Raw genomic sequence first — 41,763 nt, 5'->3', positions numbered from 1 at the left:
TGCGCGAGCGGCCGCGTAAGGGAGGAAAGCCCATGTCCAAATCATTCGTCAACAAAGTGCTGCTCGGTGGCGCAGTCGCTGCAGGAGCCGCGGTGTGGGCGATCGCCCCGCGTTCCTTCTCCGACAAGCGGCGCAACTATGTGCCGGCCGTTCCGGACGTGTGGTACGCGCACCGCGGTCTGCATGACGCCGGTTCCGGCCTGACCGCGCAATACGCCAACGAAAGCGGCGAATACGTGGCGCTCGCCCGCCGCATGGCCATGAAAGCCGGGTACGGCAGCCCTGATACACCCGGCGTGATTGCCCCTGAAAACTCGCTTGCCGCGTTCGCAGCCGCCTGTGAAGCCGGGTACGGTATCGAACTGGACCTGCAGATGACGCGCGATGGCGAGGTCGTGGTGGTGCATGACGGCGACCTGATGCGTGTTGCCGGAGATCCGCGCCGTATCGCCGATCTCACGTATGACGAGCTGACTCGTATTCCGCTGTTCCCGACCGACGCTCCGGGCGCATGCAAGGCCGCGCCGCTGCCGTTGGCATTGGAGGAACCGCCGCTGGTCACCACGCCGGACAACGCGCCGGAAGGCTACTATCAGCATGTGCCGCTATTCGCCGACGTGCTCAAAGTGGTGGCTGGTCGTGTGCCGCTGATTGTGGAATATAAGTTCGATGACAACTCCAAGTGGGATCCGCGCGACGTGGAGCTTATGGAGAAGGGCGACGCACTGCTGCAGGCATACTCCGGCAAGTACGTAATCGAATCGTTCAACCCGGCCGCCGTGAACTGGTACAAGGAGAACCGTCCGGAAGTGTGCCGTGGCCAGCTTTCCTGGTGGCCGCAAGGGGAGGAGAAGCCGTCTGATCCGGCCGCGCTCGCCAAGGAATATGCGGCCGGTGCGTTGATTTTCGACTGGATTTCCCGCCCTGATTTCGTCGCCTACGACTGGCATGGCGGCAACAGCCCGCAGGTGCGGTTGGCTCGTTTCATGGGTGCCGTTCCCGTGTCGTGGACGGTGCGTAGCCGCGATGAGCTCGCCCAGTGCGATGACTGGTTCGACCACCACATCTTCGAGGCGTTCGTCCCCGACGAGCAGTAGAGGTTTTACATATGATTTCGGCCTGCCGCCGCATGATTTGCGTTGTGGCAGGCCGTTTTTATTCGATTTACTTGATTGACTGATTGGGTTGATTCGGTTGAGCTCTGATGCGGTCAGTCGATCACGCCGTACAGACGGTCGCCGGCGTCGCCCAAGCCCGGCACGATGTAGCACTTGTCGTTGAGCTTCTCATCGACGGCGCACAGCACCAGCTTGAACTTGATGGACGGGTCGAGGTTTTCCTCAACGAACTTCAGACCTTCCGGAGCGCCCAGAATGCACACTGCGGTGATGTCCTTCGCACCGCGCTCGGCCAGATAGTGGGTGGCCGCAACGAGCGTGCCGCCGGTGGCGAGCATCGGGTCGATCAGGAAGCACTGACGGCCGGTGAGATCCTCCGGCAGACGGTTCGCGTACGTGATCTGCTGGGTCGGGTTCTCCTCGTCGCGCTTCATGCCGAGGAAGCCGACTTCAGCGGACGGAATCATCTTGGTCATGCCGTCCAGCATGCCCAGACCCGCGCGCAGCACCGGCACGATAATCGGAGCCGGGGCGGCGATGTGCTTGCCGATCATCGGAGCCACCGGGGTTTCGATGGGCTTGTCCACGACTTCGATGTCGCGGGTGGCTTCGTAGGCCTCGAGCATCACGAGTTCGGAAACGAGCTCGCGGAACGTGGAGGACGGAGTGTTCTTGTCGCGAAGAACGGTGAGCTTGTGGTCCACCAGCGGGTGGTTCAAAACATGAATATCCATGGTTTCTAAGCGTAGTCCATGTATCGGCTGTTCGGCAACGCGCCGGTAGGTCGGTCAGATGAAACCCAGATGAGCGCCGATTGGATGGCAATCGAAAATCGCAAGAAAGCCAGAGAAAAATCAGGAAAACATCAAAAGAGGAGAAAAGCGCCGAACCACGAAAGCGCCTGTCGGCGCAAAGGCCGCTCGCAGCGGCAAAAAATGGAGCCCGGGGCTATGCATGGCCCGGCGCGAATTCCTATTGTACAGTCGCGCTCGACGCTTTGCAGCGCCGTGTCGCGTGGGGTATGAAACGGGAGAAAATTACGGAAAGCGGCGGTGGAAAGCAGTAGTGGAAAACGACAGTGGAACGGCCTATTCCAATCGTCCGCGCCGCCACAGATTCGCCCCGTGGCGGAAATCCTTGGCCGTGGCGAACAGGTTGCCGGCTGTGTGCATCAGTTTCGCAGCCTTCGCGCGCGCCCGCTTCTCAACGGCCGACGGGCGGCTGCCGGCCGCAGCAGACGCAGCGGAACCGTCGGAAACATCAGATGATCCGGCCTCGCTGGAACCGCCCAACGAAGCCAGTTTGCGCGCTTCGATACGCAATCCCAACGCAACCACGTCGGTGAAGGCGGCGGCCCGCTCAAGTGCCACGGCGAAATCGCCTGTAAACGCGCCGGCCAAAATCGAATCGGCGGTACGTGCGATGTCGTCTTCCGTCGGTGCCTGGTCCACGCCGGCAATCGCGGAAGCGGTGGTGGCGACGGGCTCGCCGACGCGCCACAGTCGCGCGATCGATTCGCGGTTCTTCCGCATCCACGTACGCAGCAGATACAGTCGCCACAGAATGCCCGGCAGCGAGTCGGGGTCGGCATGGCTCCACAATTCGGCGATCACGTCCACGCCTTCGCGGTCCACCAGCGTCAGCACACGTTCCACCAGTTCGGCGTCCTGCGTGTGGTGCACGCGGTCAAGCAGCGCCGCGGCCGACGCATGGCACATTTCGTTGATTTCCGCCGGATCGGCGCCGCCGGCGATATTGTCGGCCATCATCTGGTCGAGCTGGCCGGGGCGTGCCGGACGCGGCGAACCGGTGTTCGTGAAACCGGCGGAACGGCTGGGAACGACTGAACCGGAACCGTAGTGCATGTTAGTAGACAATGGGGGAGACCTTCTGAATGTCGATGATGCTGGGGCCTTGCGGTGTGTCGATGATGAACAGCGACATGGCGGTGCCGGTAGGCATGTATGGCGATTTTGCGATGAGCTGCTTGGCAAGCTGCTTACGCGCGCACAGGCCGCGCAAATGGTCGTACATGCCGCCGATGACCGGCCGGTGCATGCAGATGGCCGTGGTTTCGCGGCTGTTGAGCGTCTGCGTGATCTGCTCGCGGAACGCCAGCCATGAGGCCGCCGGATGCTCGGCGAACGCGTCCTCCGTCAACGCGTTGATGTGTTCCATCGGCCGTTCGGTCTGCCAGCTCAGCACCTGCAACGTCTCCTGGCAGCGCAGCCACGGCGAGGTGGCCAGTCGCGTCGGGTTGAAACAGGCGAGCTCGCGGTTGAGGGCAAACGCCATCGCCGCGCCTTTCGGCGTGATCGGACGGTTCGCGTCGGTGCCCTTCCACGACTTGCGCGATTCAGCCTTCGCATGGCGTACGATCAGCAGATTCTGCGCGGTCGCGCCACCCTCCTGCACGCGGTCCACGAACACTGCCAACGTGTCCTTATCGGTCGAATGAGACAGTATTTTGCGCGCCTCACGCACGGAAACCCAGACGATATCGTTGATCTCGCCCACGTCCGCGCGGTGCACCGGGCCGAACGCGTCCAGCAGATGTTCGGCATCGTCGGCGGAAATCGGCTGCGCCATCCAATACAACGTGTGCTTGGTGTCGGCCGTGCAATCGTGCGAATGCCGGGTCTTCTTGCCCTCTTCGGACAACGGGTATTCGACTTCGCACAGATACGGTCCGAGTTTGACCGGCGACCCCGTCTCTTCGCCGATTTCACGCACCGCCGCATGCCGATGCGTCTCGTTCTGCTCGAGCTTGCCTTTCGGCCAGCTCCAATCGTCATACTTCGGACGGTGCACGATACATACTTCAATGCTGTCGAGCTGTTCCTGCGCAGATTTGCTACTGGCGATCGCAGGATCGTTCGCGATATCGCTGCCCGCCTTCCATCGCCATACGATGCCGCCGGCGGCTTCCACGATGCGTCTCATCTTTTCGCTCATATTGTCCTATTCTAGGCTGGGCCGGGCTGGCGGCGGCGCGTGACGTCCGAACATACAGAAAATGGCCGGGCCCGCAAGGTGCGGAACCGGCCATTCGCCTCGATCGATCAGTGCCTTACCGGTCGACGCGTGTGTTTCTTGATGAGGTATTCCTGGCTGTCGACCAGCGGTCGACCTTCCTCATCCTTGCAATGGCGCACATAGGTGCCATCGGCCTGCATATGCCAAGACGCGGTGGAATCGGCCATCTGCAGATCGACGTACTTGATGAGCTCGTCGATCTGCTCCGGAGCCACGATGCGGACCAGCGCTTCGACTCGACGGTCGAGGTTGCGGTGCATCAAATCGGCGGAACCAATCCACACTTCCGGACCGGCCGCAGGGCCTTCGCCGATCTGCGGACCATCGGAGTTGGCGAACGCGTAAATACGGCTGTGCTCAAGGAAACGGCCCAGGATCGAACGCACGCGGATGTTCTCGGAAAGTCCCGGAACGCCCGGCTTGAGCGCGCAGATGCCACGTTCGACGATGTCGATCTTCACGCCGGCCTGGCTTGCACGGTACAGCGCGTCGATGGTCTTCTCGTCGACGATGGAATTGACCTTGATCTTGATCCACGCCTCCTTGCCGGCGCGTGCGGCGTCCTCCTCGCGGCGGATGCGCTGAATCAAGCCGGAACGCACGGTGCGCGGCGCCACCAGCAGACGGTGGAAGCTCGACTTCGGCGCGTAGCCGGACAGCTGGTTGAACAGGCGGGTCATATCCTGACCGACCACCGGATCGCAGGTCAGCAGGCCCAGGTCGGTGTAGATACGTGCGGTCTTCGGATTGTAGTTACCGGTGCCCACGTGGCAGTAACGACGCAGGCCGTCGGCTTCCTGACGCACCACAAGGCTCAGCTTGCAGTGGGTCTTCAGGCCGACGATGCCGTACACCACGTGCACGCCCGCGCGTTCCAGCTTGCGGGCCCACGCGATGTTGGCGTCCTCGTCGAAACGCGCCTTGATCTCGACCAGCGCCAGCACCTGCTTGCCGGCATGCGCGGCGTCGATCAGCGCGTCGATGATCGGCGAATTGCTGGACGTACGGTACAGCGTCTGCTTGATGGCCAGCACCTTCGGATCGGCCGCGGCCTGCGCCAGGAACGCCTGCACGGACGTCGAGAAGGAATCGTACGGGTGGTGCAGCAGGATGTCGCGCTCGCGGATGGCGGCGAAAATGTCCTGCGCACGGGACGATTCGACTTCGGCGATCTGACGATTGGTGGTCGGAATGAACGGACGGTACTTGAGATCCGGACGGTCGATGCCTCCGAGCTCGAACAGCACGGTCGCGTCAAGCGGCGCCGGCAGGCGGTAGACCTCGTCGGCGCTCACGCGCAGCTGGTCGGCGAGCAGCTGGGACAGGAACGGGCTGGTCTCGTCGGAGATCTCCAAACGGATCGGCGGTCCGAAACGACGGCGCAGCAGTTCCTTCTCCATGGCGTTGAGCAGGTTCTCGGCATCATCCTCTTCCACGTCGATGTCCTCGTTACGGGTGACGCGGAAGGAGCGGGCCTCCTTGATGATCATGCCCGGGAACAGGGATTCCAGGTGGGCGATGATCAGGTTCTCCATGGTGATGAAGCCATAGCGCACGTTGGTGCTCTCGTCTTCGGTCAGATCGTCGACCGGCACGAGTCGGTTCAGGTTGCCAGGAACCTTCACGCGGGCGAAGTGCGACTTGCCGGATGCCGGATTCTCCACCAGCACGGCGAGGTTGAGGGAACCGCCGGAAATGTACGGGAACGGGTGGGCCGGATCCACGGCAAGCGGCGTCAGAACCGGGAACACCTGCTGACGGTAGTAGCGCGACAGGCGCTCCTGCTCGGCCGCGGTGAGCTTGTCCCAGCTCAGCAGCACGATCTGTTCCTTCGCCAGGTCGGGGAGGATGTGATCGATGATGTAATGCGCGTGCTCGTCCTGCAGGCGGTGGGCCTGCTCGCTGATGGCGCGCAGCTGCTGCCTCGGGCTCAGTCCGGAAGCGGCCGTCACGGCGATGCCGGTGTCGATGCGGCGCTTCAGGCCGGCCACGCGGACCATGAAGAACTCGTCGAGGTTGTTCGCGAAGATCGCGGCGAAGCTCGCGCGTTCGATGACCGGCAGGTCCTCATCCTGTGCAAGCTCGAGGACGCGCTTGTTGAACTTCAGCCAGCTCAGCTCACGGTCGAAGAAACGGTCGTTCGGCAGCGGTTCCTCGCCTGCCTGAAGCTCGCGCTTATCGTTCTTATCGGTCTCAGCGATATGCTCAGCTATCTGGCTGCGCAGAATCGCCTTTGAGGGTGCGTCAAAAATCTGTGCCATAGTTATCTACTTTATCCTCAAGTGCTTGGAATGTCTTGCAAAACTCAGGAAAATTAAGCAGGAGTTAACATTCGTTCGCCGAGTTGGTGAAATATGCTTCCGACACGCCGTTTTTTCGGGGCAAATGAACGTGAATGAACAGGCAAGCGTTGCGATTCGCACAGCATGGAGCATTTTTGCGATTCTTGCGATCGGAAAGCAACAGTTGCGATAAATACGGAACATCGTCCCGTTTCGGTTTGCACTTGCCGCAATGGCGAGCATAATTACGAAGTACAAGAACAACTGAAGAGCAGAGCCCCACAAGGTGTGTATGACCGAGATAGGTTGTTACGTTGAACGGGCATTGGATAGACTTACCGTTACGACGATGTTGTTGTGCAGCGATTCTGCTCCGAAGATTCTTGCAGGAAGGCCCGCTTCGGCGGGTCTTCCTTTTTTGTTGCGCTGCGCCGTGCTGCGTTGCGTAATGTCTTGCGATGTGCCGAATCGCGTTGCGATGTGGATAAGTGTGGATGACACGCCGAGGGTGTGGATAACCCACATTCTCCGACCACAGGTGCCGTTTCGGCTTGAATCCATGTGCGGTTTCGTTTTTCAATCGGCGGTATGAGCGATGCAATTTCTTCATTACAGGTCCCTCCGGTCCCATTGCCGTCATACGGAGGCCGTGACGTGCGCGTGACGTGTTCGCCGAAAATCCGGTCGCAGCCAGCGGCCAGAGTGCGGCAGCCGACTCGATCCCAGCAAACCGTTCGGCGGGAAACGGTCTCGCCGCAACGGTTCTATACGCCGCAGAACGCCGTGGACGCGCGAACGTCGGCACGATGGGCCGGGCCTGCCGTGGCGGGCGGTTTCATGGGTTCGCCGTTGGAATCGTCGTCCACACGGATGAAACCCGTTGAAGCGCAACCGGAACCTGCTCCACTCAACGTCGTGGTGGTCGGATCCGCCGTCGCCGGAGTCGGTGCCAGCACGTTGGCGGCGCTGCTGGCCCGCGAACTAACGGAACGTGGATGCAAAAGCGTGCTGGTAGACGCAGATCTCAACGGTGGCGGTCTTGACGTGCTGCTCGGTGTGGAAGATGAAGACGGTTCACGCTTCGGAGACATCAGCGCCCCGCTCGGCAAAGTGGACGGCAAAGCGCTGCTGCGAGAACTGCCCGTGTGGGATGGCGTGCCGCTGCTGGCCTGCAATCCCTGGCGAAGCGAAAACCCGCAATCCTGGGAGATCCAGGCATGCATCCGCGCGCTCGCGCAGGTGAAGGACGCGGTGATCGTGGACGCCGGGCAATGGCGTGGACTCGATGACATTCCGGAACTGGCCCAGGCCACACACATCACCGTGGTCGAAATGACGGTGCTCGGACTGGCCCGAGCCAAAGTGGCCATGAAATCGCGTGGAACGGCGGAACGGCAGAAACATGGCCATATCGTCGGCGTTGAACCACGCGGCGTGGCACGTGGACGTGGCGTGACCACGCTGGAAGAGACGGAAAACTATCTTGGCCATTCCCTCGCGGCGGTTGTCAAACCGGACGCCAAGCTGTGCGGCGAACTGCTGGACGGCCTGGGCCTGCGCAGGCCGAACCGCCAAACCGTCAAAGCCTTGGCCGCGCTCACGGATGAACTGCAGGAATCGTTGGAAGGCAAGCGGGTGAAGCATGGAACTCGGACCCCTTAGCGCCATCGCCTCGCAGCCGGGCGTCACGGACATCGCGGTGACCTGCGACGGCACGGTTTGGGCGGATTGCGGCCAAGGCATGCAGGAAGTATGTCTGCTGCGCCGATGCTTTCCGTCAGCGCAGTCGATTCGTGAATTCGCAGTGCGATTATGCTCGCAACTTGGCCGACGGCTTGACGACGCCTGCCCGATCGCCGACGCCTCCACCGTGGACGGTCTGCGCGTGCACGCCGTCATCGCACCACTGGTGCCGCAAGGCGCGGCCATCAGCATACGATTGCCCGACGCGGTCTCGCCCAATCTGGAATCGTTGGCGCGCAACGGCATGTTTCCAGCCGAATGGCTGCCCCTGCTGGCCGGACTGGTGTCCCGCAAGGCAAGCGTGCTGGTGACAGGCGGCACCGGTGCCGGCAAAACCACGATGCTCAAAGCCATGCTGATGCGATGCCCGCCGAACGAGCGCATCGTCACCGTCGAGGAAGTGCGCGAATTGGGCATGATCCAACATGCCAACCACGTGTCTCTGGTCACACGCGAAGCCAACACGGAAGGTGCCGGCGGCATAGGCCTTTCCGAACTGATCTGCGCGACGCTGCGCATGAGACCGGACCGCGTGGTGGTCGGCGAATGCCGTGGCGGTGAAGTCGTGGATCTGCTCAGAGCCTTGAATTCCGGGCATCGAGGCGGCATGACCACATTGCACGCCAATCAAGTGGAGGCGGTTCCGGCGCGATTGGTCTCATTGGGTTTGCTGGCCGGATTGGAGCCACGCGCCACGGCGGCGCTCGCCGAGGATGCGTTCGACGTGGTGCTTCATGTGGAACGTATCGCCGGCAGACGGCGCATTGCGCAGGTCGGCAGATTGGAAGCGGTGGAAGGGCGATTGCATGGGCGTCTGCTGGCCGCCTGGGATGGCCGTACGGTCCGTGCCGGCCAACGTTGGGATGGATTCATGAGCCGATGGAGCGCATGATGCGTGATGCGTGTGGTTGGGAATATTGCGCCGCATGGCTGGCGTCGATGGCCGTCTGGCTGTGGCTGAATCGGAACGCGGAATGGGCGGGATTGCGGCGATTACAGCGTGTGCTGGTTCGCTTCGGGCTTCGTTCGGCTGACGATAGCGGCGGGGCCGATGGAGATGGAACTTGTGATGATGAATCCGACGGGCATGGCAGAACAGTCCGGAACGATGGGGAAAACCGGGATGCATCGCCACGGATGCCGACCATCGGCGCTGCCGCATGCGTGGCCGCGCTGCGGGCGTCCGTACGCAGCGGAGCCACCTTGGTCCAAGCGTTCGAGGAATTACAGGGCGCTCCTTTCGCAGTGCCTGAACTGACCCGTTTCCGTATTGACATGGCCGTACGAAGCCGCTGCTCGCTTCAGGAACAACACAAGCATGTGGATCAGCTTGGTGTGGAACTTCATGCGGCCTGCACGTTGAGTCTGCAGTTGGGCTGCGAGATGAGCCGATGCCTGGAGGCCGTCGCGGCGTCGTTGAAGCGGCGACGGCTGCTCGACGACTTGCGTGTCAACGCTTTTGCCATGCCGCAGGCCACGGTGAAGCTGCTGATGGCATTGCCGTTGCTGACGGTGATGCTAGGGGAATGCATGGGAGCCCATCCCTTGCGATTCCTTGTGGAAGACGTGAAAGGATGGATGTGCCTCGGCTTCGCCGGCTGCTGTTATGCCGTCGGCTGGTATTGGATTCGCAGGCTGATGCGGCAGGAGCATGTGCGATGAGCTTGGCATGGCCGATGCTGGCAGCGGTGGGCGCCGCTGGCGCGACATGGCTGTATGAATGGTCGCCAGCCAGAAATCCGCCCGATTCCGACGTGCGGTCATGCAATCTGCCATTGCCCTTGATATTGGAAATGTTGAGCGTGGCGATACGTCAAGGAGCGTCCATTCCACGCGCGCTGATTACGGTCGGAAACATTGTGGAAGGCGAGTTCGGCGGTGGATTGCGCTCGGCTGGAGAACGGCTGAATAGTGGCATGCCATGGAATGAGGCATGGCCTGACGATGATGATTGCGCCGTGGTCCGTGACGCGTTCTCCTCATCATGGTCGAGCGGCTCCTCGCCGGTGAATCGGTTGGCGACCGCAATCGAGCAGCTGGATTGGGATGAACGGTCGCGGATTGAACAGTCGGCGGCGAAACTGTCGATTCGGTTGTTGCTACCGACCGGCCTGTGCATGCTGCCGGCCTTTGTCGCCATTGGCGTGATTCCGGCGGTGGTGTCGTTTCTGTAGCGGCCGATTCGCCATGGGGTAGTGCGGGTTGGTGCGAATTGGCTCAAATTTGCTCGAATCGGACCGCGGTCGGAATGACGGATGATGCGCGGTCCGTTCCGTCATGCCCTAATCGCTTGTGGATAAGTGTGGATGACACGCCGAGGGTGTGGATAACCCACGTTCTTCGACCACAACCCACGAAAACCATGCCATCGCCGATGCCAATACCTGACACTGAGCGTACCCGGTCAATCGGCCGGGATTAGCCGAATGAAAGGAGCGTCATGAACGACGCAATGTCAATCAATGTCGATGGTTCGCCGGGTCTGATGGGTCGCGTCGGCCAGAAGTTATGTGCGGCCAAGGAACGTGCCAATAAGGCGGTCTGCCTATTGGACGCGCGCATGCGCCTGCTGACCGCCGAGCCGGAGAAGGGCGCGGTCACCGCCGAATACGCGGTGGTGCTGGTGGCGGCCACGGCATTCGCCGCGGTTCTGATCGCCATCGTGAAATCGGATGTCGTGAAAACGCTGCTGACCGGCCTCATCAAGAAAGCGTTGAGCGTGGGGTAACCATGCTTGCGCGATGGTGGAGACGCCATGCCCGTGACGCCGATTGCGGAACCGTCACCGCCGAATTCGCGGTAGTGCTTCCCTGCGTGGCCGCGGTGGCGATTCTGGTGCTGTGCTTGGGGCGTGCCTCCATAGTGTCCATGAACTGTCAGGACGCTGCGGCCGCCGGTGCGAGGGCCATGGCGATTGACGCCGGCGGCGAAGCGAAAGCCCGCGCCGCGGCGCAAACCATTGCCGGTGGCGGTTCCACGGTGTCGTTCGCCGCCAATGCGAACAGCGTCACCGTTGTGGTGCGTTGCCCGGTTGCGGCGGATCCGACCGGCGTGCTGCCCGCCAGCGTCGTGGGCAAGGCAACTCGGTATTTCTGATTGCGATGTTCATGACAGCGTGCTGTCCGTAACGGTTTTTGAAAGGCTTCCAATGCGCGGCAAGAAAGGAACGACTTCCGTGAAACATGACGTGAAACAGTATGTGCGACGAGTGTTGCATGTGTTGAAAGGCGCGGACGAAGGTTCCGGAACCATATCGGGAGTCGCGCTGATCGCAATCGTCGCGGCCATGCTCGGTGCGGTCGCCATGGCAGGCAATCTGCTGCTGTGCGTGCATCGCGCGCAGAATACGGCCGACCTGGCGTCGGTGGCCGCCGCGCAGTCGCTGCGTGACGGTGCCGCCGACCCGTGCGCGGCCGCATCGCGTACAACGTCGGGCAATGGAACCCGGCTCGAATCCTGTGCCATTGAAGGCGAGGATGCGGTGGTCGCCGTGCAGGCGGCCACGCAGGTGCCGTTCGCACCGTGGGTCGTCCGGCAGTCACGTGCGGGGCCTATTGCCTGTGATTAGGAGATTGCCGGACAGTCGTTGCATGACGGCACGGAATGTTCAGCTGAAGGTAATGGGCAATCTGGCGCTTGACGTGAAACATGGTTATCGTACAAGTATGAGCAAGACGTCACATGCGAATACGACCGTTGCCGTGGTCTGCAATCCGACATCGAACAAAGGCAAGGGCGCCCAAGTGGGCGGTCATGTCATTGATCTGCTGCGCGGAGCCGGACGCAAGCATGGCTTCGACGTAATCGATGTGACCGGCACAAGCTTCGACGATTCCCTGGCCAACGCCCGCCGCCGCGGCGACGAATACGATTATCTGGTCGCGGTCGGAGGCGACGGCATGGTCGCGTTAGGCGCCAACGCAGTCGGCTGCTCCGGCAAACCACTCGGCATCGTGGCCATCGGCTCCGGCAATGATTTCGCACGCGGACTGGATTTGCCGGTCAATCGCGTCGAAACCGCCGTTGAAGGCATTGTCGGTGCGATTGTGCGCGGCACGCATATCGACGTGGACATGGGCTTGGTGACTTCGTTGCCTGACGGTCATGCCATCGATTCGACCGACGGAACCGATGTTTCACAGTCGCGCTCGCCGATCGACCGCTATTATGCGGGCATGCTGTCGTGCGGTTTGGACGCAAGCATCAACGACCGCGCCAATCATTCACATCTGCCGAATGGCTCGCTGCGGTATTTCGCCGCGGTCATCGTGGAGCTGACACGCATGAAAAGCTACGGATACCACATCAAGGCCACGCTGGCCGACGGTTCGGTGGAGGAGCGGGATATCATCTCGCCACTGCTCACCGTGGCCAATTCCCGCCATATCGGCGGCGGCATCGAGGTGTCCCCGTATTCACGGTTCGCGGACGGACTGCTTGATCTGGTGTGGCTTGACCATGTGCCGAATTTCCGGGAGTGCGTGGACGCGGTGGCACGCGCCTACCACGGCCGACTGCTGGGCAGCCATGCTTTCGGATGGAAGCGGGTGCGCGACATTGAAATCACCCGCGCCACCGAAGGGGATGAGCCTCCGGTGTTGATGGCCGATGGTGAATACGTGGGCCATTTGCCGGTGAAGGTCTTAGCCAAGGACCGTGCGCTGCGTGTGCTGGTGCCGCCGGCCGTGGCGGAAGCGCAGGCGGCCGACAGCGAGGAACGGGTGTTGGAAACCATCAAACGTGACGGTCGTGACCCTCTTACCGGTAGATTCCTCGCCTGACGTCGTTTTCCGTCAGCCAGCCGGTGCCGCTCGATGCCCCTCCGGACACTGAACGGCCGTTATATGTTGCTTGCCGGCGGAAATGACGCGCGTGGGAGCACCGTCACAGATATTCGTCCAAATGCAGCGTCTGTGCCGCCACCTGCCTGACAATGTCATCGTCAATGTCAGGATGCAGTCTGATCAGCGAGATCAAGCCGACGATCAGCGTGTAGAAGGTCTCATGCTCGTTGCGGATCGGCATGCCGTGCTTTTCCTCGAATTCACGTACCGTGGAACCGCACAGGTATTCGGAAATGCGGTCCGCGGTCCGGTCGATGAACCTCAGATACAGTGCAGCGTTGCCATCCTCGATGAGACGTTGGCTGAACGGGCCCTCATCGGCGATGAGCGAACGGGTCAGCCGCACCACATCGTCAAGCGCCTTCGAGATGTTGCCGGCCTCGCGATGCTCGTTCCACTCTTCCAGGCGGGCGATGACTTCGCTGATGACATCGTCGAGCACGGCATCCGCAACCTGGTCTTTGTCTTGGAAATAGTGGTAGAAAAGCGATCTGGTCATGCCGACCCGTTCGGCGATATCGCTGATCGTGATCTTCGAAAACCCTTTTTCCAAGCAGATCTCACGTGCCGCCTGCACGATCTGCAAGCGACGCGCGTCTCCAATGGTGCTGGTGGACGCTTCCGGTTTCCCGGTCATGGCTCTCTCCTCCCAATCGCGTGGCAACGCCTTGTGCGGCATGGTGGTGACGCACGGGTTTTAGGCGCGCAACAGTCAGCGTTCGTGACCGACGGTACGCCGATCACACGGTTCATGTCTGATTTCCAGAGTACCGGCTGCGCCGGTTGTAGATCAGACAGACACGCGATGGACTTGCGGAGATGGTCGGCTTCGGCGCTTCCCGATTGGCGAACGTGTCGTAATTCATCGATACTCTAGAACACTACGGCGGAAGGAATTTGCGATGGCACTGGCACTGTATAGAAGGTATCGTCCCGACACGTTCGATGGCGTGATCGGACAGGATCAGGTCACGGTTCCGCTGATGCGTGCGCTTGACGAGAACAAACTCACGCACGCCTATCTGTTCTCCGGACCGCGCGGCTGCGGTAAAACGAGTTCCGCGCGTATTCTGGCCCGTTGCGTCAACTGCGCCAAAGGTCCGACCTCGCATCCGTGCGGCGAATGCGCCAGCTGCCGTGACCTTGCCACCGGCGGCCCCGGCTCCATCGACGTGGTGGAAATCGACGCCGCCTCCCATAACGGTGTGGATGACGCCCGTGAACTGCGCGAACGTGCCGGATTCGCTCCGGCCCGTGATCGCTATAAAATCTTCATCCTCGACGAGGCGCATATGGTCACGCCGCAGGGCTTCAACGCGCTCCTGAAAATCGTGGAGGAGCCGCCGGAGCATGTCATGTTCATCTTCGCCACCACCGAACCGGACAAGGTGATCGGCACCATTCGCTCCCGCACCCACCACTATCCGTTCCGTCTGGTGCCACAGGAGGTCATGGGCCCGTATCTTGAGCAGATCTGCGCCGACGAGCATATCGAGGCCGAAGCGGGTGTGCTGCGCTTGGCCATGCGTGCCGGCGGCGGATCCGTACGTGACACGCTGTCCGTGCTCGACCAGCTGATGGTCGGTGCCGTCGACGGCAAGATTCCTTACGATTCCGCGGTCGCGCTGCTTGGTTTCACGCCGGACGCGCTTATCGGCGAGGCAATCGACGCCGTCGCCGGCAAGAACGGCGAGGCGCTGTATGGCGTCATTCAAAAGGTCGTGGTCGGCGGATTCGACCCCCGACGTTTCGTTGAGGACCTACTGGCACGCGTGCGCGACCTGCTGGTGCTCACCTTGGGCGGTGAGCGTGCGGAAAGCGTGCTGTCTGACGACACCGCGACCGAGAACATGGACGATCTGCATCGCCAGGCGGCTTCGTTGGGATTGGCCGCGCTTACGCAGATGGCGGATACGATCAACGCCACGCTGGCCAACATGACCGGTGCGATTTCGCCGCGCATGCGCCTGGAACTGCTCGCCGCCCGCCTTCTTGCCGGTCGTGAGACGGGCGTGGTCGCGCAAGCCGCCGCACCATCGTCCGGCATGCCGGAAGCTGGACATGCGGGCGGTGCCGCAGCGTCTGAATCGCAACGTCCGTCCGGTTCCCGTAGGTACGCCGCGCAATCGGCACGTGGAAGGCATGCCGTGGAACCGTCCGCGGCTCCCACGAATCCGGCCGATGCCGTCGTTTCCGGAGCGGCCTCCGTATTGGCGGAAGTCCAGCAGGCGATGGGTGGACCTCTGTCGGAAGGCAGCGAGCCGGCCGCTTCAGCCGAGTCCAAGCCGGTTGAAACGCAGTCTGCGCCATCCAAACTATCCAATGCCGAACCATCCGCTCCCACCCAGTCCGTGGCTCAGTCCGCGCCCCAGCCTGCGGCAACGGACGATCGCACTCCCGACCAGAAGTGGGACGCGATCGTTGCCGGCCTGCCTGAGGATGTCCGTCGCTACGTGGACCGCGAGAAAGTGCCCCGCGTGCTGCTGGACGGGGCCAAAGGCCGACTGTGGATTAAATTCGACAAGTCGTTGAGCAAATACGCGTTCGCCAAGGCCGTGGCCAAGGAAGCGGTCGACGGCACCACCAATGTGGTGCAGATCGTGCGCGGCGAAGTGCATAAGGTGTTCGGCCCCGATGTCACTCTCGCGCCGGCCAAGAAGCTTGCCGACGGTTCCACCGCGGTGCCGTGGAGCAAGCTCAGCCCGGAAGAGCAGAGCAAGATCAACGCGCAGCTGGTGCAGGAACAGCTGAAGGCCGCCACATTGCTGACCGCGAACCTCGGCAAGGAGGTTGCCAAGGAGCCGGAAGACGACGATCCGTGGAACACCCCAATTCCGCAGACGCCCATCGCCGAAGGCAACGCCAACGACGTGCAGCCGCCGGAACACCACGTAAAACATGTGGACGTGCCGGATGTGAGCGATGACGTCGACCCATGGGCCACACCACTGCCCGCGCCGCAGATGGACGGCCAGGAGCAAGGCCAACCGAATGGGCCGGAGCAGCCGCGGCAAAACCAGCCGGAACAGCACAGCGAACGGCATAGCGCACGGCAAAGCGCCCGCGAAATGCAATCGCAACAGGCCCAGCAGCCGGCGTCATCGCCGGCAGGATTCGCGGATGACCCATGGGGAGCCCCCATGCCGGTGCAGGCGGGACCGCCGGAGCCTGAAGTCGCCCCGGAAGACGACGAATACTCCATGAGCGACGAATCGATCGGCGCATCGAACGCTTTGGACATGAACGACCTGAACAGGGTGTTCGAAGTGAAGAAAGTCGAGGAATTCAGCTCGGACGATCCGCACAATCCGCGCAACATGCAGGTGAAGAAAACACTTGACGACTGACACCGGCCACCGCACGCCGCACGTCGCTTATCGTATGGCGATCACCGGGCGCCGGCCATCAGACGCCAGTCGCCCGGAACGTGGCTGCGGCAACCAGTCAACGAAAGGTATGAACCATGGCTTTGGCCTATGACGGCGCCATCCAACGACTCATCGACGCGTTCGCCAACCTGCCCGGCATCGGGCCGAAAGGCGCGCAACGCATCGCCTTCTACCTGCTCAGCGCGCCCGATGAGGAATCGCAGGCACTGATCGACGCCATCACGGAAGTCAAGGAAAAAGTACGGTTCTGCGATATCTGCGGCAACGTGTGCGAAACCAGCCCATGCCCGGTATGTGTTGATCCACGCCGCGACCACAGCGTGATCTGCGTGGTCGAAGAGCCGAAGGACGTGATGAGCATCGAACGCACGCGCGAATACCGGGGCATGTACCATGTGCTGGGCGGCGTCATCAACCCGATGGCGAACGTGCAGCCGAGCGACCTCAACATCGCGAAGCTCCTTGAACGGCTTAAGGACAGCGAAGTCAAGGAAGTGATCCTCGCGCTCAACCCGAACGTGGAGGGCGAGGCCACCACCAGCTTCCTTTCGCAGCTGTTGAGCCAGACCGACATCAAGGTGACAAGGCTCGCCAGCGGCCTACCCGTGGGCGGCGACCTCGAATACGCCGACGAAATCACCCTCGGCCGCGCGCTCGCCGGCCGTCGTGCCGTATGAGCTCCGCTGGCATGGCCTCCGCGAGCCGTCGGTCCCGCGCCCAGCTCATACTCAACCGCTGTCCAGCAACGTGTTCCGCATGTTGGGCGCGGTTGGACTTGACAAAATGGATGTTTCCTATAATAGGCTTCACTTGCCGAATCAGGCAGGTGATACGTTGAAGAAGATTGGATAAGTTGTGGCTCTCATCGTGCAGAAGTTTGGCGGCTCTTCCGTAGCCGATCCAGAATCGATCAAGCGCGTGGCCCGACGCATCATCGAAACGAAGAACGCCGGCAATGACGTGGCCGTCGTGGTCTCCGCCATGGGAGACACCACCGACGACCTGATCGATCAGGCGCTCAGCATCGATTCCAACCCGCCGGCGCGCGAGATGGACATGCTGATGACCGCAGGCGAGCGTATTTCGATGAGTTTGCTCGCTATGGCGATTCATGCGGCCGGTTCTCATGCATACTCGTTCACCGGTTCCCAGGCTGGTTTCATGACCGACGCGCAGTTCGGCACCGCGCATATCAAGGCCGTGAAGCCCGATCGCGTGCGTCGTGCATTGGATAAGGGTTCCGTGGCGATCGTGGCCGGTTTCCAAGGCGTGAACGAAGGCGGCGACGCAACCACGCTCGGCCGTGGCGGTTCCGATACTTCCGCCGTCGCGCTCGCAGTGGCGCTGGACGCCGACATCTGCGAAATCTACACCGACGTCGATGGTGTGTTCACCGCCGATCCGCGTATCGTGCCGACCGCCCGTCGCATTCCCGTCATCGACTACGAATCGATGCTGGAAATGTCGTCCTGCGGTTCCAAGGTGCTGGCATTGCGTTGCGTGGAATACGCGCAACGATTCGGCATGCCGTTGCACGTGCGCAGCTCCTTCTCCCACCGTCGCGGCACGCTGATCGTGCCGGAAGGCGTCGATCCGCGCACCCTGCCGAACATCTGAACGGCAGCCGGGCGGCGTAATCGCAGGCAATCGCAAATACTTGCAAGACAACGCGAAAACGAAAATAAGACTTTACAAACAAAGGTAAGAACATGAGCGAAAACAACAACCAGTCCATGGGCGACCTGTTCCCCGACCTGGGGCCGGAAGTGCCGATCATCTCCGGCGTCGCGCACGACAGCACCGAGTCGCTGGCCACCGTGCGCCGCGTGCCGAACGAGCCGGGCATGGCGGCGAAGGTGTTCACCATGCTGGCCGAGGCCGGCGTGAACGTGGACATGATCGTGCAGGCCTCCGCCTCCACCGGCACCGCCGACATCTCCTTCACCGTGCCGGGCACCGCTGCGGCCAAGGTCCAGGAAGTGCTGCAGGAGAAGCAGGGCGAGCTGGGCTTCCAGTCCTTCGACGTCGACCCGAACGTCGGCAAGGTGGCCGTGGTCGGCGTGGGCATGAAGACCCATTCCGGTCTGGCCGCGAAGTTCTTCAACGCGCTGAGCGACAAGGGCGTGAACGTGCTGATGATCTCCACGTCCGAAATCCGCATCGCCGCGCTTGTACCGCTCGAGCAGCTCAACGACGCCGTCAAGGCGCTGCACACCGCCTACGGTCTGGACGCCGACCAGGTGGAAGCCGTGGTGTACGGCGGCACCGGCCGCTGATAGTGCTGGCTTCAGTTTCCCAGTATTTTTAAGGGGCATGGTTTTGCGACCGTGCCCTTTTCGTTTGCTTTTTACGATTCACGCCGTACGTTGCATACCGTGCCAAGCAGTCCCCAAACAAGCAAAAGGCCGGCTCCGAAGAGTCGGCCTTTTGCTTGGCTATGGCTCGTTTATGCGGCTTACGGTTTAGCTACCCAAGCCGCATAAACGTCGCATCACTTCTTGGTGATGTAACCCAACGCCTTAAGCATTTCTGCGCTTTCCAGCGCGCCACCGGCGGCGCCACGCAGGGTATTGTGCGCCAATCCCACGAACTTCCAATCGAAAATGGAATCCTCACGCAGACGGCCGATGGAAACACCCATACCCCCCTCGTAATCCACATCCTTGAGCACCTGCGGACGGTCATCCTCGGTCAGGTACTGGATGAAATGCTTCGGAGCGTGCGGCAGGCCAAGCTCGGCGGCCTTGCTGGTGTAGTTGACCAGACGGTCGATCAGCTCGTCCTTGGTCGGGTTCTTACCGAAGTTGATGAACACGGTGGCGGTGTGGCCGTTGAGCACGGGCACGCGGATGCACTGCGAGGTGATGCGCAGCGGACCGTCGAACGGCACAATCTCGCCCTTGGCCTCGTCCACATGGCCGAAGACCTTCAGCGGCTCCTTCTCGGACTTCGCTTCCTCGCCGGAGATGAACGGAATGATGTTGCCCACCATTTCCGGCCAATCCTTGAACGTCTTGCCCGCGCCGGAAATGGCCTGGTACGTGCTCACGATGACCTCGTGCGGCTCGAATTCCTTCCACGCGGCCAAAGCCGGAGTATAGGCCTGGATGGAGCAGTTCGGCTTGACGGCAATGAAACCGTGCGTGGTGCCCAGGCGCTTCTTCTGATGTTCGATGACCTCATAGTGCTCCGGATTGATCTCCGGCACCACCATCGGCACGTCCGGAGTCCAGCGGTGGGCGCTGTTGTTGGACACGACCGGGGTCTCGGTCTTCGCGTATTCCTCTTCGATGGCGCGGATCTCGTCCTTCGGCATGTTCACCGCGGAGAACACGAAGTCGACGTCCTTGACCACGTCCTCGACGTCGGCCACGTTCTTGACGACCATGTGCTTGACGAACTCCGGCATCGGGGTTTCCATCTTCCAGCGGCTGCCGATGGCCTCCTCGTAGGTCTTGCCGGCGCTGTGCGCGGACGCGGCAAGGGTGACCAGTTCGAACCACGGATGGTTTTCGAGCAGCGTCACGAAGCGCTGTCCGACCATGCCCGTAGCTCCGAGAATGCCAACCTTAATCTTTTCGGACATAACAACCTTTCGCTTATGCTGGAACGGTTTTCCAAGTTTTGCAAGTTTGATTTTGCTTACGCTTGAGGTCGACCAGCCGGCCCCAAACGACGTCGTGGGCGGCCACACGCGTTGTTCAATCTTACGAAAACCCGCCGTCATGTCCGCCGAGCTATCCGTATGCTGGTCGGTAAACGCGCTCGCGTACACTGGTAGACATGTCGAAGGCATCAGAAGAAGCGCAGAAGCAGCTGGATCGTATCGTGGCGTTGGGGTATCCGGATGTGGCCGATATGTCGGCAGCCGCGTTCCGCTCGCTTGCGCGCCCGCTTATCCGTGCGTTGGAGGATTGCGGCGATGAAGCTGGATTGGGCACGCAGATCCTTCTGGTACCTACGCGCGAGCTGGTGTCTCCTGAATCGCTGATCGCCCGAACCTCCATCAACCGCATGGCGGGGTTCACCACCATGCCGCCGCGCGACATCGCCAGCTTCCTGCCGCAGGACGGTTTCGAACCGCCGGAAGGCCCGTTCTATCTGGTGATCGAACCGCACACCGGCACCTGCTATATCAACCGCGAGCCGGACGTGGCACGCAAGCTGATCGATTCCGACGAGCGATTGCCGTTGACTTTGGAAGAGGGGCTTGCGATCGCCACACAGCATCCGGAATGGCTGCTGGAAAAGAACGGTTTCAACCTGCTGGGCTCGCGTTCCGCTGACGGCCGCGTACCGAGTATCTGGATGAGCCAGAATGCTCCGCGATTGGGCGCGGTGTGGCCGAATTCCCGTCATACGTGGCTGGGTAACGCCTACTGCATGGCCCGTCGAGGCGTGAGCCTGTTCCGGTAGTCTTTCGGCTTACCGCGCCGGCTCCCTATAATCGATTTCAGAGAAGAAACTGAAGCAGGGGAGAAGCCATGTTCTGTACGCAATGCGGTTCGAAGAACGCTCCGGAGTCGAAGTTCTGCACGAACTGCGGCAATCCGTTGGTCTCCGTTCCGGTGCAGCCTGATGCCGGACAAGCACGGATTTCGGATGATTTTTCCGTCGATTCCACAGCGGTGGAAACCCCTGCATCGCAGCTCGCACCGCAGTCTGCGGAGCAACCCGAGGAACAGTCTGCGGCACAGCACGAGGAACGCCCTGCAGAACAGCTCGCTTCGCAGCCGGCAGACGCGATTCCGCCGGTCCCGTTGCCGGGCGGCGGCACGCTGCCCGTAGCGCAGCCCGCGACTTCGGCTGCATCGCAATCCGTTCCGTCGGCGCCGGAAACTCTTGAGCCGGAAAGCGACGGGACTGCGCGTGCCGCTTCCCCGAATCGCAAGCTCATCATCGGCATAGCGGTGGCCGCGGTGCTGCTGGTCGCCGCTGTGGTGGCCGGCATCGTGACATACAACATGGAGTTGTGGGGTGGCAAGTCGTTACCGGACGTGGCGGTGGCGTCTCCCAAGGACTCGTCGAAGACTCCGGATGCGAAGGTCGTGGTCAGGCAGCTTGAAGGCAAGGGTCTCAAAGTCAAGCGCGTCAAGGAATTCTCCGGCGTGAAAAGCGGCAAGTTCCTTGGCTATCAGGGAATTCAGTCCGGTGACCGCGTAAGGGCGGGCAGTGTGGTGACAGTGCGCGAATCGGCCGGCCCTGGCGTGCCGGAAGGTACGGTCGGCAAGAAAGCTGAAAGCGTGGTGACAACGTTCTCGCAGATGGGCGTGCCGGTGCATTACAAGCAGGTGATCGTGTCGGACACCAGCAAAACCACCGAGGGAAGCGTGGTCAGCACGTACCCCGCGCAAGGCCAAGGCGTGAAGGATGATAAGAAAGGCATCTACATCGGCGTGGCCACGAAAAGCGACGGCGGCCTGCCGTCGGACATCGTCGGCCAGGAAATTTCCGACGTGAAATCAAGCCTTGAATCCAAAGGCTACGACGTGAAAGTGGAGAAACGTCTCTCATCGAAACAGTACATCGGCAAGGTCTCCGGCTCCGAACCTGGGCCGGGCAGCCAGCTGAACGAAGGCCAGACCATCACCCTGTATCAGGGTGTGGATGCCAAGGGTGCCAAGCAGACGTTCATTGACCACAGCGGAACCGGTGGAGATGGGTTGCTGATGGGCATGAGTGACGTTGCTTCTGGCCAGTGGTGCAATAAGGCCGGCGACTGCATCACGCTAGGACAGGATGACAGTTATTCCAGCGGAGACATCGTTTTCCTGAAAGTGAAAGATGGTGCTGCGGACACGAAGTACAGCATGACCGGTGAGTCTTTGATTTCCTGCGATGCGGTGCAACAGCCGTATTGCAGCAGCAAGAAAGCCGACTATCTGTTGACTGGAAACTCTGGAGCATTTGAATTGTTCCCACACAAAGCGTTCGAAACGTATTGGTGTGGCGATTCCGCCTTGGGTGGGGAAGGCGATATGCGGAGTTGTGTTGCCGGAAAGGTCCATGACATTGATTCCGACTCTTCGGATGCGTCCGATTATGAGCCGGACGGCAGCGGTAAATTCCATATGATGGATTTGTTCGCGGTGTTCCCAGTCGGCTCTGATGTGGAATCAGTAGAGAAAACTGGCTATTTTGACGCGTCTGCACTCGCGGTTGCCCAAAAGCAAAAACCTGTCGATACGGACCGTCCGTTCTTGATGTATCGTGACGTGAACCAGTACAAGGACGGCGAGAAGGAATCAACCTATACAAGGGACTGGTTCGATCCATTCATGCCTTACAACGGCTACAACGGCTCCAAGGATGACACCGTCAAAATGAAGCCCGCCCCCAGCGACGAAACCGCCTACTATCTGGTGGAGGACGTCCAGCCCGACTGGGATTCCCTCGAAGACGCCAACATCAAGGGCGTGTCCGCCAAGAGTCAGAAATCTAACGGCAAAAATGCAAGCAAGAACGCAAACACCAAGAAATCTGATTCGCAATCGGATGCCGCCACTCGGTCTTTGATGAAGTCCATCGCCGGAAAGTACGGTTTCGCTTCCGGTTCCGGCGGTTGGAGCACCACTATGACGGTGGCGTCCGATGGCACGTTCAGCGGAACATATCATGATTCCGACATGGGCATTACGGGAGATGACTATCCGAAAGGATCGGTCACCATTTCGAATTTCAAAGGCCGTTTCAAGGATGCCAAGAAGAACGCGGACGGCAGCTATACGATGCAATGCGACAAATCGGCGCTGAAAATCGATGGCAATATAGGAGACACGTATATCAAAAACGGTAGTAAATATACGGTTGCCGACCCCTACGGCATTGCCCCCTGCGGTGCATTCACGGTATATCCGGCGGGATACGACAGTTCGCAGCTCAGCGAAGCGATCGTCGGCTGGAGCCATGCGTGGTATGACAGCATGCCCGCAAAGCTGGAAACGCCGATTATCGTGAATGTCGAGGACACGAATCTCGGTAGCGAATCACAGCAAGACGCCTTCTTCCAATCGAAATATCTTGAGTGATATTCGATAAGGTCGCGTTATCGGCGGTGCTGCCGTCGAGTCGCTGTCGATCATTGCGATTGCCACGAGCATCGCATTACTGCGATTTGCGCAACAGCCCCCGAACCGCGTACCTGATCGCGCCGCACGTCACCGCGCCCGCCCCTAGCAGTGTGGCGCTGACCTGCGGCCTGCGCAGCTCGTTGCGCACGCCGATCAGGTCCGTCACGCAATGGTCCTCGAAGAACACGCGTAATTCGTTGCTGGAATAACGGCCAACCAGATCGCCCCACGTCAGCATGCGCGTCACGTACGCCATCGGATTGTCTTCGCGGAATTCAAACAGCCGGATGCCGCGGAACCGCGATTTCGGGCCGTAGCATTCAAAACCACAGGTTGGCGCGTACCCCAAATCGATGTCGTGCACATGCCCGACGAACGAATTCTTGTGGTCGTGCCCGCAGAACAGTGCGAAATAGCCGCCCGCCTCACGTAGCGCGTCCACTTCGCCCACGTTCACGTCGGCGCAGCCAATCGCCTCGCCCAGCCGCGAACCGGGTCGGCACACATCGCGGTCGAGCACATAGCAATGTCCTGCGAATTCGCGCGCGCCCTCCACGGCGTTCGGCGTGTAGGCGGGCACTTCGCGCAGGCAATCGTAGAATTCCTGCGGCGGAATGTGCTGGAAGGCGATCGCCGGTACCGCCTGCCCGTCGCCATTGCGCCTGCCCAACTCGCGTTGCACGCGCTTCAGCCATTCGACGGCTTCCGGCGAGGGGGTGCCGTAGCCGTCGGAGTCGGCCAAATCCCAGCCGCGCGAATTCGCCGCGTATTTCGCGTATTCGGTGACCGACTGCCGTCCGTTGCCGTCACCCGCGTCTGCCGTGTCGGCGTAATCGCCCGAATTGACCATCATCACGCTCATTGTGATGCGCCCCGAACCGTCGGACGCTTCGATCGGCAACGCGAACGTGCCCGGTTCGAGCGCCAACGGAGACGAGCCGGCGACGGGATTCATGCAACCGGCAAACTCGCGGTAAAGATCGTCCTGTTCGTCGGCGAGGATGCCGCATTGGAAATCATGGTTGCCGTACGTCGCTGCGAAGGGGATATGCGATTCCAACGCCGGCCCCAAAAACGCGGCGAATGTGTCGCGCACTTTCTGCCGTGTCTCGTCGAGCAGCGACGCCGCGGTGACGCGATTGATGGCTTCCGCCCACGATTCCAGCTTGCTGGCAGAACCGTTGCGACCTGCGCTTTTCACCAGTTTCGGCGAATCGGTGCCGATGCCGTCGATCATCCACCGTTCGTCGGAGGGCTGCGATTTGGTCAGTGTTTTGGCGATCGGATGACGTTTGATGCCACGGATTTTCGCTTCGATTTCGGTGACCGCGCGCACGTTCGTACCGGGCTGTTCGCCACGGCGACGTAGAAACGTATCGATATATGCCGGATCGTAGCCGCGGATCTGATCGCCGGTGAGCACGATGAGGTCGGGATGTGCCTTCCTGATAGCGGCTTCGATCAGCCGAATCGTGTCTTCGCGCACGTCCGGACCATCCTGAATATCAGCCATTTGCAGCACCCGGAACGTACCGTCGCTGTTGAATCGCAAGCTCATGATGCCCACTGTACTGCGGCAAATCTGGATATGGGGTGAAATAAGGGCGCGAAAATCGCAAACCATGCCGTCATATCGCGGAATACCGGCAAAATATGGGATTGGTTGTCGCTAGTATGGGCGGCAGTGCAGGTAGGTAACATGCACGTAACAATGTGGATTGGCAGAAGGCCGATCCGACTTTACAGATAAGGAGGAGTGATGGGTCAGGATCAATCGTCAGTGTTTGATCTCGCGGCAGTCGCCGCGGCGTCCAACGGAGGGAACAACGACCCGCTGCTGCCTCCGGCGCGTTACATTGGAGCTCCGCAAAAGCCCAGCAAGATGCCGTACAACAAGTACGTCGCATACGATAAGCAGGTGCCGTTTGATTTCCCGGAGCGTACGTGGCCGGGCAAGCGACTGCAGCGTGCACCGCGTTGGTGCTCCGTCGATCTTCGCGACGGCAACCAGGCCCTCGTCAACCCGATGGATTCCGAGCGCAAGCTGCGTTTCTGGAATCTGCTCGTGTCGATGGGCTTCAAGGAGATCGAGGTCGGCTTCCCGTCGGCTTCCGAAACCGATTACGACTTCATCCGCATGCTGATCGAGCGTGAGCTCATTCCTGACGATGTCACCATCGTCGTGCTCACCCAGGCCCGCGAGCATCTGATTCGCAAGACCTACGAGTGCCTGAAGGGCGCCAAGCGCGCCGTCGTGCACTTCTACAATTCCGTGTCCGTGCTGCAGCGCGAGGTCGTGTTCCGCAAAGACAAGGCCGGCATCAAGAAGCTCGCCACCGACGCGGCCACCCTGTGCAAGGAGCTCGAGGGCGAAGCCAAGGGCATCGACCTGTACTACGAGTATTCTCCGGAATCCTTCACCGGCACCGAGCCGGAGTACGCAGTCGAGGTGTGCAACGCGGTGATCGACGTCATCAAGCCGACGCCGGAACATCCGATGATCATCAACCTGCCGGCAACCGTGGAAATGACCACGCCGAACGTCTTCGCCGACGAGGTCGAGTATGTGTCCAACCACCTCGTGCCGCGTGACGCCGTGGTGCTCTCCCTGCATCCGCACAACGATGAGGGCATGGGCGTTGCCGCCACCGAGCTGGCGGTGCTGGCCGGTGCCGACCGCGTGGAAGGCTGCCTGCTGGGCAACGGCGAGCGTACCGGCAACGTCGACCTGGTCACCCTTGGTCTGAACTTCCTGACCCAGGGCATCGATCCGCAGATCGACTACTCCAACGTTCCGGAAATCCGCAAGACCGTCGAATACTGCAACCAGATCAAGATCTCCGAGCGCCATCCGTATGCGGGCAACTTCGTGTTCACCGCGTTCTCCGGCTCCCACCAGGACGCCATCAAGAAGGGTCTTGAGGCCCGTCAGGTGGCCGCCGACCGTGCTGGCGCCGATCTGGACAGCTTCGTGTGGCTCGTGCCGTACCTGCCGATCGACCCGAAGGACATCGGCCGTTCCTACGAGGCCATCATCCGCGTGAACTCCCAGTCTGGCAAGGGCGGCATGGCCTACCTGCTGAAGACCAACCACAACCTTGATCTGCCGAAGCGTCTGCAGGTCGAGTTCGAGAAGGTCGTGCAGAACTACGCCGATGAGACCAAGAAGGAAGTCAAGGACGAGGACATCTGGCGTCTGTTCAAGGACGAGTACCTGCCGGTCGAGGAATCCGGCGCCACCGCGGCCGGTGTCGTGGTCGGCGACAGCAAGGACGAGACCCTGAAGCAGTGGGGCCGTCTGAAACTGCTGAAGGTGTCCGTCTCCTCCGGCGAGGATGGTTCCGACACCGTGCTCAAGGCCAGGATTCTCGACCGCGGCGTGAACGTTGGTGTCGACGAGCCGGTGGAGCGTGAGGTCTCCGGCATCGGCAACGGTCCGATCGCCGCCTTCCTCAACGCCGTGAGCAACTTTGGCATCGAGGCTTCGGTGATGGATTACGTGGAGCACACCATGTCCGTCGGCACCGATGCCATGGCCGCTTCCTATGTGGAATGCCAGATCGGCGAGGAAGACAACACGAGCATCGTGTGGGGCGTCGGCATCGATACCTCCATCGTCACCAGCTCGCTGAAGGCCATCATCTCGGCCATCAACCGTTCCGAGCGCTGATTGCGCTGATTGCACGGACGCGTTGAGCAAACGCGCCGGATATGATTCGAGGGGCTTTCTGGGTAACCGGGAAGCCCCTCGTCGTTGTCATGTGCCATGCGATGCGCCCGCTCACAAGTATGACGAGCGCGTTCCGTGACGCTTCCCCCTCCGCGGATGAAGGGTGTCACAAGGCCGCCACACCAAGTTGTACAACGATGTAAAACACGGTATAGTACATCGTTATAAAACCTGTATCTGCTTACTGAAGGATCTTCCATGTCGGCCAATTATTCCCTGCTGTGTTATACACGCGAAGCCACCGGACGCGAAGAGGCGAACAACGAGGACATCGCCTACAGCATGCATTTGGCGCTACGTTCCGGCGATGACGCCGAGTGGCAGCCGCTGAACGAAAACTATGGCATCTTCTTCGCGGCCGGTGTACCGATCGCCGCTGCGACCGCGGAGTCCCGCCGTGCGTGCACGGCCGCGGCGCGCTTCGCCGCCGACCCGTTCGACGCGCCTCGCCCCGCCACCGACGCCGTCGCCCATGGCGTGGTCATGCCCGGTATGGATATCACGCTGAAATCACTCAAGAACCCGTTCCTGTTCCGTCTCGCGGACGGACGATTCGCCATCGCCGCGACCCGTACCGCCCGCGGCGGTGAACCGGACGGTTCCGAACGTTCGGCGTTCTTGCTGGCCGTCAGTAAGGATCTGACGGCGTTCGACCAGCTGGGACTGGTGCTGCTGCGCACCGTCGGCGGGGTCAATCGTCCTTCCGTCGCCTTCGATGCGGTGGACAAGCGTTACGTTGTGTCCTGGACCGGCGATGATGGCAAAGCGTACACCGCGCGGACGGCCGATATCGTTGCCGCCGCCGGTTCTGGTGCGCCGCTCGATGTTGAGGAATCGGCTGAATCGTTGCCGCAGCGCCAGTCTGGCGATTGCGGCATTCCGAACGCCGTCATCGGCAACAGCATCGCCATCAGCGAGGTGGAGGCCGAACGCCTCATGGAGCGATTCGGCCGCATCCGCAATACCGGCACATCCGTGCCTGTTCAGCGCGTCGATGCCGGTCTGCATGGCGAGGACGCCCGGGACGCGGTCATGGCCTTGGCTGGGACGCGTGCGGAACTGTCTTACAGCGACGGTTCGCAGGCCACGCGTGCGGTGGACTGGAATATGGACCAGCTTGAGGCCGTCGCCCAAGAGGCGGCCGATGGAACGTTCAAGGCCGGGCAGACCCGTACCGTCGAAGGTGTGATCCGCCAGAGCGTCTATCCGGTGCCGTTCGCGGTGGAACGCGCCGATCCATCGGTGTTCGCGTGGGATTTCAACGGCAAGCCGATGTTCATGTTCATCGCCACCGATGACACCGACGGCAATTGCGTGGACCCGAACGACGGCAGAACCCATATGCCGCTGCGCATCGCCGACTCCATCGAGGCGCTTTCCGACGCCGCGGGTGGACGGGCCAGGGAGATCGATCTGCTCGCATGCGGCGATCTCAATAGCGAAGATCGGCCGATGACCGGCTGCTTCTGGGCGCCGGAACTGCATGTGATCGGCGGCAAGCTGTCGGTTCTGTTCATGCCCTGCTTCGACGGGCCGCGCGTCAATCCCGACGGCACCCCCAATGATCGTGCCGGCAAACCGGACATGTGGACCGGCAGCTGCCACATCATGCAGCTCAAGCAGCATTCCGACGGCACGGATTTCGATCCGCGCGAGCCGGAGAACTGGACGGTGCCCGAGCCCATCCTCGACCCGGATGGCGAGGCCCTCAACCCGATCCAGCGCATTTCGCTTGACATGACCGTGCTGTGCGATTCAGGCCGCTGGTACTACGCATGGCAGCAGGTCGGTAGCATCTGGATCGCCAGCTTCGACCCGGATCGTCCGGCGAAGCTCGCCAGCAAGCCAAAGCAGATCGTCGTGCCGGAATTCGCGTGGGACAACATGATCGCCGAAGGGCCGAACGCCATCGTGCATGACGGAACGATTTTCCTGATCTACTCGGGCTCGCTGGTCGGCATCGACTACACGACCGGCCTGGTCACCGCCCCGGCCGGACAGGGGGCCGATCTCACCGACGCCAGCGTATGGACGAAGCTCGATTATCCGCTGCAGAAGTCCGGCATGTACAACGGGCGTTGGCAGCTCGGCACCGGCCACGGCATGTGGTCGCATGACGAGGACGGCAACCTCATCTACGTGTTCCACAACGCCGAATACGAGCACGGCCGCTATGGTGGCCGCGACGCCCAGGTGCGCCGCGTGCACTGGTCCAAGGAGGGCATGCCCATCCTGGATATGCAAACGGCGGAGGAACTCGACCCCGACTATGCTGGTGTAACGATGGAGGTTGGTTTCTTCGATGCCGACTGAGTCCGCTGAATGACAAAAGGGGTATATATGCCGAAGCGAACGGGGGGAAACGGCGAGCATGTCGTGACCATGCGTGAGGTGGCCAAGGCGGCCGGAGTGTCGATCAAAACCGTCTCCAACGTGGTCAACGACTACGAATTCGTCTCGCAGGCCACGCGCGACAAGGTCAACAAAGCCATCGTGGAACTGGGATACACGGTGAACGTATCGGCGCGCAACCTGCGCCGAGGGCAGACCGGCATCATCGGCTTGGCCATTCCCGATCTGCAGATGCCGTATTTCGCGCAGCTGTCATCGCTGGTCATCGAAGAAGCGAAGAAAGTCGGTCTGCGCGTGATCGTGGAGCCGACGCAATATTCGCGCGATGGCGAGTTGGAAGCGCTGCACGGGTCCCAGCAGACGATGATCGACGGCCTGATCTACAGCCCATTGGAGCTTGGACAGGATGACGTCGAGCGGCTGAAGGTCGATTATCCGCTTGTGCTGGTTGGCGAACGCATCTTCACCGACCAGGTGGATCACATCGCCACCGAGAACGTGGAAGGCGCGAAGCGGGCCACGCAGTATCTGCTGACGACCGGTTGCCGCCGCGTGGCCGTGGTCGGCGTTCATCCGGGGGAGAAAGTCGGTTCCGCCGCACTGCGCTACCAAGGGTATCTTGAGGCGCTGGAGGAGGCCGGCGTCGAATTCGACGATCGGCTGGTCGTCGAATCGGGCATGTGGCATCGTAGCGATGGTGTGAGGGCCATGAACGCGTTGCTGGATTCCGGCGTCAAAGTCGATGGCGTCGTCGCGCTGAACGACATGCTGGCTTCCGGCGTGATGCACGCGATTCAGATGCACGGCTTGCACATTCCCGACGACATCTCCGTGGTTGGTTTCGACAATTCCGACGATTCACAGTACCTGTCGCCGGCGCTGACGTCGATCGCGCCGGGACTTGAGGCGGTCGCCCGTCTGTCGGTGAAAGTGCTCAAGGAGCGTATCGACGGCCGTGACCCGAATGCCGACAAACCGGGGGAGAAGGTCTTCCGCAAGGTCGCATCGTCGCTGGTCGTGCGCCAATCCACCAAACTCCCCATCGATTCCTTCGTCCTCTGAGCTTTCGCTTGCCTTCCGGCAAGTTTCTCCCAGCGTGCGTACCCATTGAGTCGGCTCTTCCCCCAAGGTGCCGCCGCCGGGCATGGGCGCTCGGCCGTAAGCTTGGCCGAACGGCCTTGAGTGTGTCGAGCACCCATGACCGACGGCGGCACCGACATTGGCATGAATGGCGCAAACGATGGACGCCCATGCCCAGCGGCAGCACCGCATCCAAGCATCTTCCGACAATGACGCGCCCAAGTTGTTACAACGATGTAAGAATGATATATTCAACGTTGTAAATACTGGAACAACGGATTGAGAAGGACTAAACATGGTTGTTTACAACAATCCGATCGTGCTTCAGCGCGCAGACCCCTGGGTGCTCAAGGTTGACGGCGAGTATTATTTCACCGCCTCCGATCCGGAATACAACTGCATCGCCATCCGGCACGCGTCGAGCATCAACGATCTGCAGAAGGCTCCGGAGACGGTGGTGTGGCGCAAGCACGAATCCGGCCCGGCAAGCATCTACATCTGGGCCCCCGAACTACACCGCATCAATGGCGCATGGTATATCTACTTCGCAGGCGCCGCAACGGATTTCGAAGCATCCGGCCTGCCGACGCACCGCATGTTCGTGCTGGAGAACACCGACGACGATCCAACTTCCGACAACTGGGTGGAGAAGGGCCAGATCATCACCCCGATCGACTCCTTCGCACTTGACGCCACCACCGAGGTGATCGATGGCGTGCAGTACTTGGTATGGGCGCAGAAGGATCCCGCCATCGAAGGCAACTCCAATCTGTATATCGCCAAGATGGCCAATCCGTGGACGCTGGGCAGCGAGCCCGTCATGCTGACCAAGCCGGAATACGACTGGGAATGCATCGACTTCCTGGTCAACGAAGGACCGGCCTTCCTGTTCCATGAGAACAAGATCTACATCACGTATTCCGCCTCCGGCACCGGAGTTCCGTACGCCGTGGGGCTGTTGACCGCCGAGCGCGGCAGCGATCTGCTGGACAAGGCCTCCTGGACTAAGAGCCCGGTGCCGGTGTTTAAGACCTGCGCCGAGAACGGTCAGTATGGTCCGGGCCACAATTCATTCACCAAGTCCGAGGACGGCACCGAGGACCTGATGATTTACCACTGCCGCAACTACACGGAAATTAAGGGCGATCCGCTGTTCGACCCGAATCGCCACGCGCGCGTCGGTGTGGTCAAGTGGACCGCCGACGGTCCGGATTTCGGCGTGCCGGAACCTGATAATCTATGGACTCCGACCACTACGGACGTGCTGCCCGCTGATGGTGGCCCACTTGCGGGAACTCCGGCCGTAGGCCACTGAGGGGCGTGGCTGGAGGGTCACCCCGTCTATAACCCCATCCATGAAGCTGGCTGTTGTCGTCGGCGTGTTACCGTTTGTACAACGATGAAAATAGCTGTATAATCAAAATTACAACGTTGCAAATGAGCAGGGAGGCTCAATCGAAAAGGATTCTTCCCATTCGGATTGCAACGAGGAGCGGTCCAGCGATGGTCCGTTGAGGAAAAGGAAGGAAACAATGTCTACATCCAGGCATCTTACCGGGTTGCGGCGCTTTGCCAAGGCTGCCGTAGCCGTGTGTGCGTCACTTGGACTTGTGCTTGCCGCCGGAGGCTGTGGTGCCTCTTCGGGTGAAAGCAAGACCATTTACTTCTGGAACAATCTGGTGGGCGATGACGGTCCTGCAATGCAGCGCATCGTCAAGGAATACAACGCCCAGAGCGATTACAAGGTCGTTTTCCAGCCGATGAACGGCGGCGATCTGACCACGAAGATCTATTCCGTGATGCAGACCGGCAAGAACATCCCCGACATCATCATCGGCGACCAGTTCCAGACCGCCGTTCTGCAGTCCCAAGGTCTGCTCGACACCATGGACGATTGGCAGAAGGTCGCCCCGGACCTCAAGGAGAGCAGCTTCCTGCCCGCCACTTGGAAGGGCGTCACCGTCAATGGCAAGGCCTACGGCATTCCGCTGTATCTGTACCAGATGGCCATCTACTACAACAAGGACCTGATCAAGAAGTACAACCTGCAGTACATCCTCGACGACGGGTTCGTCACCATCGACGAGATCAAGGACCTCAAGGGCAAGCTACCCAAGGGCACCTACGCGCTGACTTACGGCAATCTGCCGTGGGCCTTCATGTCCCTGCTGTACGGCGCGGGCGGCACGCTTGAGAACGATATGGACGACCTGACCAAGGACGTGTGGCGCAAGCCCATGGAGAAGCTCAAGGAAGCGTACGACGCCGGTGTGATCGCCCCGATGGACGTCGACGGCGAGCAGGCGTTCGGTTCCGGCAAGGCCGTGTTCGCGCAGCTTGGCACGTGGGCGCAGGGCAATATGTCCAACACCTTGGGCGCCGACAAGATCGCGGAAGCCAACACCCTGCAGTACAGCGCCGACAATCCGGTGAACTTCTTCTACCAGTGCAACTGGATGCAGTTGAAGGATCCGCACCGCTCCGCGGCGAAATCCGCAGCCGCCGCCGACTTCGTCAAGTACGTGTACGAGCACTGGATGGATTGGTCTGAGGTCGGTTCCATCTCGCCGGCATACCGCGATCTGAACAACCCGAAGTACCAGAAGCTGATCCAGGCGTCCTTCACCAACAGCAAGAAGGAACGCGACTACATCAAGACCTCCAACTACCTCTACGGAGGCTATGCGACCGCTGGTTGGGGCACATACAACGACATCGTCTACGGCAATGTTGGTCTTGAAGAAGGTCTGAAGACCCTCGACCTCATGGCCCAGGGCCAAATCGAGATTCAGGAGGAATCGTGATGAGCAAGACATCTACGATCGGATCCGCAAAATCATCCATGAAGCGCAAGAACTCCATCTGGCACGCGCTGCCGTACATCGCTCCGCACTTCATCATCTTCGCCGTCTTCGGCATCATCCCGATTATCTTCGGCATTGGACTGGCGTTCACCCGCTGGAACATGGTCGGTGCGCCGAAGTTCGTCGGCCTGCAGAACTTCGCGAAGATCTTCGACCCCAGCACCTATTTCTACTCGATCTTCTGGCGTGACCTCGGCCACACTCTGCTCTTCGTGCTGGTCAGCGTGCCGCTGACCATCATCGTGCCGCTGCTGCTCGCCGTGGCGCTCAGCAAGAAGGGACTCAAGGGCGCTGGTCTGTTCCAGGCGATCTTCTACATCCCAGGTCTGATCTCCATCGCCGCCGGTGCACTGGTCTGGCGTATGGTCTTCAACTCCCAGTTCGGTCTGCTGAACACCACCTTCCACACCGACATCAACTGGCTCGGCAAGAACCCGTACGCATGGATCACCATCTTCGTACTCGTGCTGTGGGCCGGCATCGGCGGCAACCTCGTCATCTACCGTTCCGCGCTCTCCGGCGTGGACGAGAGCCTCTACGAAGCCGCGAAGGTCGACGGAGCCGGTCCGGTCAGGATCTTCTTCTCCATCACCCTGCCGGAAATCAAGCTGCCGTTGTTCTACACCACCATCATGACCACCACGGGCGCCTTCAACGTGTGGGGCCAGCCGGTCATGCTGACCAACGGCGGACCGAACTACCGGACCCAGGTGCTGCTGATGGATATCAGGAACCTCGCGTTCCCCGCCGGCCCTGCGGCCGCCGGCATGGCTTCCGCAATGGCATTGCTGCTGGGCATCATCCTGATGGCCATCGCCGCGATCCAGCTGATCTTCATGAATAAGGAGGACTGAAGATGTCCGCTGCAACCACAGTCAATGTCGCAAGCGCGGCAATTCCTGAAAACAAAACCAAAAAGGTCTCCCCGTCGCTGATCGCCGTCTATGTGGTGCTCGTCGTGCTGGCAGTCGTCTGGCTGCTTCCGGTGATCTACACCGTGACGACTTCGTTCAAGTCGGTGGCCGAATTCACCTCCAACGCGTTCAACTTCCTGCCCGCGAAGTGGGTGCTTGACAACTACATGACGCTGATCGAGGCATCCGCCAGCTACCCGGTCCTGAACTGGCTGGGCAACTCGCTGATCATCTCGACCGTGTTCGCAGTGCTGTCCGTGTGCATCGTCGCGCTCGCAGGCTTCGGCTATTCCCGTCTGAACTTCAAGTACCGCGATACGCTGTTCTTCGTCCTGCTGCTCATCTCGATGTTCCCTGCCGTGGTCAACATGATCCCGCAGTACCGCATCATCGCCTCCCTCGGCTGGGTCAACACCTACTGGGCCTGCATCATCCCTGGCCTGGGCAACGTGGCGAACATCTTCCTGGTGCGCAACTTCATGAAGGGCATCCCGAAGGAACTGGACGAGGCGGCCGAAATCGACGGCGCCACTGATTTCCAGATCTTCACCCGCATCATGCTGCCGGCCATCCGCCCGATTCTGATCGTCATCTTCCTGTTCAGCTTCACCGGCGCTTGGAACGACTTCCTGTGGCCGACTTTGGTGTTCAACGACATCAACAAGATGCCGGTCACCGCTGGTCTGCAGCTGCTGAGCAACCAGATGGGCCAGTACAACCAGATGGGCTCCCTGATGGCGGCCACCTGCATGGCCATCATCCCGACCCTGCTGCTGTTCCTGTTCGCGCAGAAGTACTTCCTGCAGTCCCTGAACATCACCTCCGGCCTCAAGGGCTGATACCGGCCGAGTGAGATAATGCACAGGTCCGTCCCCAAACGGACGGGCCTGTGATTTTATCTTTCCCGAGCTGCGCATCGCACATCGGATGAGGCCACACCACGGAAAGGACCGATATGAATCCGCAAGGCAACACCATGCAGCCGCCGGCACCATTGGCTCGCAAGGCGGAACGAGTGCTGATGACCATCGCCGCCGCCTACAACGTGATCATGGCGTCCATCACACTGTTCATGTTCACCAGCTGGTTCAAAGGCCAAGCCTACGATCTGTTGGAACATAACGGTTTGCTGAAAACGGACTATTCCGCGGTGGACAACGCCTCGACGGTGGTGGGCATCTACGCGCTGCTGGTGCTGATTATCGGCATCGTCAGCTTCATCATGTCCATGCGGTGTCTCGCTCCCGGCACCACCAGCCGGTGGGTGATCATCTGGCTGGCAATCGTGGTGGTCTTCTCCCTGGGCACGATGGACCTCATCGGCCTTGCACTGTATTCCATCACCTTGGTCATCTATCTGGCCCGCAACAAGGCCATCGCGGCGCAGCAGGATGCGATCCGCACATGGGCCCGCACGCATCAGGGCTAATCCTCCTTCCCGAAGAAAGCTGTCGTTCTCGTGGCGGCGGCTTTTTTCGTATCCGCGCATGTTGACGCGGTACGTTATCGAACACGCAATTCACTTATCCAATTCATTCATTCACAACCACAAGGTGGGACCATGACCGACACAACCGACGACTACGGTTACCTGCTCGTCCACTTCATCGAGGATCCGGACGGCTACGCCGAGAAGATTTACATGGATATATCCGACGGTGACAATCCGCACCGTTGGGTGCCGCTCAACGATGGAAAGCCTGTGCTGGCTTCGCCGCTCGGTACCACAGGCGTGCGCGATCCGCATATCATCCGCAATCCCGACACCGGCACGTGGTATATCATCGCCACCGATCTGCGTGTGTTCGGAGGCGACGGCGGCGGCTGGTACGAGTGGAGCCACCACGCCAGCACGAATCTCATCATCTGGGAATCCGACGATCTGCTCCATTGGAGCGAGCCGCGCATGCTCGACGTGTCCCGCAAGCCGGACGGCTCCCATCTGGAGCTCGGCATGGCCTGGGCCTGCGAATGCCTTTGGGTGCCGGACTACTATCCGCAAGGCCATCACGGTGGTCGCGGCGCATTCGTCATGTACTGGTCCAGCACCGTGTTCAATGATGCGGACAAGGCTCACGACGACAAGAACGTTTACTGCACCGTGCTGTGGGGCGCCACCACCGATTTCACGCAGGACACATTCGAATATGGCGGCGTGTTCATCGACAACCACGGCGACGCCATCGACACCACGATGATCCAACGTCCGCTGCCTGATGGTGGTGTGCGCACGTACCGCATCACCAAAGACAACGCGCATGGCACCGGCATCTGGATGGACCGCACCGACGCGAAGCGCTGGTGGGAGCCGGGGACGGTCTGGACCAAGGTACAGGACCGGATTGGCGCAGGCTACGTGCCGGACGGCAACCCCGGCGGCGTGGAAGGTCCTGCGGTGTTCGCCAACCACCACAACAACGGTGGACCGGACGACGAATGGTACTTGTTCGTGGACGTGATTCCGTCGATCGGATACCGTCCGATGGTCAGCCGCGATCTCGATCAGGGCTGGATGCCGTTGCAGGCGGACGATTACTTCCTCACCGCGCATACGAAGCACGGTGGCGTCGCCTCGCTGACGCGCGCCGAATACGACCGTCTCGCCCGGTATGTGCATGTGTTCTGACGAACGACGCTGACGACCGTGCGCCCGCGTGTGCACGCGGCAAAACCAAGGGGGCTTCCCGGAATAACCGGGAAGCCCCCTTTGCGTGTTCGCTGACCGCGACGGCAATCGCAGTCAGCGACTGCTATTGCTGCGATGTATCGCCATTGGCGCCGTTATTACCGGGATTATCGCCACTGGTTCCTCCGCCATTGCCACCGTTGGTGTCGTTACCGTCGCCGTTAGCGGGGATACCGCCACTATTACCGCCGTCGCCACCGCCCTGACCGGTATTCTGCGTTTCCTCGGTCTGATTCGGCGTGGTCTGTTGGGTGTTCTCCTCGGTGCGCGGAGTCACGGTGGTCTGCTGCTTTCTAGTCCAGGTCTTCTGCGCGCCGGTGCCCCACGTACCGTCCGGTCCGCCGACCTTGCCGTTATCGGTGGCGTCGGGGAACGTTTCGTTCGGAGTGTCGGCAAGGGCCTGCTTCATGTATTCGGTGAACAGATGCACGGGGTAGTCGCTGCCGCCGGTCCATCGGCCGAACGAAGGGATCTGCTGCGGATTGCCGTTGGCGTCCGGATACCACATCGCCACAGAAGTCAGCATGGACGGCGTGTAGCCGATGAAGCTCGCTGCGTTGGAATCGTTTGCGGTGCCTGACTTGCCGGCAATGGTGTGCCCAGTGGCACGTGCCTCGGTGGCGGTGCCTCGCTGGACCACGCCGGTAAGCGCCTTCGTCACGAGATTCGCGTTGTTCGCTTCGAACGTCTGCTCCGCCGAGGTCGGCGCGTTGTACAGGTCGGTGCCGTTCGCCGTCTGCACTTGGGCAACGATATGCAGCGTCGGCTTGTTGCCTTGGTTGGCCAGTGTGGCGTATCCCTGCGTCATGTCCTTGAGGGTCAGGCCGTTGTTGCCGAGCACGGTGAACGGGTTGGAACCATCCAAAGACGAATCGTCAACGCCGGCCTGCCGTGCGGTTTCGGCGATTTTCTGCGCGCCGAGCTTGGTTTGCAGATCCATGTACACGGTGTTCGAGGATTGTTCCGTCGCCGTGTACAGGTTCACGTATCCCAGATTCTCGCCGCCGTAGTTGCTCACCGTTTCGGTGATGCCCGGGAACGTCCGGTACGAGTTGCCGTTGAAGTACGTGTTGAGGCTGACGCCTTCGTTGACGGCGGCCAGCAATGCGAACGGCTTCATGGTGGATCCGACTTCGTACGTTGCCTGGGTGACGTTGTTGAGCTGCTTGGTCAGGTAGTCGTCTCCTGCGTACAGTGAGATGATGGAACCGTCCTTGGGGTTCACCGACAGCGCGCCGAACTGCATGCCGTCGGGCACGATGCCTTGCATGCCGTTTTGGGAGGGACTGATGGTGGAGAACATCAGGTCCTGCTTCGATTTGTCAATGGTGGTGACGATTTTGTAGCCGCCGGTTTCCAGGTCCTGCTTGCTGAACGCCTTGGTGTTGACGAGTTCGTTCTGCACCATCGTCAGCAGGTATCCGTTCGGTCCGGACATCTGGTTGTTCTGTTGGATTTCGATGGTTTGCGGGAATTTCGCGGCTTTCTTCTCGTCCGGCGTGATGTAGCCGTCTTCGTCCATGATGTTCAGCACGCGCTTGTAACGTTTTTCAGCTTGCTTGGGATTCACGTCGGGGGTCCATACGCTCGGCGCGGGAATGATGCCGGCAAGCATGGCCGCTTCGGAGAGCGTCAGATCCTTCGCGTCCTTGCCGAAGTACGCTTTGGCCGCTGCCTGGATGCCGTATGCGCCACGGCCGAGATAGATGGTGTTCATGTAGTTGCACAACACCTGGCTCTTGTCCTGTGCTTGGGCGATTTTGACCGCCAGGAACGCCTCACGCAGTTTGCCCACGTACGAGGTGGTTTCGCCCAGATAATAGCGTTCCGCATACTGCTGGGTGATGGTGGAACCGCCCTGCCTGCTACCGGTGGTCAGGTTGTTGTAGAACGCGCGTGCGATGCCGATTGGATCGATGCCCTTATTGGTATAGAAGGAGCGGTCTTCCGAAGCCACAATCGCGTTGCCGACGTAGTCGGGCAGGTCTGCGCAGCTGATGATTTCGCGATTCTGCTCCGCATAGCTGCCGATCGGCGTGGTGCCGTCGTTGTAATACACGGTCGTCTTTTCGGCCAGCGCGAACTTTTCCGGCTGCGGGATTTCCGTGGTGATGTACATGTAGGCGAACAGGCCGATACCTGCCGCGATGAGCGCCGCGAAGATGCCGAGCACCCATTTGAGCACGAGATGCTTGTGTTTTCTGGTCTTTTTGGGTGCGCGATGCGAAGTGTGCTTCGGCCCCTGGGGCGGCTTGCTCAGCACTTCTCCATGGACCCCGTAGGTGGTGCCCACCCGTGGCGTCGTGGACGTTGCGCTGCCGCTGCGGGCGCTTTTTGAGCGTGAGCTGACACTTCGTGTTCGTGAAACCATGGTTTCCACCGTAGCCGAACGACCTGAAAAACAAGGGTGTAGATAGTGCTGTCCGACTGGAAAAACATGTTTTTGCGCAGCTTTTTTACAAATCGACAATCTGTTGACGACTGCCGTAATATGGCCGTTTTTCAGTGATTTTTCAGTTTGCAATGCGGTTTGTGGGTATGCTTGGGGATTGGTATACCTGCGAAACGCATAACAGAGGAGTCGTTTTCAGATGAGCATTCGAGTGGCTATCGCCGGCGTGGGCAATTGCGCCTCGTCGCTGGTGCAGGGCGTTGAGTATTACAAGGACACCAAGGACGAGGATAAGATTCCCGGCCTGATGCACAACAATTTCGGTGGCTACCGCGTGCGTGACATCGAATTCGTCACCGCGTTCGACGTCGATGCGCTGAAGGTGGGCAAGGACCTGTCCGAGGCGATCGGAGCCTCCCAGAACAACACCATCAAGTTCGCGGACGTGCCGAATCTGGGTGTGGAGGTGCTGCGTGGCCCGACCAACGACGGTTTGGGCGAGTACTACCGTCAGATGATTACGGAGTCGGACGCCGAGCCGGTGGATGTGGCGCAGGTGCTGCGTGACAAGAAGGTCGACGTGCTGGTTTCCTACCTGCCGGTTGGTTCCGAGAAGGCGGACAAGGCTTACGCTCAGGCCGCTATGGACGCTGGCTGTGCGTTCGTGAACTGCCTGCCGGTGTTCATCGCCTCCGATCCGGAGTGGGCGCAGAAGTTCCGTGACGCTGGTGTGCCGATCGTCGGCGACGATATCAAGTCGCAGGTCGGCGCCACCATCACGCACCGCGTGCTGGCCCGTCTGTTCGAGGATCGCGGCGTGCGTCTGGATCGTACGTACCAGCTTAACGTCGGCGGCAACATGGACTTCATGAACATGCTGCAGCGTTCCCGCCTGGAATCCAAGAAGATTTCCAAAACCCGCGCCGTCACTTCCGTGGTGCCGCACGAGATGGATCCGCACAACGTGCATATCGGCCCGTCCGATTACGTGGCTTGGCTTGACGACCGCAAGTTCGCCTTCGTGCGTCTTGAGGGCACCACGTTCGGCGATGTGCCGCTGAACCTCGAATACAAGCTCGAGGTGTGGGATTCCCCGAATTCCGCCGGTATTGTGATCGACGCCGTGCGTGCGGCGAAGATCGCGCTCGATCGTCATCTGGCCGGTCCGGTGCTGGCTCCGAGCTCCTACTTCATGAAGTCTCCGGCCGTGCAGCACGAGGATGGCGAGGCCCGCCGCTTGGTGGAGGAATTCATCAAGGGTGAGGTCGAAGGCACCGAAGAGCAGCTTGACGCCGATGTGGCGGCCGCGAAGGCCGCCGGCAAGGATGTGTGGCGCGCATAGCGTGCGTTGCTGACGGCAGACCCGCGATGGCAATGGCAACCATCTCGTAGGTCTCGACCCACTCGCCTGATTCGTAGGCAGAATCAGCATATAATGAAAATCCCTATGGCCTGGGGTAATGCCATAGGGATTTTTGTTGTCCCGGAAACGCTGCGGCGGTGGCGGCCAATGGTCGTGCGCCGTCGCAGCGTGAACGGGAATCATATATTGCGCAATGTATATCGCGTCACTTTTTGAGGAGTGGTTCGACCTGCTGCTCGTACGCGGTCAACGCGGTGTCGATCACGTTGTGCATGTCGTAATACTTGTACGTGCCCAAACGGCCGCCGAACACCGTGAGCGGTTCGGCCTTCGCGAGCTCCTCGTACCTCGCGTACAACGCCTTGTCGGCCTCCGTGTTGATCGGATAATACGGCTCGTCGCCACGCTCGGCGAAACGGCTGTACTCCTCCCACACCACGGTCCTGTCCGGGTTCTGCGAAGCCCTGCGCTCCGGGTTGAAGTTCTTGAACTCGATCGCGCGCGTGTACGGCACGTCCGGGTCGGAGAAGTTCATCACCGGGCATCCGAAATGGTCGCCCTCGTCGTAACGCACCTCCCTGAAGTCCACCGTGCGCCACTTCAGCTCGCCGAGCGAGTAGTCGAAGTAGCGGTCCACCGGACCCGTGTACACCACCGGCACGCCCGCCGCGGCCAACGCCTTCCTGTTGTACGGCTGGGACTCGTCGAAGAAGTCGGTCCTGAGGGTCACGTGGATGCGCGGATCGTCGATCATGCGCTCCATCCAGGCGGTGTACCCGTCCGTGGGCAGGCCCTCCCACGTGTCCCTGAAATACCGGTTGTCGTAGTTGAAGCGCACCGGCAGGCGGTTGATGATGCCCGCGGGCAGGTCCTTCGGATCGGTCTGCCACTGCTTGCCCG

General features: G+C 60.7%; 34 protein-coding genes. 25 read left to right on the top strand and 9 right to left on the bottom strand.

The features are described from left to right. Positions 1 to 32: 32 nt before the first annotated feature. Positions 33 to 1,097 carry a glycerophosphodiester phosphodiesterase family protein gene (locus Q5H31_RS05735; RefSeq protein ID WP_302457584.1) on the top strand — a complete coding sequence of 355 codons (1,065 nt, stop codon included), beginning with the start codon at positions 33 to 35 and terminating at the stop codon, positions 1,095 to 1,097. A gap of 113 nt (positions 1,098 to 1,210) precedes the next feature. Here Q5H31_RS05735 and upp read toward each other — a convergent pair whose 3' ends face one another. The 4 genes from upp to Q5H31_RS05715 all read right to left on the bottom strand — a co-directional run bounded on the left by upp (position 1,211) and on the right by Q5H31_RS05715 (position 6,415). Beyond that, on the bottom strand, positions 1,211 to 1,852 hold the full coding sequence (upp, locus tag Q5H31_RS05730) for a uracil phosphoribosyltransferase (RefSeq protein WP_003807463.1): 642 nt from the start codon (positions 1,850 to 1,852) through the stop codon (positions 1,211 to 1,213). Between the two features lie 354 nt (positions 1,853 to 2,206). Continuing rightward, positions 2,207 to 2,983 (bottom strand): hypothetical protein, encoded by a 777-nt coding sequence (locus tag Q5H31_RS05725; RefSeq protein WP_055680378.1) that lies wholly within the window; start codon positions 2,981 to 2,983, stop codon positions 2,207 to 2,209. A gap of 1 nt (position 2,984) precedes the next feature. Then, complete coding sequence (locus tag Q5H31_RS05720; RefSeq protein ID WP_046999020.1) at positions 2,985 to 4,073, bottom strand: NUDIX hydrolase; 1,089 nt, start codon at positions 4,071 to 4,073, stop codon at positions 2,985 to 2,987. A 107-nt stretch (positions 4,074 to 4,180) separates the two neighbouring features. Beyond that, the gene (locus Q5H31_RS05715; protein ID WP_003807470.1) at positions 4,181 to 6,415 is read right to left on the bottom strand and encodes an RNA degradosome polyphosphate kinase; all 2,235 of its coding nucleotides are present in this window, start codon (positions 6,413 to 6,415) and stop codon (positions 4,181 to 4,183) included. An 858-nt stretch (positions 6,416 to 7,273) separates the two neighbouring features. Between Q5H31_RS05715 and Q5H31_RS05710 the strand changes: the two genes are divergently transcribed. The 8 genes from Q5H31_RS05710 (at position 7,274) to Q5H31_RS05675 (ending at position 12,960) form a co-directional block, all read left to right on the top strand. Continuing rightward, positions 7,274 to 8,098: a P-loop NTPase gene (locus Q5H31_RS05710; RefSeq protein WP_223895264.1), complete on the top strand. Its 825-nt coding sequence runs from the start codon at positions 7,274 to 7,276 to the stop codon at positions 8,096 to 8,098. After that, positions 8,079 to 9,071 carry a CpaF family protein gene (locus tag Q5H31_RS05705; protein ID WP_039774664.1) on the top strand — a complete coding sequence of 331 codons (993 nt, stop codon included), beginning with the start codon at positions 8,079 to 8,081 and terminating at the stop codon, positions 9,069 to 9,071. The genes Q5H31_RS05710 and Q5H31_RS05705 overlap by 20 nt, the downstream gene beginning before the upstream one ends. Next, positions 9,059 to 9,841, top strand: coding sequence for a type II secretion system F family protein (locus tag Q5H31_RS05700; RefSeq protein ID WP_302457583.1), 783 nt, complete (start codon positions 9,059 to 9,061; stop codon positions 9,839 to 9,841). The genes Q5H31_RS05705 and Q5H31_RS05700 overlap by 13 nt, the downstream gene beginning before the upstream one ends. Further along, positions 9,838 to 10,353: a type II secretion system F family protein gene (locus Q5H31_RS05695; RefSeq protein WP_302457582.1), complete on the top strand. Its 516-nt coding sequence runs from the start codon at positions 9,838 to 9,840 to the stop codon at positions 10,351 to 10,353. Before Q5H31_RS05700 ends, Q5H31_RS05695 begins: the two co-directional genes overlap by 4 nt. A 266-nt stretch (positions 10,354 to 10,619) precedes the next feature. Next, entirely contained in the window at positions 10,620 to 10,907 is a 288-nt protein-coding gene (locus Q5H31_RS05690) for a DUF4244 domain-containing protein (RefSeq protein ID WP_003807484.1), read from the top strand. Between the two features lie 2 nt (positions 10,908 to 10,909). After that, the gene (locus Q5H31_RS05685) at positions 10,910 to 11,275 is read left to right on the top strand and encodes a TadE family type IV pilus minor pilin (RefSeq protein ID WP_003807487.1); all 366 of its coding nucleotides are present in this window, start codon (positions 10,910 to 10,912) and stop codon (positions 11,273 to 11,275) included. A 79-nt stretch (positions 11,276 to 11,354) separates the two neighbouring features. Beyond that, a complete protein-coding gene (locus Q5H31_RS05680; protein ID WP_227561380.1) occupies positions 11,355 to 11,747 on the top strand; it encodes an Rv3654c family TadE-like protein in 393 nt (130 codons plus the stop codon). A gap of 97 nt (positions 11,748 to 11,844) precedes the next feature. Then, entirely contained in the window at positions 11,845 to 12,960 is a 1,116-nt protein-coding gene (locus tag Q5H31_RS05675; RefSeq protein WP_107646576.1) for a diacylglycerol kinase family protein, read from the top strand. A gap of 103 nt (positions 12,961 to 13,063) precedes the next feature. Here Q5H31_RS05675 and Q5H31_RS05670 read toward each other — a convergent pair whose 3' ends face one another. Then, positions 13,064 to 13,660, bottom strand: coding sequence for a TetR/AcrR family transcriptional regulator (locus tag Q5H31_RS05670; protein ID WP_151918836.1), 597 nt, complete (start codon positions 13,658 to 13,660; stop codon positions 13,064 to 13,066). 265 nt (positions 13,661 to 13,925) lie between these two features. Here Q5H31_RS05670 and dnaX point away from each other — a divergent pair, with 265 nt between their 5' ends. The 4 genes from dnaX (at position 13,926) to Q5H31_RS05650 (ending at position 18,688) form a co-directional block, all read left to right on the top strand. Then, positions 13,926 to 16,370, top strand: a complete 2,445-nt coding sequence (dnaX, locus tag Q5H31_RS05665; protein WP_195394212.1) for a DNA polymerase III subunit gamma/tau — start codon at positions 13,926 to 13,928, stop codon at positions 16,368 to 16,370. 116 nt (positions 16,371 to 16,486) lie between these two features. Then, entirely contained in the window at positions 16,487 to 17,089 is a 603-nt protein-coding gene (recR, locus tag Q5H31_RS05660) for a recombination mediator RecR (protein WP_151908294.1), read from the top strand. Between the two features lie 178 nt (positions 17,090 to 17,267). Continuing rightward, a complete protein-coding gene (locus tag Q5H31_RS05655; protein ID WP_003807502.1) occupies positions 17,268 to 18,029 on the top strand; it encodes an aspartate kinase in 762 nt (253 codons plus the stop codon). Between the two features lie 92 nt (positions 18,030 to 18,121). Further along, positions 18,122 to 18,688, top strand: a complete 567-nt coding sequence (locus tag Q5H31_RS05650) for an ACT domain-containing protein (RefSeq protein ID WP_003807504.1) — start codon at positions 18,122 to 18,124, stop codon at positions 18,686 to 18,688. A gap of 215 nt (positions 18,689 to 18,903) precedes the next feature. Here the strand turns inward: Q5H31_RS05650 and asd are convergent, their stop codons facing one another. Further along, on the bottom strand, positions 18,904 to 19,998 hold the full coding sequence (gene asd / locus Q5H31_RS05645) for an aspartate-semialdehyde dehydrogenase (RefSeq protein WP_011742678.1): 1,095 nt from the start codon (positions 19,996 to 19,998) through the stop codon (positions 18,904 to 18,906). Between the two features lie 197 nt (positions 19,999 to 20,195). Here asd and Q5H31_RS05640 point away from each other — a divergent pair, with 197 nt between their 5' ends. Together Q5H31_RS05640 and Q5H31_RS05635 are read left to right on the top strand one after the other, a co-directional pair. Next, a complete protein-coding gene (locus tag Q5H31_RS05640) occupies positions 20,196 to 20,828 on the top strand; it encodes a DUF5701 family protein (protein ID WP_033499552.1) in 633 nt (210 codons plus the stop codon). A 68-nt stretch (positions 20,829 to 20,896) separates the two neighbouring features. Then, a complete protein-coding gene (locus Q5H31_RS05635) occupies positions 20,897 to 23,440 on the top strand; it encodes a PASTA domain-containing protein (RefSeq protein ID WP_302457581.1) in 2,544 nt (847 codons plus the stop codon). A gap of 76 nt (positions 23,441 to 23,516) precedes the next feature. Here the strand turns inward: Q5H31_RS05635 and Q5H31_RS05630 are convergent, their stop codons facing one another. Beyond that, entirely contained in the window at positions 23,517 to 25,040 is a 1,524-nt protein-coding gene (locus Q5H31_RS05630) for a metallophosphatase (RefSeq protein WP_302457580.1), read from the bottom strand. Between the two features lie 201 nt (positions 25,041 to 25,241). Here Q5H31_RS05630 and leuA point away from each other — a divergent pair, with 201 nt between their 5' ends. From leuA to Q5H31_RS05585, 9 genes are all read left to right on the top strand, one after another. Next, complete coding sequence (leuA, locus tag Q5H31_RS05625; RefSeq protein WP_003807511.1) at positions 25,242 to 27,152, top strand: 2-isopropylmalate synthase; 1,911 nt, start codon at positions 25,242 to 25,244, stop codon at positions 27,150 to 27,152. Between the two features lie 258 nt (positions 27,153 to 27,410). Continuing rightward, positions 27,411 to 29,525, top strand: coding sequence for a family 43 glycosylhydrolase (locus tag Q5H31_RS05620; protein WP_217716884.1), 2,115 nt, complete (start codon positions 27,411 to 27,413; stop codon positions 29,523 to 29,525). Positions 29,526 to 29,552: 27 nt separating this feature from the next. Then, positions 29,553 to 30,626, top strand: coding sequence for a LacI family DNA-binding transcriptional regulator (locus Q5H31_RS05615; protein ID WP_302457579.1), 1,074 nt, complete (start codon positions 29,553 to 29,555; stop codon positions 30,624 to 30,626). A gap of 313 nt (positions 30,627 to 30,939) precedes the next feature. Then, positions 30,940 to 31,959, top strand: a complete 1,020-nt coding sequence (locus Q5H31_RS05610) for a family 43 glycosylhydrolase (protein WP_080863385.1) — start codon at positions 30,940 to 30,942, stop codon at positions 31,957 to 31,959. 217 nt (positions 31,960 to 32,176) lie between these two features. Continuing rightward, positions 32,177 to 33,448: an ABC transporter substrate-binding protein gene (locus Q5H31_RS05605; protein WP_270546140.1), complete on the top strand. Its 1,272-nt coding sequence runs from the start codon at positions 32,177 to 32,179 to the stop codon at positions 33,446 to 33,448. Then, positions 33,448 to 34,362, top strand: a complete 915-nt coding sequence (locus Q5H31_RS05600; protein ID WP_302457578.1) for a carbohydrate ABC transporter permease — start codon at positions 33,448 to 33,450, stop codon at positions 34,360 to 34,362. Before Q5H31_RS05605 ends, Q5H31_RS05600 begins: the two co-directional genes overlap by 1 nt. Positions 34,363 to 34,364: 2 nt before the next feature. Then, entirely contained in the window at positions 34,365 to 35,261 is an 897-nt protein-coding gene (locus Q5H31_RS05595) for a carbohydrate ABC transporter permease (protein ID WP_003807524.1), read from the top strand. A gap of 116 nt (positions 35,262 to 35,377) precedes the next feature. After that, positions 35,378 to 35,851 carry a hypothetical protein gene (locus Q5H31_RS05590; protein WP_029577009.1) on the top strand — a complete coding sequence of 158 codons (474 nt, stop codon included), beginning with the start codon at positions 35,378 to 35,380 and terminating at the stop codon, positions 35,849 to 35,851. A 132-nt stretch (positions 35,852 to 35,983) separates the two neighbouring features. Then, positions 35,984 to 37,048, top strand: a complete 1,065-nt coding sequence (locus Q5H31_RS05585) for a glycoside hydrolase family 43 protein (protein ID WP_302457577.1) — start codon at positions 35,984 to 35,986, stop codon at positions 37,046 to 37,048. Positions 37,049 to 37,172: 124 nt separating this feature from the next. Here the strand turns inward: Q5H31_RS05585 and Q5H31_RS05580 are convergent, their stop codons facing one another. Continuing rightward, positions 37,173 to 39,479 (bottom strand): transglycosylase domain-containing protein, encoded by a 2,307-nt coding sequence (locus Q5H31_RS05580; protein ID WP_270294886.1) that lies wholly within the window; start codon positions 39,477 to 39,479, stop codon positions 37,173 to 37,175. A 220-nt stretch (positions 39,480 to 39,699) separates the two neighbouring features. Here Q5H31_RS05580 and Q5H31_RS05575 point away from each other — a divergent pair, with 220 nt between their 5' ends. Next, positions 39,700 to 40,842 carry an inositol-3-phosphate synthase gene (locus tag Q5H31_RS05575; RefSeq protein WP_003807534.1) on the top strand — a complete coding sequence of 381 codons (1,143 nt, stop codon included), beginning with the start codon at positions 39,700 to 39,702 and terminating at the stop codon, positions 40,840 to 40,842. A 226-nt stretch (positions 40,843 to 41,068) separates the two neighbouring features. Here Q5H31_RS05575 and Q5H31_RS05570 read toward each other — a convergent pair. Continuing rightward, positions 41,069 to 41,763 (bottom strand): UDP-galactopyranose mutase (locus Q5H31_RS05570; RefSeq protein WP_302457576.1); only part of this gene is annotated, 695 nt, incomplete at its 5' end.

Origin of the sequence: uncultured Bifidobacterium sp. (assembly GCF_959020155.1) — a bacterium.
GTDB lineage: Bacteria > Actinomycetota > Actinomycetes > Actinomycetales > Bifidobacteriaceae > Bifidobacterium.
Note: the sequence above shows the minus strand (reverse complement) of the source record. Positions and strands in the feature narration are given on the sequence as shown.

What these genes read in the sequence shown, in the direction of transcription:
- Q5H31_RS05735 (WP_302457584.1), top strand. Translation starts at nt 33, where the DNA reads ATGTCCAAATCATTCGTCAACAAAGTGCTGCTCGGTGGCGCAGTCGCT.
- upp (WP_003807463.1), bottom strand. Translation starts at nt 1,852, where the DNA reads ATGGATATTCATGTTTTGAACCACCCGCTGGTGGACCACAAGCTCACC.
- Q5H31_RS05725 (WP_055680378.1), bottom strand. Translation starts at nt 2,983, where the DNA reads ATGCACTACGGTTCCGGTTCAGTCGTTCCCAGCCGTTCCGCCGGTTTC.
- Q5H31_RS05720 (WP_046999020.1), bottom strand. Translation starts at nt 4,073, where the DNA reads ATGAGCGAAAAGATGAGACGCATCGTGGAAGCCGCCGGCGGCATCGTA.
- Q5H31_RS05715 (WP_003807470.1), bottom strand. Translation starts at nt 6,415, where the DNA reads ATGGCACAGATTTTTGACGCACCCTCAAAGGCGATTCTGCGCAGCCAG.
- Q5H31_RS05710 (WP_223895264.1), top strand. Translation starts at nt 7,274, where the DNA reads ATGGGTTCGCCGTTGGAATCGTCGTCCACACGGATGAAACCCGTTGAA.
- Q5H31_RS05705 (WP_039774664.1), top strand. Translation starts at nt 8,079, where the DNA reads ATGGAACTCGGACCCCTTAGCGCCATCGCCTCGCAGCCGGGCGTCACG.
- Q5H31_RS05700 (WP_302457583.1), top strand. Translation starts at nt 9,059, where the DNA reads ATGGAGCGCATGATGCGTGATGCGTGTGGTTGGGAATATTGCGCCGCA.
- Q5H31_RS05695 (WP_302457582.1), top strand. Translation starts at nt 9,838, where the DNA reads ATGAGCTTGGCATGGCCGATGCTGGCAGCGGTGGGCGCCGCTGGCGCG.
- Q5H31_RS05690 (WP_003807484.1), top strand. Translation starts at nt 10,620, where the DNA reads ATGAACGACGCAATGTCAATCAATGTCGATGGTTCGCCGGGTCTGATG.
- Q5H31_RS05685 (WP_003807487.1), top strand. Translation starts at nt 10,910, where the DNA reads ATGCTTGCGCGATGGTGGAGACGCCATGCCCGTGACGCCGATTGCGGA.
- Q5H31_RS05675 (WP_107646576.1), top strand. Translation starts at nt 11,845, where the DNA reads ATGAGCAAGACGTCACATGCGAATACGACCGTTGCCGTGGTCTGCAAT.
- Q5H31_RS05670 (WP_151918836.1), bottom strand. Translation starts at nt 13,660, where the DNA reads ATGACCGGGAAACCGGAAGCGTCCACCAGCACCATTGGAGACGCGCGT.
- dnaX (WP_195394212.1), top strand. Translation starts at nt 13,926, where the DNA reads ATGGCACTGGCACTGTATAGAAGGTATCGTCCCGACACGTTCGATGGC.
- recR (WP_151908294.1), top strand. Translation starts at nt 16,487, where the DNA reads ATGGCTTTGGCCTATGACGGCGCCATCCAACGACTCATCGACGCGTTC.
- Q5H31_RS05650 (WP_003807504.1), top strand. Translation starts at nt 18,122, where the DNA reads ATGAGCGAAAACAACAACCAGTCCATGGGCGACCTGTTCCCCGACCTG.
- asd (WP_011742678.1), bottom strand. Translation starts at nt 19,998, where the DNA reads ATGTCCGAAAAGATTAAGGTTGGCATTCTCGGAGCTACGGGCATGGTC.
- Q5H31_RS05640 (WP_033499552.1), top strand. Translation starts at nt 20,196, where the DNA reads ATGTCGAAGGCATCAGAAGAAGCGCAGAAGCAGCTGGATCGTATCGTG.
- Q5H31_RS05635 (WP_302457581.1), top strand. Translation starts at nt 20,897, where the DNA reads ATGTTCTGTACGCAATGCGGTTCGAAGAACGCTCCGGAGTCGAAGTTC.
- Q5H31_RS05630 (WP_302457580.1), bottom strand. Translation starts at nt 25,040, where the DNA reads ATGAGCTTGCGATTCAACAGCGACGGTACGTTCCGGGTGCTGCAAATG.
- leuA (WP_003807511.1), top strand. Translation starts at nt 25,242, where the DNA reads ATGGGTCAGGATCAATCGTCAGTGTTTGATCTCGCGGCAGTCGCCGCG.
- Q5H31_RS05620 (WP_217716884.1), top strand. Translation starts at nt 27,411, where the DNA reads ATGTCGGCCAATTATTCCCTGCTGTGTTATACACGCGAAGCCACCGGA.
- Q5H31_RS05615 (WP_302457579.1), top strand. Translation starts at nt 29,553, where the DNA reads ATGCCGAAGCGAACGGGGGGAAACGGCGAGCATGTCGTGACCATGCGT.
- Q5H31_RS05610 (WP_080863385.1), top strand. Translation starts at nt 30,940, where the DNA reads ATGGTTGTTTACAACAATCCGATCGTGCTTCAGCGCGCAGACCCCTGG.
- Q5H31_RS05605 (WP_270546140.1), top strand. Translation starts at nt 32,177, where the DNA reads ATGTCTACATCCAGGCATCTTACCGGGTTGCGGCGCTTTGCCAAGGCT.
- Q5H31_RS05600 (WP_302457578.1), top strand. Translation starts at nt 33,448, where the DNA reads ATGAGCAAGACATCTACGATCGGATCCGCAAAATCATCCATGAAGCGC.
- Q5H31_RS05595 (WP_003807524.1), top strand. Translation starts at nt 34,365, where the DNA reads ATGTCCGCTGCAACCACAGTCAATGTCGCAAGCGCGGCAATTCCTGAA.
- Q5H31_RS05590 (WP_029577009.1), top strand. Translation starts at nt 35,378, where the DNA reads ATGAATCCGCAAGGCAACACCATGCAGCCGCCGGCACCATTGGCTCGC.
- Q5H31_RS05585 (WP_302457577.1), top strand. Translation starts at nt 35,984, where the DNA reads ATGACCGACACAACCGACGACTACGGTTACCTGCTCGTCCACTTCATC.
- Q5H31_RS05580 (WP_270294886.1), bottom strand. Translation starts at nt 39,479, where the DNA reads ATGGTTTCACGAACACGAAGTGTCAGCTCACGCTCAAAAAGCGCCCGC.
- Q5H31_RS05575 (WP_003807534.1), top strand. Translation starts at nt 39,700, where the DNA reads ATGAGCATTCGAGTGGCTATCGCCGGCGTGGGCAATTGCGCCTCGTCG.